The 57671-nt window shown below is 43.6% G+C and carries 40 protein-coding genes (2 of these 40 only partly in view); 17 read left to right on the top strand and 23 right to left on the bottom strand.

Annotated elements, in window-relative coordinates:
- The 4 genes in view from NQ565_RS04705 to NQ565_RS04690 are tightly spaced (at most 44 nt apart) and all read right to left on the bottom strand, a layout consistent with a single transcriptional unit that may run on beyond the window.
- Positions 1 to 1249, bottom strand: partial view of a RagB/SusD family nutrient uptake outer membrane protein gene (locus NQ565_RS04705; RefSeq protein WP_005656279.1) — the 5' portion only. The gene continues 521 nt to the left of window position 1, outside the view; the window shows 1249 of its 1770 coding nt (coding positions 1-1249); it begins with the start codon at positions 1247 to 1249; its stop codon lies beyond the left edge, outside the window.
- Positions 1250 to 1264: 15 nt separating this feature from the next.
- Entirely contained in the window at positions 1265 to 4540 is a 3276-nt protein-coding gene (locus tag NQ565_RS04700) for a SusC/RagA family TonB-linked outer membrane protein (RefSeq protein ID WP_005656278.1), read from the bottom strand.
- A 10-nt stretch (positions 4541 to 4550) separates the two neighbouring features.
- Positions 4551 to 6050 (bottom strand): hypothetical protein, encoded by a 1500-nt coding sequence (locus tag NQ565_RS04695; protein WP_005656277.1) that lies wholly within the window; start codon positions 6048 to 6050, stop codon positions 4551 to 4553.
- Between the two features lie 44 nt (positions 6051 to 6094).
- The gene (locus NQ565_RS04690; protein ID WP_040315983.1) at positions 6095 to 7207 is read right to left on the bottom strand and encodes a hypothetical protein; all 1113 of its coding nucleotides are present in this window, start codon (positions 7205 to 7207) and stop codon (positions 6095 to 6097) included.
- A 377-nt stretch (positions 7208 to 7584) separates the two neighbouring features.
- Between NQ565_RS04690 and NQ565_RS04685 the strand changes: the two genes are divergently transcribed.
- On the top strand, positions 7585 to 9267 hold the full coding sequence (locus tag NQ565_RS04685) for an alpha-amylase family glycosyl hydrolase (protein WP_005656275.1): 1683 nt from the start codon (positions 7585 to 7587) through the stop codon (positions 9265 to 9267).
- Positions 9268 to 9379: 112 nt separating this feature from the next.
- On the opposite strand, the gene NQ565_RS04680 is transcribed toward NQ565_RS04685, so the two are convergent.
- The 5 genes from NQ565_RS04680 to NQ565_RS04660 all read right to left on the bottom strand — a co-directional run bounded on the left by NQ565_RS04680 (position 9380) and on the right by NQ565_RS04660 (position 14953).
- The gene (locus tag NQ565_RS04680; protein WP_050759560.1) at positions 9380 to 10363 is read right to left on the bottom strand and encodes an endonuclease/exonuclease/phosphatase family protein; all 984 of its coding nucleotides are present in this window, start codon (positions 10361 to 10363) and stop codon (positions 9380 to 9382) included.
- 109 nt (positions 10364 to 10472) lie between these two features.
- Entirely contained in the window at positions 10473 to 11315 is an 843-nt protein-coding gene (locus NQ565_RS04675) for an HAD-IIA family hydrolase (RefSeq protein WP_005656273.1), read from the bottom strand.
- A 12-nt stretch (positions 11316 to 11327) separates the two neighbouring features.
- Positions 11328 to 12608: an MFS transporter gene (locus NQ565_RS04670; protein WP_005656272.1), complete on the bottom strand. Its 1281-nt coding sequence runs from the start codon at positions 12606 to 12608 to the stop codon at positions 11328 to 11330.
- Positions 12609 to 12621: 13 nt separating this feature from the next.
- Complete coding sequence (locus NQ565_RS04665) at positions 12622 to 13962, bottom strand: sn-glycerol-1-phosphate dehydrogenase (RefSeq protein ID WP_005656271.1); 1341 nt, start codon at positions 13960 to 13962, stop codon at positions 12622 to 12624.
- Positions 13963 to 14047: 85 nt separating this feature from the next.
- Positions 14048 to 14953 carry a glycerophosphodiester phosphodiesterase family protein gene (locus tag NQ565_RS04660; protein WP_231292989.1) on the bottom strand — a complete coding sequence of 302 codons (906 nt, stop codon included), beginning with the start codon at positions 14951 to 14953 and terminating at the stop codon, positions 14048 to 14050.
- 390 nt (positions 14954 to 15343) lie between these two features.
- Between NQ565_RS04660 and NQ565_RS04655 the strand changes: the two genes are divergently transcribed.
- From NQ565_RS04655 to NQ565_RS04640, 3 genes are all read left to right on the top strand, one after another.
- On the top strand, positions 15344 to 16108 hold the full coding sequence (locus NQ565_RS04655) for a DeoR/GlpR family DNA-binding transcription regulator (protein ID WP_005656268.1): 765 nt from the start codon (positions 15344 to 15346) through the stop codon (positions 16106 to 16108).
- 428 nt (positions 16109 to 16536) lie between these two features.
- Positions 16537 to 18192: an IS1182 family transposase gene (locus NQ565_RS04645; protein WP_005656266.1), complete on the top strand. Its 1656-nt coding sequence runs from the start codon at positions 16537 to 16539 to the stop codon at positions 18190 to 18192.
- Positions 18193 to 18207: 15 nt separating this feature from the next.
- Positions 18208 to 19845, top strand: a complete 1638-nt coding sequence (locus NQ565_RS04640) for a CocE/NonD family hydrolase (RefSeq protein ID WP_005656264.1) — start codon at positions 18208 to 18210, stop codon at positions 19843 to 19845.
- Positions 19846 to 19957: 112 nt separating this feature from the next.
- Here NQ565_RS04640 and NQ565_RS04635 read toward each other — a convergent pair whose 3' ends face one another.
- Both NQ565_RS04635 and pta read right to left on the bottom strand, forming a co-directional pair.
- Positions 19958 to 21154 (bottom strand): acetate kinase, encoded by a 1197-nt coding sequence (locus tag NQ565_RS04635; protein ID WP_005656263.1) that lies wholly within the window; start codon positions 21152 to 21154, stop codon positions 19958 to 19960.
- Positions 21155 to 21262: 108 nt separating this feature from the next.
- A complete protein-coding gene (gene pta, locus NQ565_RS04630) occupies positions 21263 to 22279 on the bottom strand; it encodes a phosphate acetyltransferase (protein WP_005656261.1) in 1017 nt (338 codons plus the stop codon).
- 232 nt (positions 22280 to 22511) lie between these two features.
- Here pta and NQ565_RS04625 point away from each other — a divergent pair, with 232 nt between their 5' ends.
- The 4 genes from NQ565_RS04625 to NQ565_RS04610 are packed head-to-tail and all read left to right on the top strand — an operon-like array spanning position 22512 to position 25582.
- Positions 22512 to 22850, top strand: coding sequence for a CidA/LrgA family protein (locus NQ565_RS04625; RefSeq protein ID WP_005656259.1), 339 nt, complete (start codon positions 22512 to 22514; stop codon positions 22848 to 22850).
- Complete coding sequence (locus tag NQ565_RS04620) at positions 22847 to 23542, top strand: LrgB family protein (RefSeq protein ID WP_005656258.1); 696 nt, start codon at positions 22847 to 22849, stop codon at positions 23540 to 23542. The genes NQ565_RS04625 and NQ565_RS04620 overlap by 4 nt, the downstream gene beginning before the upstream one ends.
- A gap of 52 nt (positions 23543 to 23594) precedes the next feature.
- Positions 23595 to 24509, top strand: a complete 915-nt coding sequence (locus tag NQ565_RS04615) for a DUF2156 domain-containing protein (protein WP_005656256.1) — start codon at positions 23595 to 23597, stop codon at positions 24507 to 24509.
- 41 nt (positions 24510 to 24550) lie between these two features.
- Positions 24551 to 25582 carry a GNAT family N-acetyltransferase gene (locus NQ565_RS04610; protein WP_005656253.1) on the top strand — a complete coding sequence of 344 codons (1032 nt, stop codon included), beginning with the start codon at positions 24551 to 24553 and terminating at the stop codon, positions 25580 to 25582.
- Between the two features lie 6 nt (positions 25583 to 25588).
- Here the strand turns inward: NQ565_RS04610 and NQ565_RS04605 are convergent, their stop codons facing one another.
- The 4 genes from NQ565_RS04605 to folP form a co-directional block, all read right to left on the bottom strand.
- A complete protein-coding gene (locus tag NQ565_RS04605; protein WP_005656251.1) occupies positions 25589 to 26908 on the bottom strand; it encodes a TldD/PmbA family protein in 1320 nt (439 codons plus the stop codon).
- A 71-nt stretch (positions 26909 to 26979) separates the two neighbouring features.
- Entirely contained in the window at positions 26980 to 28518 is a 1539-nt protein-coding gene (locus tag NQ565_RS04600; RefSeq protein ID WP_005656249.1) for a TldD/PmbA family protein, read from the bottom strand.
- Positions 28519 to 28640: 122 nt separating this feature from the next.
- Positions 28641 to 29405, bottom strand: coding sequence for a diadenylate cyclase CdaA (gene cdaA / locus NQ565_RS04595; protein ID WP_005656246.1), 765 nt, complete (start codon positions 29403 to 29405; stop codon positions 28641 to 28643).
- A gap of 19 nt (positions 29406 to 29424) precedes the next feature.
- Entirely contained in the window at positions 29425 to 30297 is an 873-nt protein-coding gene (gene folP / locus NQ565_RS04590; RefSeq protein WP_005656244.1) for a dihydropteroate synthase, read from the bottom strand.
- Between the two features lie 140 nt (positions 30298 to 30437).
- Here folP and NQ565_RS04585 point away from each other — a divergent pair, with 140 nt between their 5' ends.
- On the top strand, positions 30438 to 31736 hold the full coding sequence (locus NQ565_RS04585; RefSeq protein ID WP_034535867.1) for a UDP-N-acetylmuramoyl-tripeptide--D-alanyl-D-alanine ligase: 1299 nt from the start codon (positions 30438 to 30440) through the stop codon (positions 31734 to 31736).
- On the opposite strand, the gene NQ565_RS04580 is transcribed toward NQ565_RS04585, so the two are convergent.
- Positions 31733 to 32131, bottom strand: a complete 399-nt coding sequence (locus NQ565_RS04580; RefSeq protein WP_005656240.1) for a VanZ family protein — start codon at positions 32129 to 32131, stop codon at positions 31733 to 31735. The two genes, NQ565_RS04585 and NQ565_RS04580, sit on opposite strands and share 4 nt — an antisense overlap.
- 103 nt (positions 32132 to 32234) lie before the next feature.
- On the opposite strand from NQ565_RS04580, the gene NQ565_RS04575 reads away from it, so the two are divergent.
- Complete coding sequence (locus NQ565_RS04575; protein WP_005656239.1) at positions 32235 to 33602, top strand: sodium-dependent transporter; 1368 nt, start codon at positions 32235 to 32237, stop codon at positions 33600 to 33602.
- A 6-nt stretch (positions 33603 to 33608) separates the two neighbouring features.
- Positions 33609 to 34541: a helix-hairpin-helix domain-containing protein gene (locus tag NQ565_RS04570; protein WP_005656237.1), complete on the top strand. Its 933-nt coding sequence runs from the start codon at positions 33609 to 33611 to the stop codon at positions 34539 to 34541.
- Between the two features lie 15 nt (positions 34542 to 34556).
- On the opposite strand, the gene NQ565_RS04565 is transcribed toward NQ565_RS04570, so the two are convergent.
- The 3 genes from NQ565_RS04565 to NQ565_RS04555 form a co-directional block, all read right to left on the bottom strand.
- The gene (locus tag NQ565_RS04565) at positions 34557 to 35213 is read right to left on the bottom strand and encodes an ABC transporter ATP-binding protein (protein ID WP_005656236.1); all 657 of its coding nucleotides are present in this window, start codon (positions 35211 to 35213) and stop codon (positions 34557 to 34559) included.
- An 84-nt stretch (positions 35214 to 35297) separates the two neighbouring features.
- Positions 35298 to 36008, bottom strand: coding sequence for a tRNA threonylcarbamoyladenosine dehydratase (locus NQ565_RS04560; protein ID WP_016661138.1), 711 nt, complete (start codon positions 36006 to 36008; stop codon positions 35298 to 35300).
- Positions 36009 to 36045: 37 nt separating this feature from the next.
- Entirely contained in the window at positions 36046 to 38169 is a 2124-nt protein-coding gene (locus NQ565_RS04555; protein ID WP_005656232.1) for a cation:proton antiporter, read from the bottom strand.
- Between the two features lie 152 nt (positions 38170 to 38321).
- Between NQ565_RS04555 and NQ565_RS04550 the strand changes: the two genes are divergently transcribed.
- Positions 38322 to 39329 (top strand): aspartate-semialdehyde dehydrogenase, encoded by a 1008-nt coding sequence (locus tag NQ565_RS04550; protein WP_005656230.1) that lies wholly within the window; start codon positions 38322 to 38324, stop codon positions 39327 to 39329.
- A 130-nt stretch (positions 39330 to 39459) separates the two neighbouring features.
- Here the strand turns inward: NQ565_RS04550 and NQ565_RS04545 are convergent, their stop codons facing one another.
- The 4 genes from NQ565_RS04545 to NQ565_RS04530 form a co-directional block, all read right to left on the bottom strand.
- Entirely contained in the window at positions 39460 to 40920 is a 1461-nt protein-coding gene (locus NQ565_RS04545; RefSeq protein WP_005656228.1) for a glycoside hydrolase family 10 protein, read from the bottom strand.
- 99 nt (positions 40921 to 41019) lie between these two features.
- Positions 41020 to 42429 carry a DUF4623 domain-containing protein gene (locus NQ565_RS04540; protein WP_005656226.1) on the bottom strand — a complete coding sequence of 470 codons (1410 nt, stop codon included), beginning with the start codon at positions 42427 to 42429 and terminating at the stop codon, positions 41020 to 41022.
- Between the two features lie 48 nt (positions 42430 to 42477).
- Positions 42478 to 44337 carry a RagB/SusD family nutrient uptake outer membrane protein gene (locus NQ565_RS04535; protein WP_005656222.1) on the bottom strand — a complete coding sequence of 620 codons (1860 nt, stop codon included), beginning with the start codon at positions 44335 to 44337 and terminating at the stop codon, positions 42478 to 42480.
- A gap of 12 nt (positions 44338 to 44349) precedes the next feature.
- A complete protein-coding gene (locus NQ565_RS04530) occupies positions 44350 to 47835 on the bottom strand; it encodes a SusC/RagA family TonB-linked outer membrane protein (protein WP_005656220.1) in 3486 nt (1161 codons plus the stop codon).
- 577 nt (positions 47836 to 48412) lie between these two features.
- On the opposite strand from NQ565_RS04530, the gene NQ565_RS04525 reads away from it, so the two are divergent.
- The 5 genes from NQ565_RS04525 to NQ565_RS04505 form a co-directional block, all read left to right on the top strand.
- Positions 48413 to 49261, top strand: coding sequence for a hypothetical protein (locus tag NQ565_RS04525; protein WP_005656219.1), 849 nt, complete (start codon positions 48413 to 48415; stop codon positions 49259 to 49261).
- Between the two features lie 417 nt (positions 49262 to 49678).
- The gene (locus NQ565_RS04520) at positions 49679 to 53167 is read left to right on the top strand and encodes a SusC/RagA family TonB-linked outer membrane protein (RefSeq protein WP_005656216.1); all 3489 of its coding nucleotides are present in this window, start codon (positions 49679 to 49681) and stop codon (positions 53165 to 53167) included.
- 13 nt (positions 53168 to 53180) lie between these two features.
- Positions 53181 to 55049, top strand: coding sequence for a RagB/SusD family nutrient uptake outer membrane protein (locus NQ565_RS04515; RefSeq protein WP_005656215.1), 1869 nt, complete (start codon positions 53181 to 53183; stop codon positions 55047 to 55049).
- A 219-nt stretch (positions 55050 to 55268) separates the two neighbouring features.
- Complete coding sequence (locus tag NQ565_RS04510; protein WP_005656213.1) at positions 55269 to 56435, top strand: exo-beta-N-acetylmuramidase NamZ family protein; 1167 nt, start codon at positions 55269 to 55271, stop codon at positions 56433 to 56435.
- A 56-nt stretch (positions 56436 to 56491) separates the two neighbouring features.
- Positions 56492 to 57671: the 5' portion of a sodium:solute symporter gene (locus tag NQ565_RS04505; protein ID WP_005656211.1), read on the top strand. The gene runs 275 nt beyond the window's last position; 1180 of the gene's 1455 nt are visible here — the first part of the coding sequence; it begins with the start codon at positions 56492 to 56494; the stop codon falls past the right edge of the window.

Raw genomic sequence — 57671 nt, 5'->3', positions numbered from 1 at the left:
TGAATTCACCGAGCTCGGCTTTAGCCTCCGCATAAATCAATAATATCTCGGCATATCGGAATATAGGCATTGCATTTGTAGCCTCTGCTTGGCCATCGTAAAATGTATTATCCAAAGACCATTTCATCATGTGATAACCGCTCAATGTGATAGTAAAATCCGGTAAAACAGTTATTTCCTTGTCTTTATCTATACGTTTGTAACCCGGAGTACGAATTGTCTGCTTCAGGCGACAGTCACGATCTTTTACTTCCTGCGGAAAAGTCATCGTTTCATAACCTGCCTTATCCGTAAAACGACTGCCATCTCTCATCAAATAAGTATTAACAAAGGAACGAGTCAATGACCAACGAGAGCCTGACGTTGCAGAGTTATACTTCCATGTCACATCGTGCCAACGACGGAATTCTGCATCATACACCTGTGCCCAAATAGTCTCATCCAAAATAGAACGCACACCTACCCGGTTCTCTGCTGTAAACAATTTACGATAGTCCTTTTCAGCTTCACCGGTATTCAACAGTTTATATTGCTTAGAATTTATCAACTCTTCTGCCGCCAAAGCAGCCTCTCTGATCCATTTATCAGCATCCGGCAGATTCATTTCCGGATGATATTTGCGGAATGTACCTTCATGCAAACATACACGTGCTTTCATGGCCAACGCCACATACCGGGTTACTGTTGTACAAGTTTCATCTTTCTTGTCAGTAAGGTATTTTACAGCCTCATTCAAATCCTCCAACACCTTATCCATTACAAACTCCCTTGAATCACGAGGTTTATACAATGCTTCATCATCAGGCTCTAAACAGTAATCATAATAAGGAACTCCACCGAAAGTTTTCACTTTCTCAAAATAGAATTTGCCACGCCAGAACTTAGCTAATCCCATATATTTATTCTTAATATCATCACTTACAGGCGACTGTTTCAAGCGGTCAATGAAATAGTTGATATTCCGTAAGTCACTCCAGCTCCATCCGCCTTGATTGTCGGGCCCATACCCCGAGGTCAAATACGAACTTACCGAAACCACCTCCATAATATCGGCTACACCGTCTCCGGTAGCTACACCAACTCCTGGCATATCTTTTTCATAAAAAGAATTTGCATAAAGACTTATCTCGCGCTCTGTCTTAAAAAAATCGTCAGGCGTTATCTTATTTTTTGGATATTCAGTCAAAAAATCTTCGCACGACGCGAACATCAGTCCCAATGCCATTGCATATAAATATATTTTTTTCATAATCTTCCCTCTTTTTTAGAATGAAACATTCAATCCTACCGTATACGTTTTCAGCATCGGATAACTATATCCTTGTTCTTCACCTTTACGGTCTTTCAAATCGACATCACCGCCCTTGATAACTTCAGGGTCAAAATTCTCACATATATTGGAGAAAGTAAAGAGATTTTCGCCTGTAAAATAAATCTTCAATCCGGTCAGTCCTAACTTAGACACCCATGCTTGCGGCAATGAATAATCAACAGTCAGCGCTTTCAGACGCAAGTAAGAAGCATCCTGCATATAGCGGTTGTTTGGCGTTCCCATCGGACGTCCGCCATTTTCAGAAGAATATCCCACCAAACGGGGCCAATAAGCGTTGGGGTTAGGATTCTCCTCCGTCCAACGGTTCTCATGCATCTTCAGCGAATAGCCGTAAGGACGATTGTACTTGCCCCAGAAAAATCCTGTTTCCTGTCCCGGATACCAATCTCTTTTTCCTACACCTTGAAAGAAAGCGGAAATTCCGATGCCTTTCCAACCTACATTCAAATTGAAACCGTAGTGATAACGTTCCTCCTCATTGCCGACAATAACCAAGTCACCATGATCGCTCAGCGTTTGTGCACCCTTATCAATTTTACCGTCTCCATTCAAATCAGCAAATTTCAAGTCACCGGGTTGCCATATCTTAGAGTCTGAAATCTTTATATAATCCTGATCTGCATGATTAGCTATTTCATCATAACTGGTGAACAAGCCTTCGATGTTGTACCCCCAAATATCACCAATGCGATAACCTTCATAGTAATCACTCAACTTACCGGTAGCATTGTTATATTTGGTAATCCAACTTTGGCTATCCCATAACATGAACTTCACTCCATAATGGAAATCGCTGCCTGCCAACTTGAAATTATCTCTCCATGAAAGAGTCAATTCCCATCCTTTTGTTTTTAAATTGGCATAGTTGCCTTTGGGTTGAGTAGTACCCAGTACTTCCGGAAGCGTAGGCCCTACGGTATACATATCAGTCGTATTACGGCGGTACCAATCGAATCCTATCGTCAGGCGGTTTTTAAACATATCCACATCTACACCCACATCATATGTGGTAACCTTTTCCCAAGTCAGATTATTAGGAATCAACCCCGGATAACTTGTATAATTCACTTGTCCGTCACCTACAATCACACCGGTTTTATCAATACTCATGGTGGGCAAGAACTTATAAGGATCTACATTACCATTGCCCAATGCACCGACTGAGAATCTCAACTTCAGGTTATCGAGCCAGGAACGAGTACCCTCCATAAACTTTTCTTCCGAGATGCGCCATGCTGCTGAAGCAGAAGGGAAGAAGCCCCACATCTCATTAACAGGGAATTTAGACGAACCGTCATAACGTCCGCTTGTTTCAATGAGATAACGTCCCTTATATCCATAGTTCAAACGATAGAACACACCTACATAAGACCAGTTCTTGTCACCTTGTTCTAGTTTATAGTTCAAACCATCCATTAAATCATAATTCGGTCTGTCGGGGAAAAGGAAACCGTCTCTTTCCGAATAAAAGGTATCTTTATTGGAAGTCTCCAGATTCCAGCCTCCCATTACGGACAAAGCATGATTTTCTCCCAGTTTCGGAGTCCAAGTACCATTAAGGTTGGCTGCCATATAGCGGGTTTCATCCTTATTATCCATCATAAGGCTCTTGCCCTTTTCCGCAAACTGTTCGGGACCGGTGCTGTAAGGAACATAATTCAAAACGCGATTACGCTTATAAGCCGTATTGACATAAGTAAAATCACCACGAAATTTTAACACATCTTTGATAGGAGTAATATTTACTCCAAAAGTATTCTTATATTGCAGTGTTGTCTGGTCCTGATAAGAGCTTTCATTATAGAAATCTCCCACAGCACAATAGACAGCACTATACGTCAGACTTCCATCTGGATTGTACATTACAGCCATCGGAAAGCCCTGCTGTTCCATATTACGTTGGATATTTAAAGTCTGATCATACGAAATCAAAGGGTAATGATACGTCTTGTGCATCATATCAAAGTTATTGTCAATACTCAGCCAAGGCTTGATTTTTATAGAGCCTTTTGCACGAAAGTTTCCACGCTGGTAATCATCTGTATTGGCGCGGTAGATACCATCCTGTGAGAAAAAACGGCCCGACACATAGAAGTTGGCTATATCATTGCCACCTGTAATACTTATTGAGTGGTCTGTCCCGGCTGTCACGTCTTTATAGAGAAGTTTGTCCCAATCCGTATTCCCAAAGTACTCATACTGTCCGGTATTCTCGTTTATCTGCACTTTGGGCAGGTCAGGATTCGCATCGTGACGACGCAATTCTTCGTGCCACTCCGGTGTATAAGGGAATATATTATTGATAGAAGTAGGCATGGTTCCTTTATTGTTCACAAAAGCTTCTACAAAGTCATCTGTCCACTGCAATCCGTTTGTCACCAAATCAGGTTCTACTGTGCGCTGGCTGAAAGAGAAGCTACCATTATAATTCACTTTCACGCCACCTTTCTGCGCATTCTTAGTAGTAATCAATACCACACCGAAAGTACCGCGAGCACCATATACGGCAGCCGAAGAAGCATCTTTCAGAACAGAAACACTCTCTATATCTTGCGGATTCACCGAATTCGGGTCACCTTCCACACCGTCTATTAAAATCAGTGCTTCTCCACCTGCACCAATAGAGGTTGTACCGCGAATATTATAAGACGCTCCGCGATCGGGCTTACCGTCACGCATGGATATATTCAAGTTCGGAATTTGCCCTTGCAAACTACGTGTCAACGACGGAGTTGAACGTCCTTCCAATGCTTCGGAATTAATATGGTCTACTGCACCTACCAAATCTCGTTTCTTCATAGTACCGTATCCCACAACCACCACTTCATCCAAAGCCTTGACATCCTCTTCAAGGGTAACATCCAAAGAATTCCGGCTGCCCGGTGTAAGTACTACTGTATTATAACCTATAAAAGAGAATTCCAGTTTGGTCTGTTTGCTTGGCAATGCCAAACTATAATTTCCGTCAATATCGGTAATGGTACCTTGTGAGGTTCCCTGCACTCTTACAGTTACGCCGATCAACGGTTCGCCATTCTGGTCGCGCACACACCCCTTTACCAATTCCTTCTGCATCACAGCTTGTGATTCATAACGGACACCCCATTCACCCCGATTCAAATCATCGGCCCATGAAGGCGCAGCCAGGCAGCACGCCAATGAGAACACCGCTATACGGCAAGTTTTATTCACATTTATTGTTTTCATATTATCAGATTTATTTATCAACAAATACAGTTACTCCTTCAGCAGCTTCAATATCACTTACACTTACACTTTCAGGACCATCTTTCACATTCAGTTTGTATAATTTACCAACACGAGGTTTCAGCCATTCGGTTGTCGTAACTTCTCCGCCCATCATTATGTAACATCCGTCATCATTATGTCCTTGCTTGGCAAACCAAGTATTCGTTCCATCGCCAAAATAAGGTTGCGGTTCACCTTTGGAGTTTACAGTGCGATACAGGTCATTGTCGGTAATCAGATAACGGTCTTCTTTTCTGATGGGAGACTCACCACCATAGAATACAACATCTTGAGGCACTGTGTTCTTATCGATATTCACTCCTTTAAACACTGCTATTCCGTCGGGCACATTCGTCTTTTTATCGGAATTCAAATTATTGAATATACCTGAACTGCCTTTTACCGCTCCATTATCGTTACTACCTCTTTTATTATAGAAATCGTATGCCCACCATCTATCTTTCTCTATCATAGGACTTCCCCAATCATTGTAATAGCTTGCAATCATATAACTTGCTCCACCTACATAGAAGAATTGTCCTTTCTTTATACTACCGGAGTTTATGTCTATCTGATAAGTAGTTTTTGTATTTTGTCCTTTCGATTCTACCCAGCCATCCAAGGCGGCAGGATAAGTTTTATCAGCCGGATTCGTAGCATTCATACCCGTAATGACACAATACGGAGTCTCATCAAAATTAATATCTTTCAATGCCAGCAGTTGAACATACTCATAACCGCCTTTATGAGCGAAACCACCGCCTGACACAGTCCCCGGTTTCGGAGAATCAGATCCATTCGGATCCACAAGGAATCCCGTAATAACAATATCCGAATGATGTATCAGCTTCACGATCTCCACATTGGATATATTTTTAGCAACGTCTTCAACAACAGAGACAGCCTCTGTCTGTACTGCCACCTCATTCGTTTCGTCATACACTTTAATCAAATAATCATCCAAAGGTATTTTAGTAAACAGTATTTCACCTTTCTCATCCGTCAACCCCGACTTATAGACAACCTGCTCCTCTTTGGTCAGCAAATCTACCTTACGTCCAGAGATAGCAGCACCTCTATCCGACTTCACAATGACCGTATAGTCGGCCACCGTCATTTCATAATTGTCAGCTTTCATCGTAGCGACATTTAGAGCATTATCGTCGTCCACTACCATATCAGTCTTCAATATTTCCGTCTCACCCATCATCGCCGTAAAAATATAGTTTCCCGGCTTGAGGTTCAAGAAGTGCACCTTACCAAAAATATCCGTATTTTTACTCATAACCAATACATCCGGTTTATGGCTCATAAAAATATTTACCACCGCTTTGGATATGGGTACATCCGCCTTATCCAACACTGTAAGCTCAAATTCCTTAATCACAGGAATCGGAGGAGTCACATCATCATTACATCCTGCAAAGACGACTCCCAACAAAAGCAACATAAAAAAGAATTGTTTCATAGTATTTTATCTTTTGAAAATTATCTTTACTGTTAAAACCAGAATCATTTATTGCGATAAATCAAAATATTTGCCAGACGCTTATCATCCTTTCCTTCCATTTTTCTCGATGCAAAACCCAAGTACAGTGTGCCATTCTTCACTTTGATACCTTCCGCTTCCATATACCCACGATCGGTCATTCCGAATTCATTCAGTTTCTCGGCATCTGCAACAGCAGCCACTTCCTTTCGTGCAGAAAGAAGGCCGTTTTTGTCCAATACGCTTACATAAGCCTTTGAAGGATCGGCTTCAAGATATCCCATACCCTCATAATAGTAGACGAATTGCTCATCAATGTCATAACCCTGAAAAGCCAACTCGCCTACACTTCCTCCATGTCCGTCGGAAACTGCAAATTGATAAAGAGGCTGAAGCTGAGAAAGCTCTCTCGCCTTGATAGTCAACGTCACTGTTTTCTCCGGTGTAGCCTCATCTTCACCGCCATACTTCAGAGGTTCCAGCACGACATCCACCGGAGCCAGCTTCATTGCTTCACTCAAACGATAAGCTACAAAAACACGCGTATTAACCCCCGACACCTTCTTGGAATATTGTACACCCAGCAAATCTTTCTCCGCATTAATTGCAGGATGTATATTACGGGTACCTTTCAGATGGAATACATCACCTCCGGCAAGCTGTACACTTGTTCCCGGTTCATACTTCACGCGGCATATCGTCTGCGAACCGCCATAACTTTTGTCACTCCCCTTATTGCCATGACTCCCTAACCAAATATAAGTTCCGTCGGCAGCTTCTTCAACAGCCATGTTCGTTCCATGTCCAAAGAATTCAAATACCATACATTCCGAAGGATTGGTAGCATTAGGCGCTCCATGCAACACATTCAACTGATGCTGGCTGCTTCCCGCTATCTGCACATAATAAATATCACCGTTCTTGGCAATATCCATGCTCTGAATAACAGCATTTCTTTTCAAAGATACACCTTTACTGTAAATCAAATCTTCGGAAAGAGGTTTCGAAAGTTTCTCAAAATACGGCTCATTAAAAACCAAAGGCTTTTTTTCAGTAGGTTCAACCGTCTCACCATCTTCACAAGCAAATAACACAGAAGAGAAGCAAGCACAAAGTAGCACTGTCTTTAGTGCCATACTGCATAATGTTTTCATAGTCTTATATATTATAATAATTAATATCAGATATTTATAAACGAAATTTAATCTGTCGTCATATTCATTTAGATAACTTTCCGCGACAAATATAAATATAAAAAACAATACAGCAAATAAAAAAACGAAAATAACAGCAAGAAAACGAAAAGAAAAACACGGAATAAGGATAAATATTAAAGAAAAAGAAACATAAATGAAACATAAACACAATACAAAACCATTAAAAGCAAAGCTAAACGCAACAAGAGAGACGTCCAATAAAAGTTAAAAGTCGCAATTTCAAAGAGTATTTATCTGCCCCATCTTCCACAAATTATTATATTTGCGATATATAAATCATCAATAATCGAAATAATATGAAAACAAAAGAAACATTATTTTTACTATTATGCTTCATTTTATCTACCGAAGCTTTCTCGCAGAAAGGTCCCGAATGGCTAAAAGACGCAGTCATATACCATATATATCCCAGCAGCTTTCAAGACAGTGACGGAAATGGCATCGGAGATCTGAAAGGAATTCACTCCAGACTGGATTATATCCGTTCAATCGGAGTAAACACCATTTGGCTCAGCCCTATTTTCTCTTCCGAATTCAAGGACGGCGGATACGACATCACTGACTTTTACCGTATTGATCCCCGGTTTGGTCAAAACGAAACATTGACAGCACTTATTCAGACAGCACACTCCAAAGGTATCCGAGTCTGTTTGGACCTTGTGGCTGGACATACCTCGGATAAGCATCCATGGTTTTTACAGTCCAAGCAGACTGATACCAACCTGCAACATAGTGATTACTACATTTGGACAACCGACAAAAAACAAAAACCCAAAAAGTACGTAGACGCACCAGACGCAGCACGCAACGGATACTATATGAAAAACTTCTTTGACTGCCAACCTGCACTGAATTACGGATTTGCCCAACCCAATCCCAACCATCCCTGGGAACAGTCCGTCAATGCTCCCGGACCACAAGCTGTTCGCCGCGAACTGAAAAATATCATTGCTTTCTGGATGGACAAAGGAGTAGACGGATTCCGCGTAGACATGGCACAAAGCCTCATCAAACGCGATGACCGCAACCACACAGCCACCATGCAGTTGTGGGACGAGCTCCTAAGCTGGTTCAACAAGAAATATCCGGAAGGAATCATGATGTCGGAATGGAGTATGCCGCATGAAGCTATCAAAGCTGGATTCAACATCGACCTTATTATTCACAACGGAGTGAAAATATACCGAAACCTTGTCTGCAACACAGACGACAAAGGAAAACCAAACAACTGCTACTTCGACAAATCCGGCAATGGACAAATCAAAGAGTTTGTAACTAATTATGGCAAAGAATATCAAGCAACCAGAAACCTGGGATATGCCACCATGCCTACGTGCAGCCATGACATATGGCGACTGAACCGCCTGCAACGCAACACACCGGAAGAACTCAAAGTAGCATTAACCCTCTTTCTCACTATGCCTTGGCCACCCATCATATACTATGGTGAAGAAATAGGTATGAGAAACCTGGAAGAAGCCCCTTACAAAGAAGGGAGTAAGAGCGCACGCAACAGAAGCAGTTGTCGCACTCCCATGCAATGGGAAACAGGATTGAACGCCGGATTTTCATCCGCACCATCCAACCAAATCTATTTGCCGATAGACCCTGCCGACAATTACCCCAATGTAGCCTCGCAAGAAAACGACCGTACTTCCATCTTGAATTATGTACGCACTCTACTGGAAGTCAGAAAGAACATACCAGCGATTGGCACAAGAGGCGACTGGAAAGCTATTAGCGACATAGAACAGCCATACCCTTTTGCATACATGAGATGGATAGGCGATGAACAATATTTCATCGCGTTAAACCCCAGCGGGCAAAAAGCGGAGACAGCCGTCAACCTGCCGGACAACTCAAAGATTGAATGGTTAGCAGGAACAACTTCCAGCTATTGGATTAAAACAAAAAAAGGAGAAACACGCCTTCAAATGCCCGCTACTTCAGCCATCTTATGTAAAATAAGGACCAAATAACATTAATGGAGAAAAAGATCTTACTCAGGATTATATCAAAATAGAATTCGGCTATCATTCTGTTGTTTAGAATGATAGCCGAATTCTATTTTAACACACCTCCATGTTTTTTTCAATTCATATTGCAAGGATTTTCCGAATGTAGCCCAGAAACGCGAAAAGAGAGCATCACAGCTTTATGATCTGTAGGCCACCCTCTCTTAGGGCGAATAAAACAATCCGAACTCCTCTCCTTTTTCATTTTTCCTTTCACAACAGAATGTACAGGCCCTACAATCCAAGCTTCTTCCGGAACCAAAAACGGGGAAGGGTAATAATAAATAAAATCAATTCGTTCTCGTTCATCAGCCTCAGGCGCCCACGTCAGTTTAGCCACAGGTGCACATTTGTTTCCGGCAGGATACGTAAAGCCCGGATGAGTGACGGGATTAGGATAAACCGAACGATAAGCATCCCTGAAACCTGCCTCATAGAGCATACGGGAACAGTCCCAATTCACTATTGCCCCATTATGTCCCCACAACTTTTTCGTATCTTCTTTCCAATCCAAATGAGACGGTTCATTGAAGTCACCTGCCAGTAGAATGGTGTGTTTCTGTTCAATGTCCAACCGTACTCGCTGCAAAAAAACTTCAACCGCTTTCTTCCGGTCACTCTTTCCATTCATTGCAAGGATATCCTCCTCATTCAACACAGGCTTAGCTATCTTTTTCCAATCACTCCCGCTATATCCTCTGGGTAGATAACAAGCATAATGCCGATAATCCAGATGAGCGGCATACACCGTTACTTTTCTACCGACAACAGTAAGCAATACACGCAAAATTGCACCTTTTTCTCCTTTTACACGCGGATAGACTGTTTCCTGCTCATCAATCGGAAAGCGCGACAGCACTCCTACTGACAAAGGACTGTTCTTCCCATAAAAAGTATAACCACGCCGGTTCAGCTCCTTTACCATATAAGAAATAAAATTTTCTCCCCGATAATCCCGCAGTTCATTAAGAAAGATGATGTCCGCATCCGAATGAATGATTTCATCGACAATCATACCAACCGCCCCATCCACCTTAGAACCACCCATCCAGATATTCATCTGCAAAGCCTTAAATAAAAAAGTTACAGGCGGTTGAACCGCCTGTAACAAACCGTATTTACCTGTTATCGAGAAAAATAATACGCAAAAAAACTTCTACCCTCATATATTAAAACGTACTATGTGCTAATAAAATCATTTCCTGAAATTCCGCCAAATCGCGCATAATCAAATCCGGATTAGGCTGAAGAGCCACAGCCTCCTTATACGTTGTCTCTCCTGAAAGAACCAACACCGACAGAGCGTTTGCCCGCTGTGCCATAAGAATATCCGTATAAATCCGATCACCAACCATAGCTATTTGTTCAGCTTGCAGATTATGACGCTCCATGATACCGTTCAACATTCGAGGATCAGGCTTGCCGATAACCATATCCGGTTTTCGCCCGGTAGCATGCTCCAAACTTGAACAAATAGACCCGCAATCAACCAGCACCAAAGATTTATCAGTCGGACATATCCGGTCCGGGTTAGTCGCAAGATAAAACTTCTTCTGATTAATCCACCACGCAGCACGACACAAGCGCGAATATACCAAGGACATATCAAATCCTACAACAACAGCATCCGGCTCATCATTTGCATCGTCCATTGTAGACTCAAACCCAGCCTCCTCAAACTCTTTTATCATGCTTGGAGTCCCCAAAATGAAAAGCCGATTACAATCAGGACGATACAAACGGAGATAATCGATTGTAGCCTGAGCTGACGTATAGAACTCATCTTTTGAAGCCTTAATTCCCATGTCATTCAAATGCTTCAAATAATCGTTAGTACTTCTCGAAGGATTATTAGTCAAAAACGAATAGCCAATACCCAGCTCCTTCATTTTATCTAAAAAACCAATCGTAAAAGGGAAAAGCGTCCCTCCATTATAAATAGTTCCATCCATATCTAAAGCTACATGCTTCACTCGGCGAACCTTTTCCAATATTATTTCATTTATATCCATTTTTCAATCCCTTCAATTACCTTCATCATATCCATTCGCTTTAGCCGTCCATGCAGCCATAAAAATAAGAGTACCAACAACTGCTATTAAGATCAACGCACCGACCGCTACATCCCAACCATAATGTTGAGCCAAAAGTCCTAATCCCCAACCTGAAACCAACGTACTGGCATAACCAAACAACCCTGTAAAGCCAACGGCCGTAGCCGCCGCCTTTTTGGTAGCTATATTGGCTGCAGCAATACCAACGAGTGCCTGAGGACCATAAATGCAGAATCCGGCAGCTCCGAGCAAACATGTAGCCAACCACATCGAAGGTTCTTGTAATCCCCAAAATAAAGCTATAAACACCGTAGCCAAAGCCATACAAAGCACGCAAACTCGTGGTCCGCGTCCGCCAAAGAAGCGGTCTGTCGCCCAACCTGCCGTCAACATCCCCAAAATACCGGAGATTTCAAAAGCAGCGACCATCCAGCCGGCATGTTGAATGGAGATGCCTTTCCATTCTCCTAAAAGGGTAGGTCCCCAATCGAGCACAGCGTAACGGACAATATACACAAAGAAATTAGCAAAGGCTAATACCCAAATAGTGGGGTTTCCAAAAACATGTTTCCGTACAAAAGCCTTAAACTCCTTGGAAGATTCTTCCTTAGCTTCGCCGGCTCCCTTTTGATTAAGTTCTGGCAAACCCACAGAATGAGGGGTGTCGCGCAGAGCAAACCAAAGTCCCACCGCACCTACCAAAGCAATAATGGAAGGAAACCAAAAGCACCAACGCCACCCAAGGCTAACAATATATCCGCATACTATCACCACCAAGCCGGCACCAATAGAATGTGAAGTATTCCATATGGACATTTTGGTTGCAAGTTGCGTAGGAGGAATCCAGTGAGTCAGCAAACGAGCACAAGGCGGAAAACCCATCCCTTGAAACCAGCCGTTCAGCATCCAAACAACACCAAATACAAGCACTGCGGAACTAAATCCAAACAAAATATTACAAACGGCGGAAAGCACCAATCCTGTCACCATAAAATAGCGTGCATTCACACGATCGCCAATAAAACCGTTAGCGAACTTTGAAACCCCATACAGCAACCCATGCAGTGTCAGGAACAATCCCAAATCTCCTTTTGTGATACCTAAATCTTCCTGCATGGCAGGCATTGCTATACTTAGGTTCTTACGAACAAAATAAAACAAAGCATAGCCTATCATGCTTGCTATAATAGTTCGTGTTTGCCAGTACTTAAACTTCTTTGCCACCTCAGGCGTCATTCCCTCCTGTTTCATGTTCTTTCGTATTTTATTCCGTTATCTCCCAAATCTTTCCTTTGCCGAACAAACCGTCCAACCATTGATTCATATAACCGCTACGCACAGCAAGATCAAGCACAGTAAAACGGCGACGGATAAATTGCGCACGAATAAACGTATCACGTAAACGCTTCCTCGTAATACCGATTTGTTCCGGTTCCGTAGGAGCCCCAACCAACTCCAAGCGCCGTTTTACTTCTTTATAAGGAAGCAACTGTGCAAGTAGGCGTTCCCGAATTTTCGGCCAATATTCTTTCAACTGCTGCAACTGAACGGCCAATTCTTCACGTGTCACGTACTTAGCTTTCGTTTCCTGTACTCCGATATTCGGGAAATCAGTTCCTACAAACATTTCGAGCGCAGCTTTCTTCAATTCCTCCGGAGTCGGCCATGCTGCACAACAGGCTTCGACATCCAAGTTTTCCAAAGGGGTCCTCAGAACCTGTTCATAGAATGCCGTAACAGCCAACATTCCTATACTGACTTGAAATCCATGAGATATATGTTCGCCATTATTCAAATGGTGCTCCATATTCCAAAGATGGCTAAACTGGTGCTCTGCACCGGAAGCAGGCCGACTTGATTTAGACCACTGCATAGCAAAACCTCCCAGCATAAGCCCCTCAACCAGTTGCGATATAGCCTCATCATCACCTGCAGCAGCGCCCTCCGGATTTGCCAAAGCATCATGCAGACCATCCTGAACAATACTCCAAGCAGTCTCATCTATTTTCTCAACACCCATCCAATCAGCCAGTATCCAGTCAGCTCCTGCTGTAACTTTTGCAAATAAATCCGCATACCCGGAAGCAGTCATAATGCCGGGAGCTTTTCTAATGATGTTCGTATCGGCCAAAACAGCCAAAGGAGCCGGACAACTAAACGTTTGTTTAGCACCCTCCGCCGTAATCGACGCTCCAAATGCCGTATAACCATCCATAGAAGCCGCAGTGGCTACACACATATATCTCCTGCCTGTCAGATGAGAGGAAAGTTTTGTCAAATCATTGATTGTTCCGGAACCTACCGCTACCGGTATTGCGTCATGCTCTTTCAATGATTCGACCAAAAGATCGATATAAGAATATTCAGCATACAGGTCCGGCTGTGTAAAAATGAATGCCGGTTGCAACCTCACCCCTGCCTTTTTCAATTCTTCTTCCACTTTTTTACCAACAACATCCCAAGTTGTTTCATCAGCAACGACTACCGCCCTTTTCCCGGGAAACTGCTCTTTAAACATAACAGCGACCTCATTTAACACTTCACTACCTATACGAAGAGCACAAGTCTCATTCGCAGCCTTCAAGGCATCTTCAACTCTTGACATATTTATAATTTCCTTATTATTAAATTATCCATTAGGTTATTTTTATCACAAACTCCGGGATATTTATTTCCGGAAGACAAATCAATTACCGAGAGTGCAAGACCTTCCACACTTCCGTCGGTATATCCGATTCTATAATATCCGGCCTCTTGTCAATCTCCTCCTTATATTTTGCCGCACGTTCTTCAACAGTAGGCAGTTTGTCATGCGTAGGTGCTACACTAATCATACAACGCACTCCATGCGCATGAAGCATTTCGCATATTTTACTATTCTCCGGAGTTAAAGTGCGGCCAACATAAGCAATCATGTTTTCCCAAGGCACACCCGAAATTGATATATCTTCAAACTCTTTCATGTTGCGAGCAAAGACAGACATCATAATATCAGGAAAACGGTCGTAATAATACCTCGCCTGTGCACCTGTATGCACTGTCAGCATTACATGTTTTTCCGCTTTATGCTTTTTTATCAAAGCTGCGATCATAGACATCGGAACATCCTTTTTATCTAAATTGATTATTGTTTTGCCTTTACTCCAAACAATAACTTCTTCTAAAGTTGGAATGCGGCAGTCTGTCACTTTGCCGGAATGATCTTTCAAACGAAGCGACTGAAGTTCCTTCCATGTATAGTCCTTTACCTTACCTCTCCCTGTGGTAGTACGATCCAAAGTTGCATCGTGCATTAGTACAATCACACTGTCTTTAGTCAGGCGAGGATCTATTTCAAAGAAAGCGGGCATTTGGGTAAGAACATTCTCCAGACCTTCTATACAGTTCTCCGCATAGCCCACCTCGTATCCTCCACGATGACCGCTAACCAGTATCGTTCCGTCTCCTTTATAACTAAAAAAGTCTCTCAGCTGAGATGTTTTATCAAATTTCAGTGTGTTCAGTTTATTCTGTGCAGACAAATCCGATACTCCCAACAGACCTTCCAACATAAGGAGAGCCATTGACATTTTAAATAGCTTTGCATAGTTTTTCATGGTACTATTTTTTAATTTTACATTAAACAAACCACTCATTATTCAAATCTTACTCACCACACAGGTCGGATAACATAATAAAATGTTTAATGATAAATATCACATCCAACTTTCCTATTTCTCTGCTTTTAACATGCTGCCATAGGCGTGCGGATTATTTCGTTTTCTTTTATTTCTATTCATTTTTTCATAAATACGAAATAAAGAGAAAGAAGAAACACTGCAAAAATACATAAAAAGAAATACAACACAACAAAAAAGCAAATATTTTTTCGTTTTTAGAAATAAAAAAGAGATAAGTAGAAATTTATATCATATAATGAAACTTTTACAACTTTCATTTGCTACTTATTAAGATTTAGTTTACCTTTGTAAAAAATAGAATTCCAAATGATAAGTATAGCAGAAAGACATAAGTACATTCTTGAATGTTTAAACAGGAATGGCTTTATCAAAGTAAATGATATCGCTAAAGATCTAGAGGTCACTCCCGTTACCATTCGGAAAGATCTAAAATATTTAGAAGAGAAGAAACTGCTTTACCGCACTCATGGAAGCGCAAGTCCCATTAACCCCGTAACTCCAGAAATCAATGTTCAAGAGAAAGAAAAGCTGCAAACAAACGAAAAGAAAAGAATCGCAATAGCCGCTGCCAAACTAATAGAGAAAAACGACTCTATTATTATAGCTTCAGGATCAACCGTCCACATGCTTGCTGAACAACTGACTCCAATAGAACATTTAATCGTAGTGACTGCTTCTTTAAAAACAGCCATATTGCTAAATGCGGTCAATAACATAGAAGTTATCCAATTAGGAGGCACTGTCCGAAAAAACTCCTGTTCTGTAATTGGCGATTATACTTCACAACTTTTTGAACAAATCACCTGCTCCAAACTTTTTTTGGGAGTAGACGGAATTGATTTGGAACATGGAATCACCAACTCAAATATTGCAGAAGCTAATCTAAATAAGAAAATGATAGAAGCTTCCCTGCGTACAATCATATTGGCTGATTCCTCAAAATTCGGACGGAGAGGCTTCGGCAAGATTTGTGACCTCAATCGGGTAGACGTCATCATCACAGATTCCGGAATATCCAAAGCAATGGCACAGTCTATCGAAGAAATCGGAATAGAGCTTATCATTGTTTAATATGGTATATAGTATATATTACATCTAATACATCTAATATCATGATCCATTCAATAAATCAACAGGGTAAGGCCTTATGCTTTACCCTATTTTATATTTGGCTATCACTTAATTTGTCGGCACAAGAGATAACTGAAACTTGGATAACCGAGAACTACCATAAAAAAGAAGTTATGATTCCCATGCGGGACGGTATATGCTTATACACCGCAATATACGAACCACTCCAGCGAACCCAAAAAGCACCTATATTAATGACCCGGACGCCTTACAAGGCATCACCCTACGGAAAGAAGTTTAACAACAGACTATGGAAGGTGTGTCAAAATGCACACCTTCTGTTTTTTACGCACAAAGCCCCGACTTTCACAAGCTGGGGCTTTGTTATTACCTAAAGATTTTGTATCTTTAAGCATAAGTTCTTTACTATGACAAAGATACATTTTCGTCCTTACAATCCCAACCAAACCGTTCTTTTTCCTCAAAGAATTGATGAGGATATTGCAGAAAACGATCCGGTGCGCATGGTTGACGCCCTGGTTGAGGGCTTGAATCTTGAAAGTTTCAGAAAACTGTATAAGGAATGCGGTCGCAGCCCTTACCACCCCAAGATGATGCTCAAGGTCATTCTGTATGCCTATATGAACAACATCTACTCCTGCCGGAAAATTGAAAAACTCCTTCACCGTGACATCCATTATATCTGGCTGGCCGGATATGAGAAACCGGATTTCATTACCATCAACCGTTTCCGCAACCGGGTGAAGAAGGAAATTAACGAAGTGTTTACGCAAACCGTACTTCTTCTCTCTTCCAAAGGCTTCATCAGCCTGAATGTGGAATATATTGACGGGACAAAGCTCGAATCCAAAGCCAACAAGTACACTTTCGTCTGGCGAAAAACGGTTGAGCGGAACCGTGAACGCCTGATGAAGAAGATACATGTCCTGTTAGGGCAGATAGACGATGTCATTGCTCAGGAGAAGTCATCAGAGAACAATGAGGAAGTTGAGTTCACTCCGGCCATGCTGACTGAAATGGCAGGAGAATTGCGTCATGCACTGGAACAGGTTTCCGAGCCATCCGCGAAAGAGGAAAAGACTGAACTGAAAAAGAAACGCAAACAGCTGAAGGAACTGGAAGAACACAGGGACAAACTGCAGGAATACGACTGCCATCTGGAAACACTGCAAGAGAGGAATTCCTATTCCAAGACGGACAAGGACGCTACTTTTATGAGAATGAAGGAGGATGCCATGCGCAACGGACAGACGAAGCCCGGTTACAACCTTCAAATCGGCACCGAAAATCAGTTCATCACCGATTTTGCACTCTTCCCGAACCCTACGGATACACTGACCCTGATTCCTTTCCTGCAATCTTTTTCAAACAGGTATGAACGGATGGCCCATACGGTGGTTGCTGATTCCGGCTATGGCTCCGAAGAGAATTACCGCTTCATGTCCGAAAACGGCATGGAAGCCTACGTAAAGTACAACTATTTCCACATGGAGCAGCGGCCGAGATTCAAACCGGCCCCGTTCAAGGCCGAAAACTTCTACTACAATGAAGAACATGACTTCTGCATCTGCCCTATGGGGCAAAGGATGCGGAGGATAGGCACCAGGAATGTGAAAACCGCATCCGGATATGTCAGCGAAAATGCACGGTACAGAGCTGTCAGGTGTGAAGGTTGTCCCCTGCGATGCCGCTGTTTTAAAGCAAAAGGAAACAGGACGATAGAACTGAATCATAGGCTTAGACAATACAAGCGGAGAGCCAAAGAACTGCTCTGCTCTGAGAAAGGACTGAAACACAGAGGGCAGAGATGCATAGAACCGGAGGCCGTGTTCGGACAAATTAAAAACAATATGAACTACAAACGTTTCCGACATTTTGGAAAGGACAAGGTCTTCATGGACTTTGCCTTCCTAGCCATTGCCTTCAATATAAAAAAAATGTGTGCAAAACTGACAAAAGAAGATACGAAATGGCTGATTGGATGGTTTTATGAACTTACTGTCGCTTTATTTAGATGCTGGAGACACATAAATCAAAGAAATCTTCGAATTATCGCAGCTTAAAGAAAATGAACAGATTTGTATAGTGATGAACAAAAAAGAGGTGCATCGTGCATTACGACACACCTTCACGAAAAATATATTTTTGTAATACAGGACGTGCGAGGACGTTGGAAGAGCGAAGGTGAGTTCATCAATGTACGCCCGTTCATCCGCAATAAAACAAAACAGGATGACACAGATGAAGCCAGTGATGTATATGATACAGCCGAATGGTTGTTAGCCCATACACACAACAACGGAAATATTGGTATTATCGGCTCCTCGTATTCAGGATTTTATGCACTCATGGGGGCATTAAGTAAGCATCCGGCAATCAAAGCCGTAGTTCCCCAAGCCCCTGTCACCGACTGGTTCATGGGGGATGACTATCACCACAACGGCGCATTTATGCTTTGCGACGGTTTCAGATTTGCCACTTCAGTCAATCGCCCACGCCCCACCCCAACCGACAACCTGCCACCAGCCAAGCCCTATTACCTAACAGATGAATATTCTTTTTTTCTGAATGTCGGTAGCCTGAAAGACTTAACCCGCATTGCAGGTGACAGCATCGCCTATTGGAAAGAATTAATGGAACATCCAAATTATGACCAATGGTGGCAAGAACGGGACAGCCGTCGTTCCTGTTACAATATTGATCCCGCTGTATTAATAGTGGGAGGTCTATTTGACGCAGAAGATTGTTATGGAGCCTGGGAGTTATACAAGGCTATTCGCAAGCAAAGCCCTCAAACCGATTTGGAAATTATTATGGGGCCATGGCATCATGGCGCTTGGAACGGTAAAGGGCAAAGCAACCTCGGCAATATAGATTTCGGCTCTCAAACAGTTCTATATTACCGTAATAATATAGAATATCCTTTCCTACAATACCATTTGAACAATATAGGAAGTCCCACTCCCGCATCACAAAAGGCAACCGTTTTCTTCTCCGGAAAAAACGAGTGGAAGCAATTCCATGCATGGCCACCAACAGACACACGCCCCCTTTCATTCTATTTGGGTGAAAACGGAACACTAAACATGTGTCCTCCAGAAAAAAAGGAATCTCATTCAGAGTATATATCAGACCCCGATAAACCCGTACCATATACAGACAAGACTACATATACCCGCCCTAAAGAATATATGACAGGCGACCAGCGTTTTTCCGAACGCCGCCCAGATGTATTGTCTTTTAAGACTGAACCACTAAAAGAAAGCATTACCCTAGGCGGTACCATTAAAGCCGAACTAGAAGTTGCTATAACTACAACAGATGCAGATTTCGTAGTTAAAATTATAGATGAATATCCTAATGATTATCAAAATCCACCTCAAAAGCACACCTATTTAATGAATGGATATCAAATGTTGATACGGGGAGAAGTAATGAGAGGAAGATATAGGAACAGCTTTGAACATCCTGAAGCCTTTACTCCCAATCAACCCACTCATATATGCTTTTCCATGAATGACATTGCACATACATTTAAAAAGGGACACAAAATTGTTGTTCAGATACAAAGCAGTTGGTTTCCCTTAGTAGACCGAAATCCACAGCAATATATTGACATATATCAATGCAGCAATAGCGACTTTATTAAATCCACAATCAAAATTCTTCATCAAAAAGAACATCCTTCAAGAATAACGTTCAATAGGCTGAACTGAAATATCAAACACACGAAAAATATAAAAGCAGCAGCCATTACCTCTGCATAATCTTCAAACAGGGTAATGGCTGCACTTTATTCAGCAGGGAGAGAGCCTGCCCATTTTATTATTATTTATTCAAGATAGCCATTGTATCCGAAGCAATCATCAGCTCTTCATCGGTCGGGATAACCACTACCTTCACCCTGGAATCGTCTGTAGAGATTACAGCTTCTTCACCACGGACCTTGTTCTTTTCCAGGTCGACCTTGACACCCATGAATTCAAGACCTTCGCATACTTCGCTACGGCAGTTGCACTGGTTCTCGCCGACACCGCCCGTAAACACGATGATGTCCACACCGCCCAAAGCGGCAGCATAAGCGCCTACATACTTCTTGATGCGGTAGAAGTACATCTTTTCTGCCAGAATAGCTCTCGGGTTACCGGCAGCCACGGCGTTCTCCAAATCGCGCATATCGCTCGACTCACCGAAGATACCCATTACACCGCTCTTCTTGTTCAGAAGATTGGATACTCCGTTTGCATCCAAACCCTCTTTCTCCATGATGAAAGTCACGGCTCCCGCATCGATGTCACCGCTACGGGTACCCATCATCAGACCCTCCAGCGGAGTCAGACCCATGCTGGTGTCCATACACTTGCCGTCTTTAATGGCAGAGATGGAACCACCATTACCGATGTGACAGGTAATGATTCTCTTTCCCTCCGGCTGTACGCCCAGAAATTCGCACACACGCTTTGATACATAACGGTGAGAAGTTCCGTGGAAGCCATAACGGCGAACCCCGTATTTCTTATACAGTTCGTAAGGAACGGCATACAGATAGGCATAATCGGGCATCGTCTGATGGAAAGCGGTATCAAACACACCAATCTGCGGAACATCGGGCAGAATGGCGGAAATAGCGTTTACACCCTTCAAGTTGGCAGGATTGTGAAGCGGAGCCAAATCATTGCAGGCAGTAAAGGCGTCCAGCACCTCCTGAGTCAGCAAAACGGATTCGCTGAACTTCTCGCCGCCGTGTACCATACGGTGACCTACCGCATTGATTTCGTCCAAAGACTTGATTGCGCCGTATTCGGGGCTGATCAATGTATTGAGGATGAACTCCACACCCACAGTATGCTCCGGTATGTCTTTTTCCAGAATTTTCTTCCCGCCATCAGGCAAGGTCAATTTCAGGAAAGAGCCTTTCAAACCGATTTTTTCAATGCCACCTTGAGCGATAACCTCTTTATGGTCCATATCAAACAACTTATATTTGATGGACGAGCTACCGCAGTTCAATACTAAAACTTTCATGATACTAATGTTAAATTATAAATTATGAATTCCGAATTATGAACCGCGAACCATGAACCATGAACAGGAAGAAATCCCCAATCATAATTCATAATTCAAAATCCATAATTATTTATTGTGTTTAGCTGCAATAGCCTGATTTGCCGTAATGGCAATCATACGATATACATCTTCGATGGAGCAACCGCGTGACAAATCGTTCACCGGACGTGCGATACCTTGCAGAATCGGACCTACCGCATCGGCATGTCCCAAACGCTGTACCAGTTTGTAGGAGATATTGCCTACTTCAAGGCTCGGAACAACCAGCACATTTGCATTACCTGCAATGGCAGAACCCGGAGCTTTGCTGGCACCGACTTCAGGAACCAATGCTGCATCAGCCTGCAGTTCACCGTCGATAGCAATATCAGGAGCCATTTCTTTAGCAATCTTCAAGGCTTCTACCACTTTGTCTACCACTTCGTGTTTTGCAGAACCTTTTGTAGAGAAACTCAACAGCGCCACTTTCGGATCAATACCTGCGACAGCCTGAGCCGTACGTGCAGTACAAACAGCAATTTGCGCCAGTTGAGAAGCATCGGGAACGGGAGTAACGGCAACATCACCCATTACCAGAATACCATTCTTACCATATTCGGGAGCATGCGTCAGCAACAACATAGCACCGGAAACGCAGGTAATGCCCGGAGCAGTCTTGATAATCTGCAAAGCCGGACGAAGCACATCGCCGGTAGTATTGCGTGCACCTGCCAACTGACCGTCGGCATCGCCGTTCTTGATAATCAGACAGCCCAGATAAAGCGGGTTGGTTACCAGCTTACGGGCTTCTTCAATAGTCATGCCTTTTTTCTTACGCAACTCGAACAGCAGTTGTGCATACTCTTCCTGCTTGGGATTGTTTTCCGGATCGATAATGGTTGCCTTGGAAATGTTACCAAGTCCCCACTCCGTTGCACAAGCGTTGATTTCAGCAGGATTGCCCAAAAGAATCAGGTCTGCAATACCATCTGTCAGAATTTGATTGGCAGCTTTCAAAGTGCGTTCTTCCGTACCTTCAGGAAGAACAATGCGTTGACGATCGGCTTTCGCACGCTCTAAAATTTCATTAATTAATCTTTGCATGATATTTTAATTGTGTATAAGAATCAGTAGTTCGTGTTATTCACGCAGCAAAAGTACACAATTTTGCAATATACACATTGCAATTTCGGGGCTTTTTCCACACCAAATGAGAATTATTGTAATATTTAACACTAACAGTGGATTTACGAGACAGTTCCTCACTTCAAATAGCTAACTTTGCAACGTTTTCAATATTTTCAATAGGTTAGGTATTATTTAATAATCAGGTATTATGATCCGTCAATGCGCCATCCTTTTCGGATGTCTGGCTTTGGGTGAATTGATTGTATTCTTAACGGGTATCAAACTTCCGTCCAGCATCATCGGTATGCTGCTGCTCACCCTTTTCTTAAAATTGGGTTGGATAAAACTGCACTGGGTGCAGGGAATGTCCGACTTCTTGGTTGCTAATCTGGGATTCTTCTTTATCCCGCCCGGCGTAGCCCTTATGCTCTATTTCGACATTATCGCCGCCGAATTCTGGCCTATCGCCATCGCTTCATTAGTCAGCACCCTGCTGGTACTCGTGGTTACCGGATGGGTTCACCAATTAACACGTAAAATCAAATGAACTTTTTAGAAAACGAATTCTTCCTGCTGGCTATTACTTTCGGGATATTCTTCTTAGCCAAACTTCTTCAAAAGAAGACAGGAATCATGCTGCTGAATCCCATCTTACTGACTATCGCCCTGCTTATCATTTTCCTGAAGATGACAAATATCAGTTATGACACTTATAACAAAGGCGGGCATCTGATTGAATTCTGGTTAAAACCTGCCGTCGTTGCGTTGGGGGTTCCTTTGTATCTGCAATTGGAGACTATCAAGAAACAATTGCTGCCTATCCTGCTTTCACAATTGGCAGGATGTATTGTAGGGGTTATTTCCGTAGTCCTGATAGCAAAACTGATGGGAGCCTCCGATGAGATTATCTACTCGCTGGCTCCAAAATCCGTTACTACCCCGATAGCCATGGAAGTTACGAAATCAATAGGCGGCATTCCCGCGCTGACTGCCGCCGTAGTGGTCTGCGTAGGCCTGTTGGGAGGAATCCTCGGTTTCAAGACAATGAAACTCACCCATATCGGAAGCCCCATGGCCCAAGGGCTTTCTTTAGGGGCAGCAGCCCATGCTGTCGGCACATCCACAGCAATGGACATCAGCAGCAAATACGGTGCGTTTGCCAGCCTCGGCCTGACGCTTAACGGAATATTTACAGCCTTGTTAACCCCTACTATTTTACGATTGTTAGGGTTACTCTAACAAAATCTTCTTATCTTTGTTATTATATTCTTATAACCAATAGAAATTATTTATGATTCCATTTAAAGATATCGAACTACAAGATAAAGAGCTGATTACTTCCTTTACTTTAAACAGTCCGCGACGCAACTGCGACCTTTCATTCTCCAACCTATGCAGTTGGCGTTTCTTATACAACACCAAGTTTGCCATTATGGACGGTTTCCTATTATTGAAATTCTGGGCAGACGGAGAGCTTGTATATATGATGCCTATCGGCAACGGCGATTTAAACAAGGTACTGGATGCGCTGATAGAAGATGCCAACCGGGAAGGAGAGCCTTTTTGCTTGTTGGGTATCTGCGCCGGAATGTGCTCCGAACTGGAAACCTTTATGCCCGGCAGGTTTCAGTTTACGGCAGACAGGGATTACGCCGACTACGTATATCTGCGCTCCGACCTCGCCACCTTATCCGGTAAAAAGTTTCAGGCAAAGCGGAATCATATCAACAAATTCAAAAAGACTTATAATTACGAATACACTCCGATTACAGCCGACCGTATCCGGGAGTGCCTCGATTTGGAAGCGGAATGGTGCAAAGTCAACAACTGCGACCAGCATGAAGGTACCGGCAACGAACGCCGTGCATTGATATACGCCCTGCACAATTTCGATGCGTTAGGGCTTACGGGCGGTATTCTCCATGTAGAGGGCAAGATTGCGGCTTTTACTTTCGGCATGCCTATCAACCAAGACACGTTCGGAGTACATGTAGAAAAGGCCGATACCCGCATAGACGGCGCTTATGCCATGATTAATTACGAATTTGCCAACCATATTCCTGAACAATATATCTACATCAACCGGGAAGAGGACTTGGGTATTGAAGGGTTGCGGAAAGCAAAACTTTCCTATCAGCCTGCCATTATTCTGGAGAAATACGTCGCCTGTTTAAAAGAACAGCCGGTAGAGGCTATCAAGTGGTAAAAAAGGTAAAGTGACAGGGCTATAAAACAGGGTGCACAATTATGATAAGGGGTGAAGCAATGCGGGAAAAGATAAAGAGTTTATGGAAACTATGCTTTAACGACAGCGATGAATTTACAGATATGTATTTCCGCTTGCGTTACAGCAATGAAGTCAACATCGCCATTCAAAGCGGTGAAGAGGTGATTGCCGCCCTGCAAATACTACCCTATCCCATGACATTCGGAAAGAGCGAAATCAAGACAGGATATGTGTCGGGGGCCTGTACGCATCCCGATTATCGCAATCGCGGGGCTATGCGCGAACTGTTATCGCAAGCCTTTACCCGTATGCTACACAATGACATGTCCATTTCCACGCTGATTCCAGCAGAACCCTGGTTATTCGGGTATTATGCCGGTATGGGCTACGTACCGGTTTTTAAATACTCCTCAACAACCTTCACGGCTTCAGAGGTTACCATCGCTGACGAAACGGCTGTTCTGAACAAAATAAATGATTATCAGGAAGAATCATATCGCTATTTAAACCGGAAACTGCGGGAACGCCCCTATTGCATCCAGCATACGGAAACGGACTTCCGGGTAATCCTTGCCGATTTACAGTTGGGGGAAGGCTGCGTCTATACATTGAAGCAAGGCGATAAGATTACGGCTTTAGCCATCGTATATCCGGCAGGCAGTACTTGGCAGGCAGGAGAAATCGTAGCGGAAACTTCCGGTATGTACCTGTTATTACTACAACGTATTTGCGAACAACTGAACCTCCCGTCCATCCGGGTTATTAGTCCGTCTGAAACAGAGCCGATCCCGCAAGTATTGGGTATGGCGCGCATCATCAATGCCAAAACGATACTGCAACGATATGCCGCCGAGCATCCGGAACTGAAAATGAGCATCGCACTTACAGACCCACAGATCAGCGCCAATAACGGTTACTACTATCTGAATAACGGCAAGTGTATAAGTAGTGCCAAGCGGCTGCCGGGCAGCCACTTGGCACTCACTGTCGGCGAACTTACCGAAAAGATATTATCGCCATCAAACCCTTACATGAGTTTAATGCTGAATTAACAGTTCTTACAATCCGCTGAAGTCTACCCCTTCGAATACCAGCGACGGGATGCGCCATGAAGAAGACATACGGGGATCATTACCCACAGCCGATAAAGAAGCCCAAAGCGTAATCATATTACCCGTGACATTCATTTCGCTGACGGGCTGGGTCAATTTACCATTTTCAATCAGGAAGCCCTCTATACCGTACGAAAAGTCTCCGGAGCTACTGTTACAATTACCGCCATTGAATCCGGTAACCAGGATGCCTTTCTGCACGTCGGCCACCAGACCGTTCAAATCTTTGTTTCCCGGTTTGAGCACCAATAAGGAAGGAGAGTTGACAGTCGGCTCCACTCCCATTTTTTTAGAGTTGTAGGTATCAATGAAGTATGTTTTCAACACACCTTCTTCAAAGATAGAACGCCGTTCGGTTGCCACTCCTTCGCTATCGAAATAGCGCGCACCGCTTGCACCGATTAAATGGGGTTCATCCATCAGATTCAACAATCCGGTCCCTACTTTCACATTCAGCTTATCCAACAAAAAAGAGTTTTTTTGCTGTAATGCCGAACCGTACAGCGCACTCAGTACCGGACTGAGCAAATTACTTGCATTCATCGGGTCTACCACCATTGTATACTTGCCGGAAGCAACCTTTTTCTGTCCGAGTTTCCGCAGTACGCGCTCCAAGGCTTTCGTTCCGACACCCGATTTTACCAGTTTGTCGTAAAACAGAGCCGATTCATACCAATAAGAAGATGGACGCGCCTCTCCCTCGCCACGCAATGCCACATCGGCAGAAAGCGAAAACCAGGTAGACTTGGACTCGCCTTCAAAACCGTTGCTCGTCAAACGGTAGGAAGAACTTTCTCCGTCACCATACGAAGTTCCTACGGATATAATGCGGCTGTCTTTGCCCAAGACTTCTTCGGCAGCAGCACGCGCAATGGCAACTTTGTCGTCCGGATTAATAGTTTCGAAACGCCTGTCAAACAATTGCAAGTCCGGCTTTCCACCTTTATAGTAACGGGAAGCATCGGGCAACACACGTGCCTCATCCACTGCCAGATAGCGCGTAGATTCGATACCGTTCTTTATAAACGTCTCCAGTTCTTTCTTATCCAAACGGTTGGTTGAATAAGAACCGTACCTGCCGTCCACATACAAACTGATGCTCAACCCGCTTTCCGAGGCTTGTTGCAATCTGTCCATCTTGGCATCGCGTAATTCAAATGAAGCGTTGGAGTTGGAGTACAGCACCAACTTTGCTGCCTGACACCCGTTTTTCAAGGCATAGTCCATTGCCCACTGCGCCAGCTTTTTATTATTATCTGTAATCATATTTTCAGTTGATTGTTAGCTATTGATAATTGACAATTAGAAATTATCAGTTATCAATGCTCCGTTAGTACTTAATTTTCCCCTCCTACGGTGAGTTTGCTGACTAATGCCGACGGCATACCGCACGTCACCGGACAAGACTGTCCATCCTTACCACAGGTCCATGTACCATTGTCAATCTTATCATTGTCGGCCACCATTGTGATGTCTGCCAATGCTTTCGGACCGTTACCTATGATATTGATGTCCTTAATGGGTTGCGTCAGCTTTCCGTCCTCAATCAAATAACCGGACTTCACGAAGAACGTAAAGTCACCGGCTCCAATCTGTACCTGACCATTCGTAAACGTGTCTACGAAAATACCGTTCTTCACCGTAGAAATAATATCCGCTTCTTTCATATTGCCGGCTTCCATATACGTAGCACGCATACGGGGAATAGGCAGGTTACGGAATGTATCGCGGCGACCGTTTCCGGTGGGATTCACACCGTAATGCTTTGCACTGATACGGTCGTGCAGGTAGCTGGTGAGCACACCTTCCTTGACAATATACGTTTTCTGCCCCTCTACGCCTTCATCGTCGAAATTCACGGAACCCCGATTGAAAGGTATCGTACCGTCATCCACCACGTTAATATGTTCGTTGCACACCTTCTTGTTCAACTGACCGGCAAATATGGATATATCCTTACGGTTGAAGTCTGCCTCGAACGCATGCCCTATAGCCTCGTGCAGCAGGATTCCCGAACCGCCCGAACCCATTACAACGGGCATTTCACCACCTTTAGGCTTAATGGCCTTAAATAGAATAGCAGTACGATCTACCACTTCACGGGCAATCACGTCCACCACATCGTCGGTCATAAATTCGAATCCCTTGCGGTAAGACCTGCCTGCATAGCCGTTTTCCATCTTACCGTTCTCCTCCATGATGCAGACTGCCATAAAGGATACCATTGGACGGTAGTCGTAATAACTCACACCTTCCGAATTGCAGAACAGTACATGCGAAGTGCTGTCCTGCAAATAGGCCTGTACCTTTCGCACACGGTTGTCCAAAGAGAATATTTTCTCATTCAGTTTCTCCAAATAGGGAATCTTCTCTTTTACGCCCACATCTTCCCAGGGAGTAGCCACGGCATAGCAGCTCCGGGCTATGGTTTTCTCCGTCAGCCCCACAGGTTTGCCTGCCCTGCCCGAAGATGCAATACGGGCAGCAGTACGGGCGGCACGCAACATTTCTTCCAAGGTAACGCCTTCTACATAGGCATAGCCACTTTGGTCTCCGGAAAGCACACGCACTCCCATACCGAAATCGATATTGGAGCCGCAGTTATTCACCTTACCGTCCATTAAACTCACACTATTATTGAAAGTGTGTTCGAAGTAAAGGTCCGCATAATCGCCGCCCTTTTCCAAAGCAACAGCCATTACTTTCTTTAAATCCGCTTCCGTCACACCAAAATGATTGGCAGCGGCAGCAACGGCAGACTTAGAGTCCGCACCGCCCAATGCTCCGCGCACAGACCCGGGCATAGCCAGCGAAGGCATAGCCAGTGAACCAAGAACGGCCATTCCGCCGGTTCGCAAGAAGTTTCGTCTATCCATATAAATTTGTTATAAGTTATAAATTACAGGTCGCTTATCCTCAATATAACGGGGGAATACAGAAAGGAGAGCTACCTTTGATTACCGAACAACCAATGCGCCTCAGCCTACTAATGCCGCATCTAAATTTCTTTTGTCAAAAGACTCTCCAATTCCTCGGCACTCAGGCGCAGATAAAACTGCCCTTTGTAGGCTACCGAAATAGAGCCTGTTTCTTCCGATACAATGATCGCATGGGCATCCGACACCTGAGATATTCCCATCGCCGCACGATGCCGCAAACCCAATTCTTTCGGAATGTCCAGATTGTGCGACACGGGCAGGATACATCCTGCCGCCTTAATGCGTTTCTTGCTGATAACCATAGCTCCGTCGTGCAACGGGCTGTTCTTGAAAAAGATATTTTCTATCAGGCGCTGGTTTATATCGGCGTTGATAATCTCCCCTGTACGCACCACATCGTCCAACGGCATATTATGTTCCACCACAATCAATGCACCGACTTTCTGCTTGCCCATACTGATACAAGCCATTACAACGGGCATAATTTCATCGTGTTCCATGCCTTCTTTCTTGTTTCCCGTAAAGAAGCGCACCAACGCACTGGCATGCTGATGCGAACCGAGCGTAAGCAGAAACCGCCGTATTTCATCCTGAAACAAGACGATAAGTGCCAACACACCCACACTGACCAGTTTATCAAAAATAGACCCTAACAGTTTCATCTCCAGCACCTGAGAAACCACCAGCCAAATCAGGATAAACACCAGTATACCCGTAAACACATTGATAGATCCGGAAGCTTTCATCAGCTTATATGTATAGTAAAGCAGGAAAGCTACCAGCAGGATATCTATAAAATCTTTTATGCCAAATTCAAAAAACACGGTCGCAAGTGATTAATGGTTAATTATTAGCGATTAACGCAGAACGGGCCGCATTCATGGCTTCCACGATTTTCACCGTTTCCACTGCCTCGCGCACATCGTGCACACGAAGTATATCAGCCCCTTTCAACAGACAGATGGTATCCAATACGGTTGTACCGTTCAACGCTTCCTGCGGAGTAGTTCCCAACAAACGATAAATCATAGATTTACGGGAAACGCCAACCAGCAAGGGAAGTTCAAAAACGCGAAATTCCTCCAGATGAGCCAACAATTCATAATTATGCTCAATGGTCTTTCCAAAGCCGAACCCGGGGTCCAATATGATATCCTTTACACCTAAATCGCGTAATTGCTGCACCTTACGGGCAAAGTACATAAACACCTCTTTCAGCAAATTATCATAATGGGGATGCTGTTGCATATTTTGCGGTGTACCCTGCATGTGCATCATGATATAAGGAACATTCAGATCGGCAACCGTACGGAACATATCATCATCCATTTCTCCGGCAGCTATATCATTGATAATTGCCACACCGTATTCCTCGACACACATTCTCGCCACATCCGCCCTAAAGGTATCTACCGAAACAATCGCATCGGGCTGTACTTTTCTCAGAATACCCAACCCCATGCGCAAGCGTTCCATCTCTTCCGCAGGCGACACATTCTCCGCATTGGGACGCGAAGAGTAAGCGCCCACATCGATGATAGCAGCTCCTTCCGCCACAATCTGCCCTATGCGGCTTGTTATGTCGGCTTCCGTCTGCATGCGGCTGCCGGCATAAAAAGAATCGGGGGTGACATTGAGAATTCCCATGACGCAGGGAGAAGAAAGGTCCAACAGCGAACCGTTGACGTTTATATATTTGGATTGCAGAACTTTCATGGCAGCGTTTTTTGATTTATATATCTGCAAATGTAAACAAAAAAGCCATTGTTGGTACACCAAGTCTGAAAAATAAGGTATCTTTGTTCGCAAAATATCAATTTTATTACGAACTGCAAAACTCCCCGAAGGAGAAAGATATGGATATAACCGCTCTTTATCAGATATTTCTCGGCTGCACCGGCATAACCACCGACAGCCGCAACTGCCCCGAAGGCTCACTGTTTATCGCCTTGAAAGGCGATACGTTCAACGGCAACGCCTTTGCCGCCAAAGCATTGGAAGCAGGCAGCACCTACGCCGTTGTAGACGAAGCCGCCTATGCTCCTGCCGGAGATACACGTTATATATTAGTGGATAACTGCCTGCACACCTTGCAACAGCTTGCCAATTATCACCGCCGCCAACTGGGTACGCGCATCATCGGCATTACAGGAACCAATGGGAAAACAACGACCAAGGAGCTTATATCCGCCGTATTGTCCCAAAAGTACAATGTACTGTACACACTGGGAAATCTGAATAATCCGATCGGTGTACCGCTCACCTTGTTGCGCCTGACAACAGAGCATGAGCTCGGCGTAGTAGAAATGGGAGCCAGCCACCCCGGCGACATCAAGGAACTGGTGGAAATAGCCGAACCCGATTATGGGATTATCACCAATGTAGGAAAGGCTCATTTGGAAGGCTTCGGTTCTTTCGAAGGCGTTATCCGGACCAAAGGCGAACTGTACGACTATCTGCGCCGGCAGGGAAACTCCACCATCTTCCTTCATCAGGACAATCCTTACCTCAGGGAAATAGCCCGGGGACTGAATCCGATAACCTACGGAGAAGAAAACAGTCTTTATATCAACGGCCACGTTACCGGCAATTCCCCCTACCTCGCTTTTGAGTGGAGAGCCGGAAAAGAAGGAGAATTTCACCAAGTGCATACCCGACTGATTGGCGAATATAACTTTCCCAATGCTCTGGCAGCCGTCACTATCGGACATTTCTTCGGAGTAGAAGCAGAGAAGATAGACAAAGCCCTGAATGAATATGAACCCCGGAACAACCGTTCGCAACTGAAAAAAACGGCCGACAACACCCTGATTATCGATGCCTACAACGCCAATCCCACAAGCATGCTGGCAGCCATCGGAAATTTCCGCAACATGCAAGCCGAGAAAAAAATGCTGATATTGGGAGATATGCGCGAACTGGGAAAAGACAGTGCCGAAGAGCACCAGAGAATAGTGGACTATCTGGAAGAATATGGCTTTGAGGATGTAATATTGGTAGGCGAATTATTTGCAGCAACCCGCCACACGTATACCACTTATCCCGATGCTCCGGCTCTAATAGCCGCGCTCCAAAAGAACAAACCCTGCGGAAAGACAATCCTGATAAAAGGCTCGAACGGAATAAAACTGAATACGGTAGTCGATTATCTCTAATCTGTAGATTTACGCATCACTCTTGGTTTCAGCACGAAACAAGCCACCAATGACGCCAGGACAGCTCCCGTGGTATTGGCTGCAAAATCCAGCCAATCGCCGCCACGGTAGGTAGTACAAAATGCCTGTAACAATTCTACCGCTCCACTGAACAATACCGGACAGACAAATGCTCCTACCCATGCGTGCCACATAGGCGTACGGTCTCTCCGATGCGCCCGCAAGAACTCCAGCCACAACATACCGGACATGCCGAAATACATACAGATATGCACCACCTTGTCAAGGTTAGGGATAGTGCCCAGATCGGTAGTGGGCGGTTTAAAAAACGACAGATAAATTACAGCAAGTATTATCACCAGCGATACCGGATATTTCTTAATATAATATAGCATATCTCAAATTATGAACAATCTGTGTGCAAAAGTATGGAACATTTTCTATATTTGTGCGTTTTAAGAGCAATTAATAACGAATTGTAAGAAAAATCCACGTTTTATGACAAGAAATGAAAGAGCCAACTTTGGAAGCAAATTGGGAGTGATACTTGCTTCAGCCGGTTCTGCAGTTGGCCTGGGTAATATCTGGAGATTCCCTTTTGAAACAGGCAATCATGGCGGTGCAGCCTTCATACTGATTTATCTGGTATGTGTACTTATATTAGGTATTCCTATCATGATAGCCGAATTTCTTATCGGACGCCGTTCACGCGCCAACACTGCCGGAGCGTATCAAAAGCTGGCTCCGGGAACCCATTGGCGTTGGGTGGGACGAATGGGTGTATTAGCCGGATTCCTTATTTTGGGCTACTACTCGGTAGTAGCGGGTTGGACCTTGGAATTTATAGGAGAAGCCGCAACCAACAGTTTTGCCGGCAAGTCCGCCGCAGAGTTCATCGCTTCCTTCAACGGCTTTGTCAGCAATCCGTGGCGTCCTGTTATCTGGTTGGTGGTATTCTTGTTAGCCACACACTTCATCATCATAAAAGGAGTGGAAAAGGGTATTGAAAAATCAGCCAAGATAATGATGCCCATGCTGTTTATCCTGCTGGTAGTGCTTGCCATTTGTTCCGTATCACTACCCGGTGCAAGTGCGGGTATCGAATTCCTGCTGAAACCCGACTTCAGCAAAGTGGACGGTAATGTTTTCTTAGGTGCAATGGGACAGGCATTCTTTTCACTCAGCCTCGGTATGGGATGTCTTTGCACATACGCTTCTTATTTCAGAAATGACACCAACCTGCCTAAAACAGCACTCAATGTGGCAGGTATCGACACGTTAGTCGCCATTCTTGCCGGATTCATTATCTTCCCTGCGGCGTTTTCCGTTGGCATCCAGCCGGATGCAGGACCGAGTTTATTGTTCATCACCTTACCCAACGTATTTCAACAGGCATTCGGCAACATACCCTGGCTGGCAATCGCCTTATCCATCATGTTCTACGTTTTGCTGGCGCTGGCGGCATTGACTTCAACCATTTCCTTACACGAAGTGGTAACAGCATATCTGCATGAGGAGTTCAAGTTTACACGAGGAAAAGCAGCCAAACTGGTTACCGCCGGCTGTATTGTGCTGGGAGTGTTATGTTCGCTGTCATTGGGCGTAGGAAAGAGTTACACGATTTTTGGCCTTAACCTGTTCGATTTATTCGACTTCGTCACCGCTAAAATCATGTTGCCCTTAGGCGGGTTCTTTATCTCTATCTTCACCGGATGGTACCTGGATAAAAAGATTGTGTGGGAAGAAGTCAGCAATAACGGAACTTTAAATATACATATATACAGATTGCTTATCTTCATTCTGAAATATATCGCCCCAATAGGAATCGGACTTATTTTCATCAACGAGTTGGGCTTCTTCAAATAAACCATAATGAAGAATCCGTTTAAAGACTTCTTATACTTCTCCCGGGGAGAAAGGCGAGGTATCCTTGTTCTCATCATTGGGATAGTCCTCATCTTTCTCTCCGGATATATCTATTCTTTCCGGCAAAACAGCAGGCAACTTTCTGAAGAAGAATCCAGGATACAGGCTGCCGCCTTGAAAGAATACGACAACTTTATCAGTTCTGTGCGGGAACAAGAAAAAAACGAGAACAGCCGTTTCAAAAAATCGGAGAGATATAAAAAGAGAACAGTTGTATTAGCTCCTTTCGACCCTAACCGTACGGACTCCGTCACCTTCTGCCGCTTAGGTCTTCCTGCATGGATGGCAAAGAACATCTTACGTTATCGAAGCAAAGGGGGAAAGTTCCGTAAGGCCGAAGATTTCAAAAAAGTATATGGATTGACAGAAGAACAGTACCAAACGCTCTCTCCCTACATCTATTTTACGGCAGAAGACACTATAAGAAAGGCGACCTCTCTACTCACTCTTCAGCAGACACCCAAAGACAGTATTTATAAATATCCGGCAGGCACCGTGCTTAACTTAAACCATGCAGATACCACTGAATTGAAGAAAATTCCCGGCGTAGGCAGCGGCATAGCCCGGTCGATAGTGAACTATCGGCAACGTTTAGGCGGCTTCTACCGAATAGAGCAATTGCAGGAGATTCATTTGGATTATCGCCAACTGCAAGCATGGTTCACCGTTACGCCTTCTGAAATCCGACGCATCAATCTGAACCGGGTCGGCATAGAGCGCCTTCGCAACCATCCTTATATAAACTTTTACCAGGCAAAAGCCCTTGTGGAATACCGTAAAAAGAAAGGAATACTCCACAACCTCAAACCATTTGCCCTCTACCAAGAATTTACCGAAAGCGATTTGGAGCGGCTTAGCCACTATGTTTGTTTTGAATAATGAAGAGACAGACAGCTATTCCTTACAAACTTCACCGTCTTTCAGATGAATGGTACGGTCGGTGATTTGTGCCAATCCCTCATCATGCGTCACAATTACAAATGTCTGGCCCAAACGGTTACGCAAATCAAAGAACAGTTGGTGCAGTTCTTCCTTATTATGCGTATCCAAACTTCCGGACGGCTCATCCGCCAACACCACCGCAGGATGATTGATGAGCGCACGGGCAACGGCAACCCTTTGCTTCTCTCCACCGGACAACTCATTGGGCTTGTGCGAAGCGCGTTCCGCCAATCCCATGAAGTCCAATATTTCGGCAGCCGCCGCTCTGGCTTCCTGCTGTCCCATTCCGGCAATGAAAGCCGGTATCATCACATTCTCCAAAGCCGTAAATTCCGGCAACAACTGATGGAACTGAAAGACAAAGCCTATATGCTTATTACGGAAGGCGGAGAGTTCTTTCTCCTTCAGGCAATTCACCAATGTACCGTCAATCGTTACCGAACCGCTATCGGGCATGTCCAAAGTTCCCATAATCTGCAACAAAGTGGTCTTGCCCGCACCGCTGGGACCGACAATGCTGACAACCTCCCCTTTTTTTATCTCCAGGTCGATGCCCCGCAACACCTGTAAACTGCCGAAACTCTTCGTTATTCCTTCTAATCGTATCATTGTTTTAGTTACTGTTTATTCCTTACGGTCATGACACATTTTATCTTTAACACATAGGTACGTTCTAACTGTTTGATAGCCCTATTACAACCTTTTAATGACGTATTCCGCAAGGTAACAGCCGAATACAGCCGGCATATAGCTTACAGTTCCGCAAGTGGACTTTTTATTCTGTTCATCTTCCGTCAACAGCACTGCCTTAGGGTCGGCTTGCTCGGTACTGAATACAACCGGAAGTTTACGCTTAACCCCCAGCTTCTGCAAACGTTTCCTCACCGCCTTACTCAATCCGCAATGATAGGTATCCCATATATCGGCAAAACGTATCTGCGTAATATCACTCTTTGCGCCCGCCCCCATACTCGATACAATCTTAATATGCCGTTTCAGTGCTTCCGCTATCAAATAGCATTTGGGAGCAAGTGTATCAATGGCATCCACTATAAAATCATATCGGGCGGCATCAAGCAGTTCGGGTATATTATCGTCTTTCAGAAATACCGGCAGCACCGTCAACTGTATGTCCGGATTGATATCTTTGAAACGTGCCGCCAAAACCTCCGCCTTCTCCCTCCCCATAGTGGAATGCAAAGCAGGCAGTTGACGATTTATATTGGTAGGTTGCACCGTGTCCGCATCCACAATCGTCATCCGCCCCACACCTGCACGGCATATCATTTCGGCTGCATAAGCGCCTACTCCACCAAGACCTACAACCAGCACATGCGCCTGTTGCAGCCTTTCCATTTTCTCCTCTCCCAGCAAAAGCCGGGTTCTCTGTTTCCAATCCTCCATCATCGCCAACCACTAATCATTAATCACTAATCACTTACTAATCTTCCTTAAACCATTTATAAACCCACTTTCCTACCTTCTCGTAATGCTGCGCCTCATTTCGCGGATTAGAGAAAGAGACGGCATCCTGGGGTTCGCCCAACTGGTCGGGATAAAGTACAATCAAACTATTATTGGAAAAATATTTGCTCAACTGCGCCGGAAGTTTCTCGAAAGAACTGTCGTAGGAGATAGAACCCCTACGCGCGCTTATCACTACCAGCAAATGGTCGTAATTCACTTGTCCGGTCAATATCAGCAAGTCCCCCCAATCATCCAGACGAGAGAAATCCGTCAAGGTCTGTCCATACTTTTTCTTCACCAATGCCTGCAACTGTACAGTTGTTTCCTCGTTTGCAAAGAAATGTACCCGGCAGCCCAACGTACCGCCCATCCGGCAAAAATGCTCCACCCACTTCTGAAAGCCTGCTTCGTATTCCGCCTTGGGAGGAACGGCTATGATGATTCGCCGTATCGTATTAATCGGAATCAGGAATTTGGCAATCATAACTTCGCGATGCAGTCCTTTCAACAGGTTCTCGGCAAGCATACCGAAGAAAGAGTCTACAATATTGACCTTACGGTGCAAACCGATAATCACATCGGTCACCTCATATTCTTTCGCCGTATGGATAATACCCGAAGCAATATTCAAGTCATACCGTGTAATCTGGCGCAACGGCACATCGGCAGAAGCCGTAATCATGGCTGCCTTCTCCAAATACCTTTTACCGCGAAGCTCCAAACCCTCGGAAGTATTGTTGTCATTGATTACGTTCAAAGCCAACAGATTATCTTTCTGTTTGGTATCACGTATCAACAAGGACAGGTTCATCAGATATTCAATCGTATCCGGATTCGCCACCGGAATAAGAATCCTTTCCGCCTCAACCGTACGCTCCTCTTCCAGATGCGCCTCGCACATGGCAATCTTGCGTGCGGCCCTTTCCGTAATAAAGGAGCTCACCACACATGTCACAAGAATCAGCAATACCGTACCGTTCAGCACATCCTCATTCAACAAACGCTCACCGTTCGGCAAGATGATATTATAACCCACCAATACCGCCGCCAGCGTAGCTGCTGCTTGTGCATTGCTCAAGCCAAACATCAGCTCACGCTCTATGGGAGCCATTTTATAAATTTTCTGCGTCAGCCAGGAAGCGATCCACTTGCCCACCAGCGCCACAACAATCATAACGGCAGCCACCTTCAAAGCGTCTCCCTGCCCGAAGATGACATGAATATCAATCAGCATGCCCACCCCTATCAGGAAATAAGGTATGAACAGAGCGTTACCGACAAACTCCAGATGATTCATCAACGGTGATACATGCGGTATGAGGCGGTTCAAAACCAGCCCTGCCAAGAATGCTCCCAAGATGCCTTCCATTCCCACGAACTCCATTAAACCCGCTCCCAGAAAAACCATGGCAAGCACGAAAATAAATTGCATCACGTTATCATCATAGCGGCGGAAGAACCAGCGTCCGATGCGTGGGAACGAATACATAATCAGCGCTCCGAGGAATATGACCTTAACCACCAGCCACAGCCAGAACAGTCCGCCGGACTCCCCTTTAAACAGACCGCCTACCACTGCCAGCACCAGCAATGTAAGCGTATCCGTCACAGCCGTACCGCCCACAGCAATACTTACACTGCGATGACGGGACACACCATAACGAATTACAATCGGGTAAGCCACCAGCGTGTGCGAGGCATACATACTTGCCAGCAATATGGACGTCACGAGACTATACTTCAGCAACATCATATTGGTAACCAAGCCTATGCCTATCGGAATGACGAAAGCCAGCAATCCCAGCATCACAGCCTTTCCGCGATTCTTCTTGAAATCGCCCATATTCATTTCCAACCCTGCCAGGAACATGATATAATAAAGTCCGACCTTGCCGAACAACTCGAAACTGCTGTCGCGCACCAAGATATTGAAGCCATGCTCGCCAATCACCAATCCCGCCAGAATCATACCGATGATGTGCGGTATACGCAATTTATTCAGCAATATGGGCGCAAACAATATAATAAGGAGTACAAGGAGGAATATCCATGTAGGGTCTGTTACAGGAAGTGTCAAACTGAAATTGAGCCAGTCCATACGCAGTGAGTTTTAGGTTTTAACTGCAAAATAACGAAAAAGTTTTCACTTTATGCGGTGTCATACAGCAATTTGTTATAAATTTGCAGCCAACTCTATCATTTATAGATAGATTAGAACTATTTTATAAACTAAATTAAAACAAAAGAAAAATGAAAGTAGCTATTGTTGGAGCAAGCGGAGCCGTAGGACAAGAGTTCCTGCGAGTGCTCGATGAAAGGAATTTCCCGTTGGACGAGTTAGTATTGTTCGGTTCTAAACGCAGTGCCGGCACTAAATATACCTTCCGCGGTAAACAGATCGAGGTTAAACTCTTGCAACACAACGATGACTTTAAAGGGGTTGACATTGCTTTCACTTCCGCAGGCGCAGGCACCTCTAAAGAGTATCTTGAAACAATCACCAAGCACGGCGCTGTGATGATTGACAATTCAAGCGCTTTCCGTATGGATGCCGATGTTCCTTTGGTTGTACCCGAAGTCAATGCCGCCGATGCCAAAGACCGTCCGCGCGGCGTTATCGCCAATCCTAACTGTACTACTATCCAAATGGTAGTGGCACTGAAAGCCATCGAACAGCTTTCTCATATAAAAACCGTACACGTATCCACGTATCAGGCTGCAAGCGGTGCAGGCGCCGCTGCTATGGATGAGTTGTACGAACAATATCGCCAAGTATTGGCGGGTGAACCCGTGACCGTGGAGAAATTTGCCTATCAACTGGCATTCAATCTGATTCCCCAGATTGATGTATTCACTGAAAACGGGTATACCAAGGAAGAGATGAAGATGTACAACGAAACACGTAAGATTATGCACTCCGACATCAAAGTCAGCGCAACATGTGTTCGTGTACCTGCTCTCCGCTCGCATTCGGAAAGTATCTGGGTAGAGACAGAACGGCCTATCTCTATTGAGGAGGCACGTGAAGCATTTGCCAAAGGTGACGGACTGGTATTAATGGACAATCCGGCAGAGAAAGAATATCCGATGCCGCTGTTCCTCGCAGGAAAGGACCCCGTATACGTAGGACGTATCCGCAAGGACCTCACCAACGAGAATGGATTGACTTTCTGGATTGTGGGTGACCAGATCAAAAAAGGTGCTGCATTGAATGCGGTACAGATTGCAGAGTATCTGATTAGAGAGAAAGCGCTTTAAAATTTCTCCTAATCCATAAACCGATAAGGGTGTGTCAAAAATAGAATGTCATTACTATTACAGCATTCATTTTTAACACACCCTTGACTATGTTGCTTGAGACTTCCGATTTCAGGTCGTTTTAAGTATATCAATAAGACACAGTTTCTGAAATCTCACTTTCTGCATTATTTTTGAATAACGAAGTCACAAAATAAACTCCCTTTTCCGATAATTTAAATGACGTTCCTTGGGTAATACCTACCAAATCGGCTTTCCGCTCTTTCCCATTATCTTTATATATAGCGTAATAAGCAACATTTGAAACCGCTCCCCAAGACAAATCAGCCCCATTCAACCTGATATTGTCCGGTGCCGGAGGAAGCACTGCAGCAGTTCGTCCTAAATAAGGAGGCAATACTTTCTTTCCATATATAGCCTTGACCGCATCTGCAATACCAACCTTATTTTCTACCAAGTTCTTGGCACTGTACAATACACTTCCCTTTACCTTCGGCTTTGCACTTGCCAGTTCAAACTGCTTCATTAAGTCATCTGACGATTGAAACTTACTTCCATATTGCGAATCGCCAAATTTATAAATGCCATATCCTATCAATAAGTGGTTTTCATATGTATATTGCGACCATAAATCCAACCTCAGATTAAAACTGGTAGCATCATTACCTGTGGCAAAGTACAGCTGCGGAATAACCACATCCACCCAGCCTTCCTTTGCCCACGTATTGACATCTGCAAACAATGTGTTGTAATTACGCTCCATATCAGCTGCCGGACTAATAGAGAAAATCACTTCCGGACGAGTCTCAATAATAGTTTTCTGGATATTCCTAACTACGGTATTTACATTATTACGCCTGAAATCCTCGACATTCTTAAATTTATCCTTCCCATATTTTTGAAATTCCGCACCATCATTCATTGTCTCAGAAGCTTCCAATGACGGATAGAAATAATCATCCATGTGAATACCGTCAACGTCATACTTGGTAATAATTTCCTTGACAATATTTACAATCCGTTCCTGAACTTCCGGCAAAGCAGGATTATAAACTCTGATTTTCTCATAATCCTTAACCAGTTCCATGGGTATTTTGGCATCCAGTTTTGGGAAAGCAGCATTCTTATTTGCACGCGTAGCTATACGGTATGGATTTAACCAAGCATGAAACTGGATACCTCGCTTATGAGCTTCCTCAACAAGAAATCCTAAAACATCATAATCGGGTCTTACCCCTGCACTTCCTGTAATATACTTACTCCAAGGCTCATATTCCGATTCATAAAATGCATCTGCCATACCTCTGATTTGGAAAAATACCGCATTCATGTTATACCCGACCAATAAATCCAGATAATCTGTATACAACTTTTTCTGAACATCGGCATCATACTTTTCCATAGGCCAATCGAGTCCCCATACCGTAGCTATCCATACTCCTCTCAGTTCCTTTCCGGGCAGAACAGACGAAGAGGTCTGACCTTCTCCCTGAGAATGGCTACCATCATCCAAAATGCCTTCATCGTCTTTACCACATGCTGCGACCAGCACAAGTAAAATGATTATATATATATATTTCAAATGTTTCATCCTTAAATTTCTAATAAGAAAGCCGCCTGATAATTTTAAAATAGACGGCTTTCAAGTTGACAATATAAAAATTCAATTTAAATGTAGAAAATCAGCATATTATTCCTCTTCCTGCTTAATAGGGAACTCGCATATTACAAATCCTGATCCTGTGCGTGATGCAAACACACAAAGCTTGGCATCTTTCCCGTTCTCATCTTTCTCTATATAATAATCTGTCTGCGCCAGGGCGTTTCCATTTCCACTTCCACCTAATTTAAATTGGTACAAAGGATTGTGATTGTCTCCTTCGTCAAATTTCCGCAAAGCCTCTTCTATGGTAGCTCCTTTGCTCAAATCATAAATTTCCAAAGCAATGGTTGCAGTAGATGCACTACCCTGACCAGCGGTACAAACCAACAGATAACGCTCCTCATTAAAGTTGATTATCCTTGGAGCTACAGCCTCTCCTTTTACGCTCGACGCATATATTTCGCCTACAGACTCATTGACCAATGTTACAGGAATTCTGACACCCGACCATAAATACTGGTCTGTATTTCCCACTCTATATACATTGGTCACCATCGTAGCATCAGATTTTGACGGTAATACTTTAATGGCAGTGGCATCAACTGTTTTATAGCCGCTTACGGGTATTCTTAGAAAATCCGTAGCTGCATTATCACCAAAGAATATAAATCCGTTACCATTCTCATCTATATTATAAGAGGCATTATCACCATGTCTGTTTCCTGCTCCGGAGATACTTCCAACATTAATATTGGCTATCGTTTCCGGTTGGGAATCCGGTGTTTCCCAATGATAAATCTTAAGAGGAGAAGCTTTGGCACCCGACAAACTTGAAAGATATACATGACCATTACTCAACGCACCCATGTTATAAGAGAAAGTACCACCGCTAACTCCAGTCAAATCCAGCAGAATAGGATTGATTTCCCCTTTCTTCAAATCCGACACTTTAAGAAGATGAGGTTGTGTAGCTCTGCTGACAACCAATACATGTTCGCCATCATAAGAAGCACAACGGGTAGATGCAGCATCGGCATAATCACTATAAATGTTATCTCCTGAAAAATTATATACAGTAGGCTTTTCAAAATCAGCCCCATACACAGGAACTCTTTTCCGGACTTTAACAAAATATTCCTTATACCTCTTATTATTTACAATCCGAAGTATCAAAGTCTTGTCGGAAGTTTCCTCATCCATTGAGAAATCCATGACCGGAGTTTGAAGCTCCGCGCCCTCAGAAAGTTCCGCCTCAAAGCTCAAAGCTGAAAAATTAGTCTCAACATCCAAACGGGGAAAATTAATTGTCTTATTGGCTTCATCAATTGTTCCTTCCACCACTGTTTTCCCGTCTGCCCCGGCATTAACTATCTTTATTGCTAAAAGCTCCGTATCATAAGGTGCTATATGGCTTTTAGGATAATCCTCCTCACAAGAGACAAGACTAATACCAAGCAATACAGCCATAAATCCTAAACTTTTTATTAATTTATACATAATCTCATGTTTTAATTAAAAACCATTGTTAACTCACGGATGTATCCATCAATTCAAACTTGCCGGCCATCCCTCCGTTTGAGTAAGTGTATACCCTCTACTCTTATAATCTTCAATCTGATTAATTCCGATAGGTGAGAGATATGGGTTTACATTAGGCACATTCAAGAAGGGCAGTCGTCCTTTATTCTGTTCCGGATAGAAAAATCCTTTCATAGCAGCAGCATTAGTGCCATCATAAACGGTCAGACTTCCATCCTTGCCCATAACCCTGATTTTCCCGCTATTCTCTGATTTCAGTTCTTCGGGAACCTCATCCTTGAAATTTACCCAAGTACCTACCAGCAAATCCTGATTTCTATCGGTATCCATGTACTCCAATTTTTTCCAACGTCTCAAATCGACGATACGTGAGAATTCAAAAGCAAATTCCATTCTTCTTTCCCGTCTGATTTCCCAAAGTAACGGAGATACCGTAACATCTCTACCCGGATCATCAGGCAGGGCATCTAACTTCATGTCTGCTGTCTTGACAACACCCAACGCTTTTGCTTCCTCGGCAATCGGTCTGTTACGGATCTTGTTAATAGACTCATCTATATCAGTCTGGATAACCGCCGGCCCTCCCAATGTAGCAAGTTCCGCTTTAGCCTCAATCCAATTCAATAAAACTTCAGCATAGCGGATTACCGGATAGCCAGTCACATTCTTTTCACCCTGGAATTCCGGAGCCGGAGAACCGCCTTTTTCAATATACTCCAATGCACTCCGAGGGATAAACTTAGTTACATACAAATAACAGCTTTTAGCTCTGGGAGTCGGCTTATTGTAAAAACTTGCCTCAAATCTGGCATCTCTTGTCTTTATCAGGTTACTTAAAGTAAAATCGGCTGCGTTGGCAACTGCAGAAGTTTGCCAGTCCTTACCATCCGTACAGATAAACGCCTTAATCAAATCCAAATTCGGGCCGACATCGGTAGGGTCATTCATGTTACAAGTCGATGCTATGGAATGAGTCACACCCTTATCCGCATCATAGGTACGATACAGGATACAGTCTTTCGTACTTTTCGTCGACCCGAATAAAGAGCGGAAATCAGTCACAATATCATATTTTCCACTGCTCATTACCAAGTCAGCCGCAGTAATAGCCTGCTCAAAAAATTTCTTCGCACGTTCATCATTCTTATAATAATATTTTTGCCAACTTGCTTCAAACAATGCCCATCTCGAAACAAAAGCAGCCACCACATAACGGTTCACATATTGTGCATCCCCGTCATCCAAACGGACATTCTTCATGGCAAAATCAAAATCATCATAAACGGCATCCATCACTTCATTTCTCGGAGTACGATCCTTATACAAGGCATCCTTATCCGTATTCAACACCTCTGTATCGTAATAAGGGACATCACCAAAAACATTGACCAGACGAGCATACTCCATTCCTCTGAAGAAGCGGCCTATTCCCATCCAATGATTGTATTGTTCTTCGGTCAGAATATCCTTCATTCTGGCAGACACACGATCAAGCATGACATTCGCCTTCCTTATCCAAGCAAAATTCCATGTCGGACCGGTAAATTCGCTCTGCCACATCATATCCAGACTCGTTGAGCCTTTTGATGTAGGGACAGTCCGTCCAAACTGCGTTTGGGTGGACAATCTCACTGCATCATCATTAAAAGTATAATTTGCATTAGGAGCATACGTCGTTTCATACTTCAATCCATATCCTACAAAGAAGTTGGTATAAAAGGCATTGGCATACAAACGTACCCTATCCTCACTGGTCCAGTAAGCATCATCTTCCGATGTAGTCAATGAAGGACGGTCCAGCACATCATTACAATTCGTAAACAGGAAGATGATTCCGGTTAAAATCATATATATTTTAAATCTCATAATTACTCTTTTTTAGAAGGTTAATTGAACGCCACATGATAAAGTCTTGAAAACAGGTGTGCCCATACCCGTACGTCCCAAGTTATAGTTTGAGTCAGACCTGAACATCGAATAGCCTGAGATAGCCTCCGGGTCGATAGGCAATCCGTTCAGCTTGTCAAATGTAAAGAAGTTCTCTAATGACATATAGAGTCTGGCCTTGGATATATACACTTTTGAAAGAAGATTCTCCGGGAAAGTATATCCCAACGTTATATTCTTGATTCTCAGGTAAGACATATCCAGCAAATAGCGTGACTGTTTCTGCATACTGAAACCAGTATTGCTTCCACCCAAATTCCATGCTCTCGGATAAAATGCATCCGTACGCTCTTCTGTCCAATAATCGGTTGTGAAGGTTTTGGGAAGAGCACCCTCTTTGGCATTATATCCGGGAATAGCCAACTGACCGCTACCCCAAATCTGACGCTTGCCGATGCCTTGGAAGAAGATTGAAAAATCAATCCCCTTATAATCCGCTCCCAAACGGAAGCTATACTCATAGCGAGGAGTAGAATTGCCAATCACAGTCTGGTCACCGGGATTACCATTCGTACCTGTTCCCGGCGTGATATAACCGTCTCCGTCCAAATCCACGAATTTAACGTCACCCGGTGCAAAAATCAATTTGTTATTGTCTTCATAATGTACCTGATACACCGGATATGGGGAAGATTGTTTATTGGTAGTATGCGCTGTCCCGTTATAAATGACAGTAATTTTTTCTATTTGTCCGTCTGCTCCGTAAACAAAGTCCTCCTTTTGAAACAATCTATCTGTCACAAAACCATAAATATCGCCATATCGTCTTCCGGTAGAATAGGTTGTCCCTAATTTGCGGTCTTCCCATGGAGTCAGATAGTCCGCGCCTTTGGTTATATAGGTAGTTGCATCGGAAATAGAAGCCATAACATTAATTCCCAATCCATTGGAAAAACGATGGGTAAAATCAGCCGACAACTCCCAACCTTTGGTTCTCAAACTACCGTAATTACCTTTAGGAGCTGTAGCACCAAGTGTCACCGGCAAGCTTTCTCCTTCAATAATCATGTTTTTCGTATCCCGACGATACCAATCGAAAGTTACTCCGAATTTATTCTTAAAGAAACGCAGGTCTACTCCAAAATCCAAAGTCTCAATCTCTTGCCAACTGATATCACTGTCCACTAACGAAGGAGTACCGTACAAAGGCATCTTATTACCGCTTCCGTCCAACCATGACGATTGGCCGTCAGCCAATATGGCTTTGTACAAGGTATTGGATACCGTCTGATCGCCAATACTACCCCATGAAGCCCTAAACTTACCAAAGCTCAAAATATTTTCAACCGGTTTCATGAAACTCTCATTGGTAAACACCCAACCGGCAGAAAAAGAAGGGAACCAACGCCACTGCAAATTCTTCGGAAATTTAGATGAACCATCCCTACGTATATTAGCTTCTAAGAAATATCTGTCTTCGAAAGAATAATTCAGACGTCCGAAGAAACCTAATTGAGCTTCCCAATTGCGGTCTCCTTCAATGAACTGGTCACCGGATGCCAATGGAAATTGCGGGTTTGTCAAATCAATAAGATTTGTTTTCCACCCTTTATGCAAACTCCATTTACTGGTAACCCTGTTCATACCCACCATAAACTTAAAGGCATGCTCTTTTTCAGCTCCCAATTGCAGGTTATAGGTGGTATAAATATTAAACGTATTATTATCTACCGATTTATTCTGATAGCCGACCTGACTAGCTCCCGGACCCGAACTGTTATAATATTTTTCTACAGGGAAACGGTATGCCGGCATGCCTCCCGTGTCTACTCTTTCGCCTTGTTCATTGACAAAGACCTGACTGCCGTTCTCTATCCACGCCGTAGGCGCATACCATGTAGCACCGGCCTCGTATTGGGTTACAGACGAATTTGTTTCCGAAGTTTGTCTGTCGTAAGTATAATCAAATTTAACATCCCAATTCTTCGTAATATTCAATGTAAAACCCAGGTTAACGTTATAATATTTATTTTGCAGATTATCTGTATTTGATGCAGCCATTTCATACGACGGCTCTTTCAAAGGATTGCCATGTTCTGTCACTCCCATCGGAAACAATGGGCTCCAACGATACATATACAACCAAGGGTCAGCAGAAGTATTACCAATACCCGGATAACGTTTATTACGGTCGGAATAGATAGAACTGGCTCTCACTGTAAGATATTTATTCAATTCCGATGTTACACTGACCGATGCATTATATCGTTTGAAGTCGTCCTTCTTGGCAGTCTTAGACATACCACTCTGATCCAAATACCCCAATCCTATATTATAACTGGTCTTGCCGCTTTTACCATTTACCGATAAATTATGGCTCATGGTCGGAGCCCAGTTCCTGACCATAGCTTTAGCCGCATCATAGAGTCTATATCCATATTTATCTTTTCCGTCATAATACCAGTCGCGACCATATACTACCGGATCATTCCATTTTACCTTTCCTCCATACTGTTTCTGCCATTCTATGGCTTTCTCCAGGCTTTCGGGACTAATACGCCAAAAACCACCCGCCGGCATCGGTTCTCCTCTGTTTATTTGAGCATCCAATGTGTACTGCAAGGCTTCAATTCCACCAATTTCAATGCTTTTGGCAGGATCTTGCCAAGAAAAGTTATTGGAATAGCTAACTTCAAATTTATCTGTTTGCGCTCCCGATTTAGTTGTTATCAAAATAACGCCAAACGCAGCTTTTGAACCATAAATAGAAGATGAAGCTGCATCTTTCAATACGGAAATAGACTGGACATCGTTGGGATTAACCATCTGAATACTTGGAATTTCCACGTTATCCAACAAAATAAGCGGAGTATTATTTCCCGAAATGGATCCAATTTGACCGCGAATTTTAATCAAAGGGTCCGAACCGATTTCTCCCGTTGGAATCGTAATATTAACACCCGGCACTGAACCTTGAAGTCCACGACCGATATCCGCAATAGGACGACTGTCCAATGTTTTATTTACGTCGACTGTTGCAACTGCACCTGTTAAATTAGCTTTCTTTTGAGTTCCATAGCCCACCACAACAACTTCCGAAAGTAACTCGCTATCCTCTTTTAAAACAACCTTTACCGTCTTGGTTGCTTTTACCTCTTGAGTTTGATAGCCAACGAAAGAGATTTGTAAGGTTGAACCCGGCTTTACATTCAATGTAAACTTTCCGTTAATATCAGTTATTCCACCATTTGTCGTACCTTTCTCTACCACACTAGCTCCGATAACCGGTTCTCCGTTTACATCTACAACCAAACCATTGACTATTTGAGTTTGCAACTGTTCTGTCACTCTCAAAGAACCGTCAATGGTAGTCTGAGTAGCTATCACATTTCCACTGCTTAATAGCAAGGTGCTGATTGCTACTACCGTGAGGATCTTTTTATTAGACAATCCTCTTTTTCTGCAATCTTCATTCATAAGTGATTGATGATTTTGTTAATTAAAAATAGTTTTTTCCAAAAATGGTAAGATAGAAATTAATAAGAGTAGGATAGAATCACCCAAACTCTTGTGTTTTCACTTTTCCATAGGCATTTCTCAATTTAAGGGTTCATAAATGGTATGTTGTATCTCTTTTCTCTCTAAAATTCCAAGTCCACCGGGAACTTAGACAAAACGTTTTATTACTAATAATGGCATCAGGAAATATTAAATGCTTGAATAGCAGTTCCTTTTATTTCCTTTCGTATCAGTTAACCTCTACGATTGCAAGTAGTAATTCGTTAAACCTTGGTTGCCCTTTCGTTAGACCTTGGTTATCCTTTCGTTAAACCCAGGTCTAACGAAAGGGCAACCAAGGTCTAACGAATTAAAAATAGACAATCAACTGCTTATTTATAACAGATGCACAAATAGTTATCAGCTTACAACTATTTTATTTAAAAAGACTGTTCGTTATGGGGAATACCATCTATGTAGTAAACTTTTCGAAGAATTATCACAGGAATATTAAAAATAACTATATATTTGTATTCAATTCTAAAACTAATTAGCTATGAAACTGATTGCGGAAAGTGGTTCTACAAGAACTGAATGGGCACTGGTTGAAGACAACCACTTGATACAGCGTGTTTTTACCGAGGGATTGAATCCTTTTTTTCAAACAAGAAGAGAAATTAGCCGGAGTGTACGTTTAGGATTACCCGATATTTTTTTCAAAAAGAAATTGGAACAAGTATATTATTATGGAGCCGGATGCACCTCTTATGAAAAAAAGAATATATTGGGTGCATCCTTAGTAGCACAATTCAAGACCCCTATTCAGGTTGAAAGTGACCTGCTTGCAGCGGCACGCGGTCTTTTTAAATGCGAAGCCGGCATTGCCTGTATCTTGGGAACAGGCTCTAATTCATGCTTTTATGACGGAAAAATAGTGGTTAAGAACGTCAAGGCTGGTGGTTATATCCTAGGCGATGAAGGCAGTGGAGCTGTATTAGGCAAAATGTTTCTGTCCGATGTGTTAAAAGGCTTGGCACCTAAGGATGTAATGGCCGATTTTTTTGAAAAATTTCGTATCAGCTCTAATGAAGTAATGGAATCGGTATATAACCGTCCTTTCCCAAACCGTTTCCTCTCAACAATTTCTTACTTCTTGGCAGACTATACAAACGATGACTATGTCTTTGAGCTGATAACTAATAATTTAAAAGGATTTTTCACTCGTAATGTCTGCCAGTACGACTATAAGAATTATCCCATCAGATTTGTTGGCTCATTGGCCTATAGCTATGCGGACATCTTAAGAGAAGTTGCCGGTGAGTTTGGAATTGAGCTCGACGTAATTGAAGAAACTCCGATGAATGGACTGATAGAATTTCATTCTTTAAATATAGAAGAACCTTAAACTCTAATATATATAAGGTATATAAAGACTGCCTTTGCAAATTTAAAAGTATAAGATTAAAAAAATGCAAAGAAATGTTCTTGATATTGAATAATATAATATCTTTGTTACGTGTGAAGTACACAAAATACTTTATCACCTTTGTTAATAATAAGATTTATCTCTTAAAACGACTGGCAAGGTTAAGAAATTAACTGGATTTAGTTTAAAATTAATATATACCAAGTTCCCGGTGGACTTGGATTTTTAGAGAAAAAAGAGATACAACATATCATTTATGAACCCTTAAATTGAAGAAATGCCTATGAAGCAATGAAGAGACTTAGAGGATATACAGTTCATTTTACCCCTTAATCCTCCCTTTTTTTTACCTAACTGAAAAACTATTTTTATTAACAACAAAATCATCAATCACTTATGAATGAAGATCGCAAAAAAAGAGGAATTAAAAATCATAAAATCCTCATGACAGTGGCTATCTGTGCACTGTTTCTTGGCAGCAGTAACACTTTTGCTGCCCGATCTACTTCCCATGAAAACCATGGCGTAACAGAGCAGATGCAGTCTGTCGCTGTAAATGTTTTAGTAGTAGATGCCCAAGGCGAGCCTATCATTGGCGCCAATGTTGTAGAAAAAGGTACTACCAATGGCGGCATTACGGACATCAATGGAAAAATCAGAATGAATGTTAAAGCAGGAGCACTTTTACAGATTTCTTTTGTGGGGTATACCACTCAAGAAATAAAGGCCACTCCTAATCTACGGGTAGTGTTGAAAGACGACACTGAATTATTGGATGAAGTAGTAGTCGTAGGTTACGGCTCACAGAAAAAAGAGAACCTGACAGGAGCAGTCGCTTCCGTTAACGTGAATCAGACATTGGAAGGACGTCCTATTGCCGATATCGGTCGTGGTTTGCAAGGTACCACCCCGGGCTTATCCATCCAGGTACCAAGCGGCGAAGTCGGTTCTGACCCGATTATTAAGATACGCGGACAAATCGGTTCCATCGAAGGAGAAGCTACACCTTTGATTTTGCTCGACAACGTAGAAATACCTTCTATCCAAATGGTCAACCCCGATGATATAGAAAGCATTTCTGTACTGAAAGATGCTGCATCTGCTTCTATTTACGGTGCGAAAGCAGCATTCGGCGTAGTATTGATTACAACGAAAAAAGGCGCCAAGAGTGATAGGGTCAATGTTTCTTATCAGGGCAATCTCTCTTTCCAAAACATGGCAAAAGAGATGAAAATGGGACAGTTCAATGCTTTGGAATACAGCGTAGAAGCGATGAAACGCTCCGGGAAAACAGCCACCGGCGGTATTTCATTCTTTATGACAGAATCCGGATTGGAGCGTGCCCGCGAATGGCAAAACAAATATGGCGGCAAGTTAGGTCCCGACGACCCTTATGTATATGGGCGAGACTGGTATGTGGATGCCAATGGACGAAATATCGGTCTGAGAACTTTCGACCCGTATGATTATATGATACGCGAATGGGCACCGACTCACTCACACAACGTTTCAATCAACGGCAAAAGTGGCAAGACAACTTACAACATCGGCTTAGGATATCTGCATCAGAACGGTATGATGAAGCCTGCCAAGAAAGACGATTTTACACGCTACAACGCATCCGTACGTTTAAGCACCGAAATCAACAAATACCTGACTATACGTGCGGGGTCTATCTTCTCCTCACGTGACAAGAGATACCCTTATTCTACCTCATTCACTACTGCCGACCCGTGGCTGTACTTGTATCGCTGGGGTCCTAACATGCCGTTAGGTGTCAATGAAGGCGGAAACGACTTGCGCAGTCCGTGGTCTGAAACAAAACAAGCCAATACAGCTTCACAAGTAGATAATTACCTCAACATAAGCTTGGGTACAACCGTAAATGTGACCAAAGACTGGAAATTTGATTTTGACTATACATATGCCAACGAAACAGGAGTTATCAAGAAACCCGGAACACGATATAGCGCAGCAAACGCATGGAGTGCCGGTGTGCCGAGAACCGATGCCAACGGCAATCAGATTTATGTAAACAACCTGGGACAACAAGTAGACGCAGCAGCCGAAGGTGCAATGCCCGCATACAAACTTCCGTATGAAGAATATACTCCCCATGGTTCAAATCCCGACCATATCTACAGAAAATCTTCGGGAGCACGTCGCCATACCTTCAATGCAACAACCGATTACAACTGGCAAATAAACGACGATAACAACTTCAAGTTTCTGCTTGGTATGAACCTGGTGACTTATGACTATGAAGACAACTGGTCACAAATTACAGATTTGACAGATATCACCAACCCGCAGTTCGACCTCGCAGTTGGCACTCAGACCGCAAGCGGAAACCAAAAATGGGAAGGTCAAATGGGTTACTTCGGCCGTATCAACTATAATTACAAAGAAAAGTACCTGTTGGAAGCCAATTTACGTTATGACGGTACATCCAAGTTCCCCTCTGGCATGAAATGGCGTTGGTTCCCTTCATTCTCAGCCGGTTGGCGCTTAAGTGAAGAAGCTTTTATGGAATGGGCAAAACCCGCATTGAACTCATTGAAGCTTCGCGGTTCATGGGGTATCATTGGCGACCAAACCGTAGATAACGGCTTGTATGTATCCTCTCTCGGCACAGGACAAGTAAACTGGCTGGGTGCTGATGGTCAGAAATTATTCTATCGCGGTACTCCTTCTGCCGTTGCTTCTTCTATTACATGGCAGGACATAGCCACACTCGACTTGGGATTTGATGCGCGTTTCTTCCACGGTGATTTCGGTGTAACATTCGACTGGTATCAACGCGATACACGTAATATGATTGTACCGGGTTCGGGCATTGCCTATACATTCGGTGCAGCCGCTCCCAAAGGCAACTACGGTTCTTTAAGAACACGTGGTTGGGAAGTTTCATTGGATTACAACCACCGTTTCAACAACGGATTAGGCATTAATGCCATGTTCACGTTGTCTGATGCCCAAACTGAAATTACAGAATACAGTGATACGCGTTTAATCAGCGATTATTATGTAGGCAAGAAATATGGCGAAATATGGGGCTATAGAACAGAACGTTTGTATCAGAAAGATGATTTCGTATATGACAATAACGGCGAACTGGTTACTGTATGGGCTTTGAACGGAAAAGAAGTGGCAGCAGGCACTCCGGGTGCTAAAGAAATGAACAAACTAAAAGACCCGAACGGAGTATATCAGGACTTCCTGCAATCCGGTGACTTCAAATTTGGTCCGGGCGACGTAAAATATGCCGACTTGAATGGAGACGGAAAACTGGGTAATGGCGCCGGCACTGTAGAAGACCCGGGCGATAAGGAAATAATTGGTAATGAAACACCGAGATTTGAATACGGTATCCGTCTGGGCGCAGATTATAAAGGCTTTGACTTTTCTATCTTTATGCAAGGTGTAGGCAAACGTCAGATATGGGGTAACGGTTTCCTTGCCATTCCCGGTTATAATACTGCCGACGGTGCTATTCCTGACGCTATCGCAAGTGACTACTGGACTGAAGAGAACACAGGAGCTTTCTATGCACGCCCATGGAACCAATCCGGATCGAACGATGCTTACAACTATTACAAACAGTCACGCTATCTGCTGGATATGTCTTATTTCCGCATCAAGAATATCACATTAGGTTATTCTCTTCCGGAAAATATCATAAAGAAAGTACGCATGCAAAAGGCACGCATCTATCTGGCGCTGGAAAACTTCTTTACATTTGACAACCTGAACGGACTTCCTATTGATCCGGAAGCAATCTCCGGTTACTCCATGTTCAATGCAGAGAACTATAACAGCGGCCGTACCGGTGTAGGAACCCCGACTTTCAAGAGTGTGTCAGTAGGTGTACAATTGAACTTCTAATAAACTGAATTATATGAAAAAATATATATTTGCTTTACTTTCTGCCGCAACCTTTATGACAAGCGGGTGCGACTCTATCCTGGAACGTCCGGAATTGACAAAGCCACTGGACGAAACGTATGGAAAGACAGATAACGAATACCGACTCTATGTCAACGAAGCATACCCCGTTTATTTTGTGGGTTACAACAATAGCTGGGGCAGCGCATACGCTCCTTTAAGAGGATACAATTTTTCTGATGACAATGCTTCATCCGGAAAACAGACCTCTTTTGAGAATACCGTTCCCACCAGCCGCGGAAGTTACAACACCAGCGACCTCGCCAACTCCTGGATTTCCCAATACGCAGCCGGTAACTGGAACTTTGCCTGGGTACGCAAATGGAATATAATGATTGACAAACTGGAGAAGTATAAAAGTGCGCTGGAAGAAGAAACCTATAACCACTGGATGGGAGTAGCCCGATTCTTCCGTGGATTTGAATACTGCCGTCTGGTAGAAACCTTTGGTGATGTACCCTATTATGGAAAATCCATTAGCGATGCAGATACCGATGAAATGTATAAAGACCGCACGCCACGCAACGAAGTCATGGAACATGTGTACAATGACTTTGACTTTGCATTAAATAATATCCGTGAAAATGACGGAGCCCAATATCTGAACAGATTTATTGCAGCCGGTTTCGTCAGCAGACTGATGTTATTCGAAGGAACTTGGCAGAAATATCATAAGAACGATACTGAACTTGCAAAGAAGTATCTGACTATGGCCAAGGAAGCAGGAGACAAGGTATTAGGAAACAGCCAATGGCAGATTTCCGGTGATTTCAAAAGTCTGTTCGGCTCAACAGACCTAAGCAGCAATAAAGAGGTACTGATGTACAGACACTATGATGCCGGAGTCAACGTAACTCACTGTGTGGCTTCTTACTCCAACGGTACGGAAAGCCAAGGTGGCGCAACATTGGCATTAGCCAAATCATTCATCTGCAATGACGGTAAGGTGTACAAAAAATCAACTGTTGCCGGAGCAGACGAACTTGATGTCAAGAACATGGCCAAAACTCGTGACCCGCGTTTTGAAGCTACATTCTGGGATGAACCTCGTATCCAGGCAGGTACCTTGCTTTATAGCTGGAAATTCATTGACCGTGTAGGCCCGACCTATTTTGGCAAGACTTATCCTCCTCAATATAAAAGTATAACTAATACCAATGATTATCCGGTAATGCGACTGGCAGAGGTCATGTTAAACTGGCTGGAGGCCAAAGCCGAACTGGCTTTGATGGGCGGTGACCCTATCATTCAAGATGACATCGAAAAAACAATCAACCAAATCCGCAAGCGTCCTCTCGATGAAACGGCAATAAAAAAAGGCTTGCAACAAACCGCACCTATGATGTTAAGTGACATCACTGCCGACTTCGACCCAGATAGAGACAAAGGCAATTTGGTAGCAGGAGATTACGAAGTAGATCCGCTGATTTGGGAAATCCGCCGCGAACGCCGCATGGAGTTTGTATACGAGCACTCCCGTTTGCTCGATTTGAAACGTTGGAAGAAACTGCATTATATGAACAACAAAACATATCCGGACACAATGCTCGGCTTATGGGTGAACCTTGAGGAAGAACTGCCCAATTATCTTGAAGAAGACAACATAGGCATCACCACCGTAGCAGTTCCCGATGGTAACGGATATAAATACATAGTCTATGACGGAACCAACGCCGATGAGATGACAGGTTTCTATGTGCCGGAAGCAGCCGAAGCAAGAGACGATTTCAGCGATCGTTCATATCTGGCTCCGGTAGGAGAAGCTCAAATCAACGAGTACAATGCTAAAGGATATAAATTGACACAAACCGTTCTCTGGTAACAGAAAAAAAAGCATAACTCACAACAAGAGGTGTATCAAGAACGAAAGTTTTTCTTCTCGATACACCTCTTTCCTATATATACCTGAATACCAGATAAGAGCGTTTTGTCGTAATTGTAAATTAATAATTATAATACTAAATATTCCCAAATAAGTGTTTTTGATATTAAAATAAAAAGTATCTTTGTTCCATACAAATTCTCCTTAAGTAATACTATTATGAAGAAACTGCTACTATTAACCATCCTGCTATGTAGTTCATTACTGTGTCAGGCACAAAAAGAGCGCATTGTCTTAGGCGATGAACAAACTTCAGAGTATTTTCCAATCCTGAAAGGAAAACGGATTGCAATCTTCTCCAATCACACCGGAATGGTGGGAGACAAGCATTTACTGGACATACTGCTGGAAAACAAATTCAATGTAGTAGCTATTTTTTCACCTGAACACGGTTTTCGCGGAGATGCGGATGCAGGAGAGCACGTATCCAGTTCGGTTGACAAGAAAACGGGCGTCCCTATCCTTTCCCTTTATGACGGGAAAGACAAAAAACCGAGCGAAGCATCCATGAGAAAATTTGATATATTGGTTATTGACATCCAGGATGTAGGCTTGCGATTCTATACCTATTATATAACAATGTGCCGACTGATGGACGCCTGCGCCGAGTATAACCGCAAGGTATTGTTGCTGGACCGCCCCAATCCGAACGGACATTATGTAGACGGACCGATACTGGACATGAAATACAAATCCGGAGTGGGTTGGTTGCCTATTCCCATTGTACATGGCATGACACTGGGCGAACTGGCATTAATGGTAAACGGAGAACGCTGGTTACCGGCCTCACGCGTGTGCGACCTTACCGTCATACCCTGCAAGAATTATACGCACCAGACAAAATACACATTGCCCATTCCCCCCTCTCCCAACCTGCCGAACATGAAAGCCGTCTATCTGTATCCGGCTACCTGCTATTTTGAGGCCACTCCCGTCAGTCTAGGCAGAGGAACTTCACTCCCGTTTCAGGTATACGGACATCCCAATATGACAGGCTATGATTACAGTTTTACTCCCAAAAGTGTTCCCGGCGCCAAAAATCCGCCCCAACTGAACAAGCTATGCCACGGCGTAAACCTCAGTAATATGAGCGATGAAGAAATTTGGAAGCGCGGCGTGGATCTGAGCTACGTAATTGACGCTTATAAGAACCTGAACATAGGCGACCACTTCTTCCGTCCGTTCTTCGAACTGCTGGTAGGAACAGACTATGTCCGCAAGATGATAATAGAAGGAAAGAGCGCCGAAGAAATCAAAAACCGCTGGAAAGGCGATGTGGAAAAGTTCAAGGAACAGCGTAAGCCCTATTTGCTTTATCAAGAATGATTATTCATACAAACCGGAACCTATTAACCAGTAAACACTAATACCCAATCAATACAATGAGCCCGTTATCCGTTATCATCACCATTGCAGCCTATTTTGCAATACTCTTCACAGTATCTTACATTGCCGGCAGAAAAGCAGACAATGCAGGTTTCTTCGTGGGCAACCGCAAATCGTCCTGGTATGTGGTGGCATTTGCAATGATTGGCTCCAGCATATCCGGAGTAACGTATGTATCCGTGCCCGGCATGGTTGCCGCAAGTAACTTCGGCTATCTGCAAATGGTATTGGGATTTATTGCGGGACAATTAATCATCGCCTTTGTTCTGACCCCCTTGTTCTACCGGATGAATCTGGTTTCCATTTACGAATATCTGGAGAACAGGTTCGGCATGTCCTCATACCGTACAGGGGCCTGGTTTTTCTTCATCTCCAAAATGCTTGGAGCGGCAGTACGCCTGTTCCTCGTCTGCCTGACATTACAACTGCTGGTATTCGAACCATTCGGATTACCTTTTATTCTGAATGTGGCCATCACCGTAGCTTTGGTATGGCTGTACACTTTCCGTGGAGGCGTAAAGTCGCTCATCTGGACAGACTCCTTGAAAACGTTCTGCCTTGTGGTATCGGTTGTATTGTGCATCTGCTACATAGCCTCCGACCTTAATTTGTCTTTCACCGGTATGCTCGGTACAATTGCCGACAGCGATATGTCCCGCATATTTTTCTTCGACGATGTCAACAGCAAGCAATACTTCTTCAAGCAGTTCTTTGCCGGAGCATTTACCATGATAGCCATGACCGGATTGGATCAGGACATGATGCAGCGCAACCTCAGCTGCAAAAATTTCAAGGACTCACAAAAGAACATGATTACCAGCGTCATTTCGCAATTCTTCGTCATTCTGTTGTTTCTGATGCTGGGTGTACTGCTCTACATATTTGCCGGCAGCCAAGGAATACAAGTGGAGAAAAGTGATGAACTTTTCCCCTTAATTGCTACAGGAAATTACTTCCCCACCGTTGTAGGCATCCTGTTTATTATCGGACTGATTTCTTCGGCTTACTCGGCAGCAGGCTCCGCACTGACAGCCCTTACTACATCCTTCACCGTAGATATTCTCGGCACAAGAGGAAGGACGGAAGAGGAAATCGTAAAAATCCGGAAACGGGTACACATAGGAATGGCCGTAATAATGGGTATTACGATTTTTGTATTCAACCTGCTGAACAATA

Origin of the sequence: Bacteroides stercoris ATCC 43183, assembly GCF_025147325.1 — a bacterium.
Taxonomy (GTDB): domain Bacteria; phylum Bacteroidota; class Bacteroidia; order Bacteroidales; family Bacteroidaceae; genus Bacteroides; species Bacteroides stercoris.
The sequence above is the reverse complement of the archived record's forward strand: the minus strand, read 5'-3'. Positions and strand labels throughout refer to the sequence as shown.

Excerpts from the sequence above, each read along its gene's own strand:
- NQ565_RS04700 (WP_005656278.1), bottom strand. The coding sequence starts at position 4,540 with ATGAAAACAATAAATGTGAATAAAACTTGCCGTATAGCGGTGTTCTCA.
- NQ565_RS04695 (WP_005656277.1), bottom strand. The coding sequence starts at position 6,050 with ATGAAACAATTCTTTTTTATGTTGCTTTTGTTGGGAGTCGTCTTTGCA.
- NQ565_RS04690 (WP_040315983.1), bottom strand. The coding sequence starts at position 7,207 with ATGGCACTAAAGACAGTGCTACTTTGTGCTTGCTTCTCTTCTGTGTTA.
- NQ565_RS04685 (WP_005656275.1), top strand. The coding sequence starts at position 7,585 with ATGAAAACAAAAGAAACATTATTTTTACTATTATGCTTCATTTTATCT.
- NQ565_RS04680 (WP_050759560.1), bottom strand. The coding sequence starts at position 10,363 with ATGAATATCTGGATGGGTGGTTCTAAGGTGGATGGGGCGGTTGGTATG.
- NQ565_RS04675 (WP_005656273.1), bottom strand. The coding sequence starts at position 11,315 with ATGGATATAAATGAAATAATATTGGAAAAGGTTCGCCGAGTGAAGCAT.
- NQ565_RS04670 (WP_005656272.1), bottom strand. The coding sequence starts at position 12,608 with ATGAAACAGGAGGGAATGACGCCTGAGGTGGCAAAGAAGTTTAAGTAC.
- NQ565_RS04665 (WP_005656271.1), bottom strand. The coding sequence starts at position 13,962 with ATGTCAAGAGTTGAAGATGCCTTGAAGGCTGCGAATGAGACTTGTGCT.
- NQ565_RS04660 (WP_231292989.1), bottom strand. The coding sequence starts at position 14,953 with ATGAAAAACTATGCAAAGCTATTTAAAATGTCAATGGCTCTCCTTATG.
- NQ565_RS04655 (WP_005656268.1), top strand. The coding sequence starts at position 15,344 with ATGATAAGTATAGCAGAAAGACATAAGTACATTCTTGAATGTTTAAAC.
- NQ565_RS04645 (WP_005656266.1), top strand. The coding sequence starts at position 16,537 with ATGACAAAGATACATTTTCGTCCTTACAATCCCAACCAAACCGTTCTT.
- NQ565_RS04635 (WP_005656263.1), bottom strand. The coding sequence starts at position 21,154 with ATGAAAGTTTTAGTATTGAACTGCGGTAGCTCGTCCATCAAATATAAG.
- pta (WP_005656261.1), bottom strand. The coding sequence starts at position 22,279 with ATGCAAAGATTAATTAATGAAATTTTAGAGCGTGCGAAAGCCGATCGT.
- NQ565_RS04625 (WP_005656259.1), top strand. The coding sequence starts at position 22,512 with ATGATCCGTCAATGCGCCATCCTTTTCGGATGTCTGGCTTTGGGTGAA.
- NQ565_RS04620 (WP_005656258.1), top strand. The coding sequence starts at position 22,847 with ATGAACTTTTTAGAAAACGAATTCTTCCTGCTGGCTATTACTTTCGGG.
- NQ565_RS04615 (WP_005656256.1), top strand. The coding sequence starts at position 23,595 with ATGATTCCATTTAAAGATATCGAACTACAAGATAAAGAGCTGATTACT.
- NQ565_RS04610 (WP_005656253.1), top strand. The coding sequence starts at position 24,551 with ATGATAAGGGGTGAAGCAATGCGGGAAAAGATAAAGAGTTTATGGAAA.
- NQ565_RS04605 (WP_005656251.1), bottom strand. The coding sequence starts at position 26,908 with ATGATTACAGATAATAATAAAAAGCTGGCGCAGTGGGCAATGGACTAT.
- NQ565_RS04600 (WP_005656249.1), bottom strand. The coding sequence starts at position 28,518 with ATGGATAGACGAAACTTCTTGCGAACCGGCGGAATGGCCGTTCTTGGT.
- folP (WP_005656244.1), bottom strand. The coding sequence starts at position 30,297 with ATGAAAGTTCTGCAATCCAAATATATAAACGTCAACGGTTCGCTGTTG.
- NQ565_RS04585 (WP_034535867.1), top strand. The coding sequence starts at position 30,438 with ATGGATATAACCGCTCTTTATCAGATATTTCTCGGCTGCACCGGCATA.
- NQ565_RS04580 (WP_005656240.1), bottom strand. The coding sequence starts at position 32,131 with ATGCTATATTATATTAAGAAATATCCGGTATCGCTGGTGATAATACTT.
- NQ565_RS04575 (WP_005656239.1), top strand. The coding sequence starts at position 32,235 with ATGACAAGAAATGAAAGAGCCAACTTTGGAAGCAAATTGGGAGTGATA.
- NQ565_RS04570 (WP_005656237.1), top strand. The coding sequence starts at position 33,609 with ATGAAGAATCCGTTTAAAGACTTCTTATACTTCTCCCGGGGAGAAAGG.
- NQ565_RS04565 (WP_005656236.1), bottom strand. The coding sequence starts at position 35,213 with ATGATACGATTAGAAGGAATAACGAAGAGTTTCGGCAGTTTACAGGTG.
- NQ565_RS04560 (WP_016661138.1), bottom strand. The coding sequence starts at position 36,008 with ATGGAGGATTGGAAACAGAGAACCCGGCTTTTGCTGGGAGAGGAGAAA.
- NQ565_RS04555 (WP_005656232.1), bottom strand. The coding sequence starts at position 38,169 with ATGGACTGGCTCAATTTCAGTTTGACACTTCCTGTAACAGACCCTACA.
- NQ565_RS04550 (WP_005656230.1), top strand. The coding sequence starts at position 38,322 with ATGAAAGTAGCTATTGTTGGAGCAAGCGGAGCCGTAGGACAAGAGTTC.
- NQ565_RS04545 (WP_005656228.1), bottom strand. The coding sequence starts at position 40,920 with ATGAAACATTTGAAATATATATATATAATCATTTTACTTGTGCTGGTC.
- NQ565_RS04540 (WP_005656226.1), bottom strand. The coding sequence starts at position 42,429 with ATGTATAAATTAATAAAAAGTTTAGGATTTATGGCTGTATTGCTTGGT.
- NQ565_RS04535 (WP_005656222.1), bottom strand. The coding sequence starts at position 44,337 with ATGAGATTTAAAATATATATGATTTTAACCGGAATCATCTTCCTGTTT.
- NQ565_RS04530 (WP_005656220.1), bottom strand. The coding sequence starts at position 47,835 with ATGAATGAAGATTGCAGAAAAAGAGGATTGTCTAATAAAAAGATCCTC.
- NQ565_RS04525 (WP_005656219.1), top strand. The coding sequence starts at position 48,413 with ATGAAACTGATTGCGGAAAGTGGTTCTACAAGAACTGAATGGGCACTG.
- NQ565_RS04520 (WP_005656216.1), top strand. The coding sequence starts at position 49,679 with ATGAATGAAGATCGCAAAAAAAGAGGAATTAAAAATCATAAAATCCTC.
- NQ565_RS04515 (WP_005656215.1), top strand. The coding sequence starts at position 53,181 with ATGAAAAAATATATATTTGCTTTACTTTCTGCCGCAACCTTTATGACA.
- NQ565_RS04510 (WP_005656213.1), top strand. The coding sequence starts at position 55,269 with ATGAAGAAACTGCTACTATTAACCATCCTGCTATGTAGTTCATTACTG.